Origin of the sequence: Flavobacterium alkalisoli (assembly GCF_008000935.1) — a bacterium.
Classification (GTDB): Bacteria; Bacteroidota; Bacteroidia; order Flavobacteriales; family Flavobacteriaceae; genus Flavobacterium; species Flavobacterium alkalisoli.
The window spans coordinates 173,015-230,685 of the sequence record NZ_CP042831.1 but is presented as its reverse complement, the minus strand read 5'-3'; the positions used below and the strand labels follow the sequence as shown (position 1 = coordinate 230,685).

31 protein-coding genes and 1 riboswitch (2 of these 32 running past the window's edge) are annotated in these 57,671 nt (G+C 39.2%); of the genes, 22 read left to right on the top strand and 9 right to left on the bottom strand.

Annotated features, from left to right (window positions below; all coding sequences use genetic code 11):
* The 4 genes from FUA48_RS00845 to FUA48_RS00830 form a co-directional block, all read left to right on the top strand.
* Positions 1–2,245, top strand: partial view of a T9SS type B sorting domain-containing protein gene (locus tag FUA48_RS00845; protein ID WP_205729426.1) — the 3' end only. It extends 3,746 nt beyond the left edge of the window; 2,245 of the gene's 5,991 nt are visible here — the last part of the coding sequence; its start codon lies beyond the left edge, outside the window; it ends in the stop codon at positions 2,243–2,245.
* A 3-nt stretch (positions 2,246–2,248) separates the two neighbouring features.
* Positions 2,249–4,591 (top strand): PorP/SprF family type IX secretion system membrane protein, encoded by a 2,343-nt coding sequence (locus tag FUA48_RS00840; RefSeq protein WP_147581676.1) that lies wholly within the window; start codon positions 2,249–2,251, stop codon positions 4,589–4,591.
* Between the two features lie 59 nt (positions 4,592–4,650).
* Positions 4,651–26,445 carry a T9SS type B sorting domain-containing protein gene (locus FUA48_RS00835; protein ID WP_147581675.1) on the top strand — a complete coding sequence of 7,265 codons (21,795 nt, stop codon included), beginning with the start codon at positions 4,651–4,653 and terminating at the stop codon, positions 26,443–26,445.
* Between the two features lie 72 nt (positions 26,446–26,517).
* Positions 26,518–27,453, top strand: a complete 936-nt coding sequence (locus FUA48_RS00830) for a PorP/SprF family type IX secretion system membrane protein (RefSeq protein WP_147581674.1) — start codon at positions 26,518–26,520, stop codon at positions 27,451–27,453.
* Positions 27,454–27,767: 314 nt separating this feature from the next.
* Here the strand turns inward: FUA48_RS00830 and FUA48_RS00825 are convergent, their stop codons facing one another.
* From FUA48_RS00825 to FUA48_RS00790, 8 genes are all read right to left on the bottom strand, one after another.
* Positions 27,768–28,232 carry a hypothetical protein gene (locus FUA48_RS00825; RefSeq protein ID WP_147581673.1) on the bottom strand — a complete coding sequence of 155 codons (465 nt, stop codon included), beginning with the start codon at positions 28,230–28,232 and terminating at the stop codon, positions 27,768–27,770.
* Between the two features lie 5 nt (positions 28,233–28,237).
* Positions 28,238–28,705 carry a hypothetical protein gene (locus FUA48_RS00820; protein WP_147581672.1) on the bottom strand — a complete coding sequence of 156 codons (468 nt, stop codon included), beginning with the start codon at positions 28,703–28,705 and terminating at the stop codon, positions 28,238–28,240.
* An 85-nt stretch (positions 28,706–28,790) separates the two neighbouring features.
* On the bottom strand, positions 28,791–29,747 hold the full coding sequence (locus FUA48_RS00815; protein ID WP_147581671.1) for a glycoside hydrolase family 5 protein: 957 nt from the start codon (positions 29,745–29,747) through the stop codon (positions 28,791–28,793).
* Positions 29,744–30,988, bottom strand: a complete 1,245-nt coding sequence (locus FUA48_RS00810; RefSeq protein WP_147581670.1) for a glycoside hydrolase family 27 protein — start codon at positions 30,986–30,988, stop codon at positions 29,744–29,746. The genes FUA48_RS00815 and FUA48_RS00810 overlap by 4 nt, the downstream gene beginning before the upstream one ends.
* Positions 30,989–31,107: 119 nt before the next feature.
* Positions 31,108–32,142, bottom strand: a complete 1,035-nt coding sequence (locus tag FUA48_RS00805; protein WP_147581669.1) for a hypothetical protein — start codon at positions 32,140–32,142, stop codon at positions 31,108–31,110.
* A 17-nt stretch (positions 32,143–32,159) separates the two neighbouring features.
* Positions 32,160–33,722 (bottom strand): RagB/SusD family nutrient uptake outer membrane protein, encoded by a 1,563-nt coding sequence (locus FUA48_RS00800; RefSeq protein WP_147581668.1) that lies wholly within the window; start codon positions 33,720–33,722, stop codon positions 32,160–32,162.
* Positions 33,723–33,732: 10 nt separating this feature from the next.
* Entirely contained in the window at positions 33,733–36,906 is a 3,174-nt protein-coding gene (locus FUA48_RS00795) for a SusC/RagA family TonB-linked outer membrane protein (RefSeq protein ID WP_147581667.1), read from the bottom strand.
* A gap of 275 nt (positions 36,907–37,181) precedes the next feature.
* Positions 37,182–38,057, bottom strand: a complete 876-nt coding sequence (locus tag FUA48_RS00790) for an AraC family transcriptional regulator (protein WP_147581666.1) — start codon at positions 38,055–38,057, stop codon at positions 37,182–37,184.
* Positions 38,058–38,247: 190 nt separating this feature from the next.
* Between FUA48_RS00790 and FUA48_RS00785 the strand changes: the two genes are divergently transcribed.
* From FUA48_RS00785 to FUA48_RS00700, 18 genes are all read left to right on the top strand, one after another.
* Positions 38,248–39,426, top strand: coding sequence for a glycoside hydrolase family 26 protein (locus FUA48_RS00785; protein WP_147581665.1), 1,179 nt, complete (start codon positions 38,248–38,250; stop codon positions 39,424–39,426).
* Between the two features lie 30 nt (positions 39,427–39,456).
* Entirely contained in the window at positions 39,457–41,382 is a 1,926-nt protein-coding gene (locus tag FUA48_RS00780; RefSeq protein ID WP_147581664.1) for a sodium:solute symporter family protein, read from the top strand.
* A 36-nt stretch (positions 41,383–41,418) separates the two neighbouring features.
* Positions 41,419–42,615 carry a glycoside hydrolase family 130 protein gene (locus FUA48_RS00775; protein WP_240732517.1) on the top strand — a complete coding sequence of 399 codons (1,197 nt, stop codon included), beginning with the start codon at positions 41,419–41,421 and terminating at the stop codon, positions 42,613–42,615.
* Positions 42,615–43,787 (top strand): AGE family epimerase/isomerase, encoded by a 1,173-nt coding sequence (locus tag FUA48_RS00770; RefSeq protein ID WP_147581663.1) that lies wholly within the window; start codon positions 42,615–42,617, stop codon positions 43,785–43,787. Before FUA48_RS00775 ends, FUA48_RS00770 begins: the two co-directional genes overlap by 1 nt.
* Before the next feature lie 140 nt (positions 43,788–43,927).
* On the top strand, positions 43,928–45,154 hold the full coding sequence (locus FUA48_RS00765; protein ID WP_147581662.1) for a glycoside hydrolase family 26 protein: 1,227 nt from the start codon (positions 43,928–43,930) through the stop codon (positions 45,152–45,154).
* Positions 45,155–45,160: 6 nt separating this feature from the next.
* Complete coding sequence (gene galK, locus FUA48_RS00760; RefSeq protein WP_147581661.1) at positions 45,161–46,330, top strand: galactokinase; 1,170 nt, start codon at positions 45,161–45,163, stop codon at positions 46,328–46,330.
* On the top strand, positions 46,323–47,354 hold the full coding sequence (locus FUA48_RS00755; RefSeq protein WP_147581660.1) for a UDP-glucose--hexose-1-phosphate uridylyltransferase: 1,032 nt from the start codon (positions 46,323–46,325) through the stop codon (positions 47,352–47,354). Before galK ends, FUA48_RS00755 begins: the two co-directional genes overlap by 8 nt.
* 3 nt (positions 47,355–47,357) lie before the next feature.
* On the top strand, positions 47,358–48,680 hold the full coding sequence (locus tag FUA48_RS00750) for a glycoside hydrolase 5 family protein (protein WP_147581659.1): 1,323 nt from the start codon (positions 47,358–47,360) through the stop codon (positions 48,678–48,680).
* A gap of 77 nt (positions 48,681–48,757) precedes the next feature.
* On the top strand, positions 48,758–49,561 hold the full coding sequence (locus FUA48_RS00745; protein ID WP_147581658.1) for a hypothetical protein: 804 nt from the start codon (positions 48,758–48,760) through the stop codon (positions 49,559–49,561).
* A 60-nt stretch (positions 49,562–49,621) separates the two neighbouring features.
* Positions 49,622–49,999, top strand: a complete 378-nt coding sequence (locus FUA48_RS00740) for a YchJ family protein (protein WP_147581657.1) — start codon at positions 49,622–49,624, stop codon at positions 49,997–49,999.
* Positions 50,000–50,090: 91 nt separating this feature from the next.
* Positions 50,091–50,606 carry a hypothetical protein gene (locus FUA48_RS00735; protein WP_147581656.1) on the top strand — a complete coding sequence of 172 codons (516 nt, stop codon included), beginning with the start codon at positions 50,091–50,093 and terminating at the stop codon, positions 50,604–50,606.
* 409 nt (positions 50,607–51,015) lie between these two features.
* Positions 51,016–52,008 carry a sodium:calcium antiporter gene (locus tag FUA48_RS00730; protein ID WP_147581655.1) on the top strand — a complete coding sequence of 331 codons (993 nt, stop codon included), beginning with the start codon at positions 51,016–51,018 and terminating at the stop codon, positions 52,006–52,008.
* Between the two features lie 63 nt (positions 52,009–52,071).
* Positions 52,072–52,872: a TIGR00266 family protein gene (locus tag FUA48_RS00725; RefSeq protein ID WP_147581654.1), complete on the top strand. Its 801-nt coding sequence runs from the start codon at positions 52,072–52,074 to the stop codon at positions 52,870–52,872.
* A 92-nt stretch (positions 52,873–52,964) separates the two neighbouring features.
* Positions 52,965–53,057: riboswitch (TPP riboswitch) on the top strand.
* 66 nt (positions 53,058–53,123) lie between these two features.
* The gene (thiM, locus tag FUA48_RS00720; RefSeq protein WP_147581653.1) at positions 53,124–53,942 is read left to right on the top strand and encodes a hydroxyethylthiazole kinase; all 819 of its coding nucleotides are present in this window, start codon (positions 53,124–53,126) and stop codon (positions 53,940–53,942) included.
* Positions 53,920–54,552 carry a thiamine phosphate synthase gene (gene thiE, locus FUA48_RS00715; RefSeq protein ID WP_147581652.1) on the top strand — a complete coding sequence of 211 codons (633 nt, stop codon included), beginning with the start codon at positions 53,920–53,922 and terminating at the stop codon, positions 54,550–54,552. Before thiM ends, thiE begins: the two co-directional genes overlap by 23 nt.
* Positions 54,549–55,385: a bifunctional hydroxymethylpyrimidine kinase/phosphomethylpyrimidine kinase gene (thiD, locus tag FUA48_RS00710; RefSeq protein WP_147581651.1), complete on the top strand. Its 837-nt coding sequence runs from the start codon at positions 54,549–54,551 to the stop codon at positions 55,383–55,385. The genes thiE and thiD overlap by 4 nt, the downstream gene beginning before the upstream one ends.
* Positions 55,372–56,025 carry a thiaminase II gene (gene tenA / locus FUA48_RS00705; protein ID WP_147581650.1) on the top strand — a complete coding sequence of 218 codons (654 nt, stop codon included), beginning with the start codon at positions 55,372–55,374 and terminating at the stop codon, positions 56,023–56,025. The genes thiD and tenA overlap by 14 nt, the downstream gene beginning before the upstream one ends.
* A gap of 48 nt (positions 56,026–56,073) precedes the next feature.
* Complete coding sequence (locus FUA48_RS00700) at positions 56,074–56,493, top strand: lysozyme inhibitor LprI family protein (protein ID WP_147581649.1); 420 nt, start codon at positions 56,074–56,076, stop codon at positions 56,491–56,493.
* Between the two features lie 47 nt (positions 56,494–56,540).
* Here FUA48_RS00700 and bglX read toward each other — a convergent pair whose 3' ends face one another.
* Positions 56,541–57,671: the 3' portion of a beta-glucosidase BglX gene (gene bglX / locus FUA48_RS00695; protein WP_147581648.1), read on the bottom strand. Its footprint extends 1,143 nt past the window's final position; only the last 1,131 of its 2,274 coding nucleotides appear in the window; its start codon lies off the right edge, out of view; the stop codon is at positions 56,541–56,543.

Below are 57,671 nucleotides of genomic sequence, written 5' to 3'. Positions count from 1 at the left end.
AACCATAAGCGGTACAGCTACAATTTGTCCGGGAAGTACAACTTTACTTTCATCAAGTTTAACAGCGCCATCTTATAGCTTCCAGTGGTACAAGGATGGAGTTGCAATACCGGGAGCCAACTCAGCGACATACTCTGCAAATGCAGTAGGCGATTACTACATAACGGTAGGTAATGGTACCTGTAACATGCAGTCTAATACCATTACTGTTACTTTAGAAACGATTTCGGTAAACAGTACTAACCCTGTGGTAGATATAATACTGCCGGGGCAAAATAAACTTATCACTGTTACTACAGATGCTATGGGACCTCAGTTTGCATGGACAAGAAACGGGGTTGCCTTACCTGAAACAACAGGTACTTTAACTGCAACTCAGGATGGACAGTATGTTGTGACCATAACCCAAACAATAGGTTGTACCACTACTACTCAAATGACATTTGTTTTGGGTTACCCTACAGGATTTACAATAGCTATAGCTCCGGATGCTTCTTATTCACCATGTGCGAGTACATCGGTAGATTTAGATATATCAAGTTTTATTGCTATAACTTCTGAGGGTAATATCCCAATGACTGATTTAGGATATGCTTATCAGTGGTTCCTTAACGGTGTTGCAATACCGGGAGCTACATCGCCATCTTATACTGTAAACGATGCCACCCAAAATGGTAATTACAGGCTACAGGTTATTATGCCGGGATTCTCTGCCTTACTGTCTAACACAGTATCAATAACATTGAGTATAGGTACTGTAGATATATCGCAAAGTGGCCTGCTTTGTCCTGATGATCCGCAGGTAGACCTTACCTCTAGTGTAACTATTCCTTCTTATGGATATGAGTGGTTTAAGGACGGTGTTTCTGTAGCAACAGGAAACAACCCGGTTTATACGGCTATAGCAGAAGGCGAGTATTATGTGGTAGTAACTACACCTAGCTGTTCATTTGTGTCTAATACTCTTGATTTAATATTAAGTGATTTCAGCTTAACTCCGGATACTCCGCTCGAAGATGTTATTATACCGGGAGAGAACAAAGTGCTGTCTGTAACTACAAATGCCTTGTCACCAATATTTACATGGTATAAAGATGGTGTTGTTTTACCGACTGAGACTACATCTTCAATGTATGTAAACACAGCAGGTGAATATAAGATAGAAGTTAAACAAACACAGGATTGTAGTATAGTAAAGGAACTTACCTTTATTATGACTTATCCTATAGGCTTTGATATACAGATTGCGCCAGATGGAGACTTTGTGGAATGTGCCGATACGGCTACATCACTAAATATAGTTGTATTTGATGCCTTAAGACCTATGGGTGGTACTATAGATATTCTTGACAACAACTATGGTTACGGATACCAGTGGTACAATAATGGAACTCCTATATCTGGAGCAACAGGAACAAGTATTACCGTAAATGAAAGTGGTGAATATCACCTTGAGGTTACAATACCTGACTTTGGACCTATTGCTTCAAATACAATAACTGTAAATCTTGGATTTATTGATAATGTTACCATAGCTACAAACGATGTATTTTGTGCAGAAGGTACCACGATAAATATAACTTCTAATGTTAATGATAGTGCTTATACTTACAAATGGTATAAGGTAGGAAGCAGCACAGTAATAGGTAACAGTAACTCTATAGCCGTTACCGAAGGCGGAAGCTATTTTATGGAGGTAAGCTATGAGAACTGTACTATTTCTTCTAATGTACTGGAAGTAATACCATATGATATGTCTCAGGTAGCTATAAGCACCGGACCTACATTTGATCTTCCGGAAGGGACAACATCAACAATTACTGCAAGTGGAGCCGAAAGCTACACATGGTATTTAAACGGGGTGGTTGTTTCAAACTCTCCAAGTGTTGAGGTTTCTCAGGGTGGTTTATATACCGTAGTGGCAACTGTAGGGGATTGTGAGGAAACAAGAGAAGTAATGGTAAGCGTAGTAGAAAACAATGTTATAGCCATACCTAATACAATTACACCAAACAACGACGGTAAAAACGATAAGTGGGCATTGCCTGCAAAATATGTAAACAAGGATAATGTAGAAATTGTGATATATGCCCCAAGTGGTACAATTGTATTCAGGGCTTCAAATTATATGAATAACTGGCCGGAGAGTGATTTTACATATTCCACAAAAAGCCTGGTGTATTATTACACCATTATGGAAGATAATGAGATTACTAAGAGAGGCTCTATAACTATTGTTGAATAACGGATGATAAAAAACTACCACTCCTTATTTTTCATATTAGTTTTTATAGCCGCTTTTACAAAGGTAAGCGCTCAGGATGCGCCTGTAGTTACCTTTAATATTCCGTACCAGAACAATTTAAAGTTTAATAGGTTCTTATACAATCCGGCTTTCTCTTTTGTCAGGGAAGATAATACATACGTTTCGCTATATCATCGTAACCAGTGGGTACAGTTTGACGATTCTCCAAAGGTATATATGCTTACTTATACCGGACGATTTTCAGATAAGTCAGGACTTGGTTTTGGTATTTATCAGCAAAACGTTGGGGTAATAACCAGTTTTGGGGGAGTAGCAAACTACTCTTACAACATAAGGCTTCAGGAAAGAATGAACCTTACTCTTGGCTTTAACATCGCTTATTACAATAGCGGAGTTAATAAAACAAGAACGGTAACAGGTGAGCCGGACCCGCTGATATTAGAGCTTAGAAACAATTCATTGGTTAGTATCAAGCCAGGGATAAACTTTAATTATAAAGATTTTGACCTTGGAGTGTATGCAGAGAATGTAGTGGATTACGATTTTAAATCGGATGAGATGTCAGAGAAGTATACTGACAAAACATATTCCATGCACCTAATGTATACACACAAAATGGTGGCCATGAAGGACCTTTTTAAGGATAGTGATTTTAACCTTGGCCTGAGAGGTAAGATGAGCGAGTTATACGGTTTTAGCCTTAATGGTTTTTTACTGGTAAACTTTCCAAGGTTAGGATGGCTGCAAACCTCGGTAGATAATTATTACGGGGTAGGAATTGGGGCAGGTTTCCATTTAACTAAAAGGCTTTCCTTAGGTTATACCTACGAAAGAACAGTAAAGGATGGATTAGTAAACCTGGGCCCCTCGCATGAAATTATCATGTCGTTTAAGCTAAAAGATAAGCTTAGCCTGAGGCAACAAAATAAAAAGGCTGGCGATACACTGGCACAATTGGAAGAAAAACTTAAGGAAGACAAAATAGCTGAAGAGGCGGAGGAAGAAGAAGAGGAATATTTAGAGAAAGGAGCCGACTTTGAAAAACTGAGAATGGAGCTTGATGAGGATAGTCAGTATTTACTTGATGCACTAATTAGAGAAGACTCCATAAATAAAATAAACAAGGCAGAGTTTGATAACAAGGTTAAAAACCTTAAAGACTATGCAAAAAGGGAGCAGGCAGTAAAACTGGAAAGAGCAAAAACTGAAATGCTCAACATGAAGAGGAAAGACCCGGGAGAAGAAGCAATTGAGCCTCAAACAGTGGAAGATCTTAAAAAAGCAAGAAGCGGATATTATGTGGTATCAACACCACCTAACGCTAAAAGCGAAGACGAAGTAATAATAGAACGCTATGATAATTTTACTGAGGCAGCATTGGCCTTAGAAAAGAAGAAGGAAGAGAAAATTGAAAAAAATCCTTATCTGATTCATGTGGAAGATAGCTCTGACGCAGAAGAGGAAAACATAAGGAGAAGGGAAAGAGAAAATGGCGTTTCGGGCAGAAGCTCTGGTAAAGGAGGTCAAAAAAGCTCAACCGGAAGCAAACCAAAACAGGGGAGTAGTAATCCAACAGCTTCAAGGTCTGGTAATTCAGGTAATAACTCAGAAGGGGGGAACATAGTAAACCCAGCTGCAGTAGTAACAGGAGGAGCGGTTGTTGCAGCAAAGATGGGTAATAACGGAAATACTACCGGGAACGGAAATAATGAAGAGGGTAGTGTTATGGAAAGCGAAATGGCAAATGAAGCTAAAAAGGCTAATAATGCAGAGGCATTGCCGCCACAAAGTAATAATGCAACAGCAGGCAGGCCTACAGAAGTAACAGCCGGAAACAATGCAAATAATAGTGGGGCAAATAAGAGTAATAATCAACCAACTAATAATACTAAAACAAAAGCAAATGAACTGGTACCAAACGATACGCGGGAAGCGAAAACGGGATCGAAACCTCCTTCCGCACAGTATATAAGGAAAGAAGAGGATCTTACTACAGAGCAGGAAATAAAAGATTATTATGCTGCAAAGACTGATTTAGTAAGACAGGCACCAAAAAGAGGCGATGTCCTCATGATTAAAGATGTTGAGCCGGGCTATTATGTAATAGCAAACGTGTTTAGTGAGCAGGAAAATACTGATAAGTTTATTAATAAATTAAAGGACAGGGGAATAAAAGCAGACTTTTTCCTAAATCCGCAAAACAATTTTAGATATGTATATCTTAAAAAACACACAAGCTGGAGAGATGCACTCATCTCATACTATTCAAATGTTAACAATACCTACTTTGATACAGTATGGCTGATGAGCATCAATGTAAACTAAACCGATAAACCAACTGACTAATTACAATAAAACCAACTAAAACACCAATACAAACACAAATGCATATACGAATACACAATTTAAGGATTAAGATCCTGTTAGGATTTTTACTGTCGTGTTTTGCCATGCAGGCACAAACTCCGGTAGCTGTAGATTTCTCTCCAAGACTTTCTGGAGGTAATATCAAGGTAAAAGGAGATATTGTTTTTGTAGGAAATAATATTCTTAACAGGGCTTCCGCAAGTAATCCGTCTGAGGCAAATACCCCTTATAACGGTAGCACGGATAATAACTCACACAATATGGAATATATTGATATTGATGGGGATCCTTCAACTTTCAGTTCCAGTAGTGCCTCTTTGAGTATTCCGGGGAGCTGTCATAGAGTTGTATATGCCGGTCTGTATTGGGCTTCAACTTATCCATATGAAAGGAGTAACAATTCCGGGCAGCAATGGTCGTATTCGCCCGGAAATCAAAGAATAGAAGACTGGAATCAGGTTAAGTTTAAATTGCCCGGAGGGGCTTATATAGATCTTGTAGCCGATAATAATGCAGATGCTGTAGGAGATGAAGATGATATTATATTTGATGGTTATAATCCTTTAGATATAACTCTGTCCTATAAAGATTCACCTATTATATGTTATAAAAATATTACCGGTTTAGTATCGGCTTTAGCTGACCCTAATGGTCAATACACATTGGCAAATTTAAGAGCAGCAAAAGGGAGAAGAGATGGGTCGAGTTCTGCAGGATGGGTAATGGTTATTATTTATGAGGATCCAACTTTACCTGGAAAATTTATCTCCACATTTGATGGTTATAAGGGTGTTAGTGGGTCGAGTAGTGCTGATATTAATATTAATGGTTTTGTTACCTTGCCTAACCCACAGCCTGTTAACGCAAGGTTGGGTGTTGCAGCTTTGGAAGGGGATAGAGGATTAACAGGTGATCAGTTAAGGTTTCAGGCTAATTCTGTAGGCGGATATACCAATATGGCTACAACACTTAATCCTAACAATAACTTTTTTAACTCTACTATTACTAATAATGGAGCTTATGTAACTACACGTACACCAAACAGCGAAAACACACAAGGTTTGGACTTAGACATGTTTGACATGAATAATCCGGGCAATAGTGTTATACCTAATAACGAAACGGGAGCAACATTAACGCTTACTACATCGGGAGATGGTTACGGTGCTTTTTTAGCAACATTTGCCGTTGAAATTATTGAGCCGGAAATCAAACTTATTAAACGTGTTCATGATCTTGCAGGTAATGATATAACTGGTGCAGATGTAACTTTAGGACAGGTACTGGATTATTATATAGAATTTGAGAATATAGGTAATGATGATGCTGTTAATACAACGATTAGGGATATATTACCTATAAACACGACTTTTGAATCTATTGATGTGAGTGGTGCACCTGGTGTAACATGGACCTATGATGCTACTACGGGGGAAATCTTATTTACTATTCCCGATAATTTAGTTGAGGAAGAAGATTTTGAATATGTTATAGGTATCAGGGTACAGGTAGTAAACTCCTGTAATGAATTACAGGATGCCTGCTCTAACATAATACAAAACCAGGCTTATGCAACATATCAGGGTGTATTAAACAGTGGAGTAATATCTGATGATCCTAGTTTTTACAGTTATGATGCTCTATGTGGTATTGGTGAATATGGGCCATCAAACTTTTTGGTAGACATTGATGATTGTATTTTTGAAAATACAGTGATTTTATGTGCCGATCCGGTTGTACTTACTGCTGCAAGCGGTTACGATACTTACGCATGGTTTAATGGCGATGGTACTCCACTTCTTGATGGTGGAGGAGTACAATATACATCTCAAACAGTGAGTGTTCTTGAAGGTGAGTATTACGTTGAAAATACTGCAATTGCTCCCTGTGTATCTATAGTAGAACATTTTATAGTTAACAACTCTGGTTCTCTTTATCCAAATCCGGTTATCCCTTATGCCGATGAGTTAGCTTCATGTGCTAATGAAGGCAGTAGCAGTGTTATACCTAATATATTTTTATGTGGTATAGATGATGAAAGATTTATTCAGACGGCAATAAGCGGTGCAACAAGTATAAGTTGGCAAAAACTTGATGAAAGTGCATGTTTAGCAACTCCAGCCGGAATATGTCCAACATGTCCAACATTAGAAACGCTTCCGGATGATTGTCCGTGGAGAGTTTGTCCAAACGGAACATGGGATGAAGTAGCTACAGGGCCAAACTATTTAGCTGATACAGCGGGACAGTACCGTTTAATAGTTATGTATGATGGTTGTCCGGCTACCTACTACTTCTTTGTGTATAAAAATAACCTTGACCCGCAGTTTACAAAAGAAAACATTATTTGTAATAGCGATGGTAATATTACAGTGACTAATGTTCCTGCAGGTTATGAATATCAGCTGGTAGACCAAACAACTAACACTGTTATTTATGACTATACTGATGGTATGGGACCATCATTTGATATTGCTACAGCTGGTACATATACAGTAAATTTCAGACAACAGGGGGTTGATGCTAATCCGGGTAATACGTATTGTGAATTTACTATAGATAATATAGGTATTCAAAACAGAAATCTTACTGTTAATGTAGTTGCTGAAAATATAACATGTAATGGTTTAGGAAGTATTCAGTTGGTAGCACAAAATGTGTTGCCTCAGTACTATTTTAATTTAACAGGACCTGGAGGATATAATGTTACTCACGGACCTTTAATGGATAATAACCATACATTTTCCGGACTTAATGCAGGTACTTATACATATACAGTAACTACCGATGATGGCTGTTCTGTAAGTAATACAGTTACGATATTAAATGAAAATAATCTTAATTTAACTGCAACTGTTTCACAGCATATATCTTGTGATGAAGGTAATATTCAAATGAGTTCTTCTGGAGGTCAAACGCCATATCTTTATGCTGTTTACAGTTATAATGGAGTATTAGCAAACCCTACTCCTGAAGATTACCAAACGAGTGTGATATTTAATATTCCTATAGGTCAACAGGGAGATTATGTTTTTATCATGGTAGATAAAAACAACTGTACTGTTCTTTCAAACGAAGTAACTATTGATCTTGTTCCTGATGTGGCATATACCACAGCCGTAAATATGGTTAGCTGTAATGGTGCCAATAACGGATCTATAGTGTATACTATAGGTAGTACTCAGGGATATAATGTTTCTTTCCAGCTACTGGATGATTTAGATAATGTAATAGCTTCAAACAATTCAGGGTCGTTTACAGGATTACCACCCGGAGATTATACTGTTATATTACATCAAACTAAAGGTAACAGATCGTGTGATTTCCCTTTTACATTTACTATTACTGAACCGGACCCTATAACAGGAGGTACTGCAAGTGTAACTCAGCCTTATGACTGTACAGTTGCAGGTTCATCGGGAGCGACTATTACTGTTGATACGGCAACCATAACAGGAGGTGCTGCTCCATATCAGTATAGTGTAGATGGGGTTAACTTTACTTCTTCCACTAGCTTTACAGGACTAACAGCAGGTACTTATAATGTTACAATTAAAGATGCTAACGGATGTACATATGTTATTAATTCAATTGTAATAGATCCGCTTACACCGCCTACAGATCTTACATTTAGTGCTACAACACAAACATGTCCTACACTAACTTCAGATGTTACTTTAACAGTAGTGTCGGGTACAGGTCCGTTTACTTACCAGATAACAGCTCCTGCTGCGGCAGTAGTTAATAACGGTACCAATAATGTATTTGCAGGCCTTAGTGCGGGGACATATACATTTATGGTGACAGACAGTAAAGGTTGTACTTATAGCGAGAACTATACAATAAACGCTTTAACACCTATTGCGGTTAATGGTCAGCCAGTAAGCAATGTTACATGTTTTGGTGCAGCAGACGGTTCGCTTAACTTTAATGTAAGCGGTTTCTCTACTAACTATACTTATACAATAGTTAATGGTGCTTCTGCAACAGTAGGTTCATCTGCTTCTGCAACAGCTACAGCAATACCTTTAACAGGACTTGCTGCCGAAACATATACTATTACGGTTACTGATAATGTTACCAACTGTACGGCTACGGCTACGGTTACAATAAGCCAACCTGCATCGGTATTAACAATAGCAACTACATCTAACCCAATAACCTGTGTGGCAAACGGAAGTGTTTCTGTTTCAGCATCAGGAGGGTGGGGTAGCTATCAATATATTTTAACCCAACCAGACCTTTCTACAGTAGGTCCGCAGTCGGGTTCTTCATTTACAGGTTTAACACAGGCAGGTACTTACACTGTTACTGTTAGAGATGCTAACAACTGTACAGTAACAGATACGTTTACATTAAGTACTCCACCGGCATTGACAGCCTCATTAACAGGTTCTGATATTTGTTATGATTCAAATGGCGCTTCACTTACAGTTACTGTAACAGGTGGTACTGCTCCGTTTACATATTCACTTAACGGAGCTCCGGACCAGTCATCAAATGTGTTTAGCAACCTTACTCCAAATACATACAATATTACAGTTACCGATGCTTACGGTTGTACAGATACAGTTTCACAAACCATTGCACCTACATTAACTGCAATGGCTGCCTTTACAAAAGGTTTAGACTGTACTGCATCACCTGATGCTCAAATAGATGTAACTATTAATGGAGGTACATCTCCTTATACTTATGAGGTTTCTGCTGACGGAGGTACTACTTATGGTGCTTCTGCTTCAGTAACAGGTTCTTCAATTTCATACCAGACGGCTGTAGACGGGTCATTTAGATTCCGTATAACAGATGCAAACGGATGTGTAACAGAAACTAACACTACTGTTATAGCTCCGCTTACTTTACCGTCTATAACTTCAGTAACACAAACTCAAAACATTTTATGTAATGGCGAGAGCACAGGTGCGCTATCAGTAGTTGTTGATACCACTACCGGTACAGGACCTTACACTATAAATGTTTATAATACTACGACAAGTACTGATTATTTTACTCAAACCACAGGTTTACCTGCGGGTAATTATACTGTTACGGTAACAGATGCAAATGCTTGTACTGATTCTCAAACGAATGTAATAATTACAGAACCTACAGCTGTTGCTTTTGATACAACTGAGGTTCCTATTACTTGTGATCCTCTTGGTACAGGTGTATCTGCAGGTGAAATTATAATAGAAAATGTAACGGGTGGTACAACTCCGTTTACATACTATCTTTCTAATAACTTTGGATATGCTGATAGCTTTACGGCCACGACAAACGAAGACCATTCATTTGCAATCTTAGATTACGGTATCTATCAGGTAACTGTAGTTGATGCTAACGGCTGTACATTAATAGAGCAGGATATCATTATGGCTTCACCGCCTGAGGACATGGATATTGATATATCTACATTGACTTCAGATTGTGCTACGGGTGGTACAGCAGTAGTAACTGTAAATCCGGATGTAAGTAGTAACGACTATAGTTTTGCTGTTTTAACAACAGAAAATGACCCTGCAAATATTCCGGCAGGTGACTGGCAGGCTGCAGATTTAGGTACACCTTTAACCTCTACATTTACAGGGCTTATACCGGGTGTAACCTATACTTTTGTAGTTCGTGATAACGTAACAGGATGTTATTATGTAAAAGCTGCAGATCAGCCTATAAATACTCCTTCGTCATTAACTTCAATAATAGATGTTATTAATAACGTAAGCTGTAAAGGTAACGCGGATGGTAATATAGATGTTACTATAGATAATTTTGATGCAGGTACTACTCAGGTTACTTATGAAGTATACTATGCACAATCTAACCAACCAACAGGAGTAACGGGTTCAACACCTGTTACTACAGGAACACCGGCAACAATAACGGGTATAGGACCATTAGCTCCGGGTACTTACTTTATTTTATTTACAGAAGTTGATGGTGCAAATGCAGGTTGTAGTGCTGCTTCAGGACAATTCTCAATAACTGAATCTCCGGAAGTGCTTACAGTTACAGCTTCTGTTGTATCAAATGCAAACTGTAATGCAAATTCAGGTGTTATAACTGCTGTTGCAGATGGCGGTACAGCATCTTATCAATATTTAATACTGGCTGCTCCTGTAGCTACACCTCCTACGGCTGCTACAGCAGGATGGACATCATCAAACACATTTAATGTTGACGGTGGTGATTATATGGTATATGTTATGGATGCTTACGGATGTATTCAGCCAATAGCAGCACCAATAACATTAGATACAGATCCTTCTCCGGTAATTGCACTTTCTGTAGTACAGCAATGTGATGTTGCCGAAGGTAGCTATTCAGTTCAGGTAGACCTTACAACAGCAGGGATGCCTCCTTATACTTACAGCTTTAACGGAGGTGCATTCCAGGCACAATCGGGTACTACATTTACTTATACTAACCTTGTTTCAGGAACTTATGATGTAACTGTTAGAGATGTAAATGGCTGTACCGATACACAAACAATTACTGTATACCCTCCGCTTAACTTTACTCCTGCGGTAACGGCTCAGCCAACCTGTGCAGGTAGTGACGGGGTAATTACAGTTACTGCTACCGGTGGTTCATCTAATTACGAATATGAACTTCAGGATACGGCAAATAACCCTATCGTGGCAGCAAATCCATCAAATGTATTTGCGGGTCAGGATCCGGGCGATTATATCGTAGAAATTACAGATACAACAACAGGTTGTAGCGTTACGGCACCTGTAACACTTGAAACGCCAACTCCGGTTACATTTACTTATGTTTCTCAAAACGTAAGCTGTAATGGGGCAGATGACGGCTCTATAGTTGTTACCCTTCCGGCTTCTAACAACAACCCTGTTTATACATATACACTAAACGACGGTACTAACCCTGCCGTAGTACAAAACTCAAACATATTTACAGGTCTTGCAGTAGGTACTTATACATTAACGGTAACTTCCGGTAAAGACTGTACGGCTCAGGAAATAATTAATATTACAGAGCCTAATGCATTAACACTTACGGCAACAGCTACAGATTTTGCGTGTGATGTTACTAACGCGGTAACTACATCAACAATAACAGCTATTGTAGGTGCAAGTACAGGTACGGCTCCATATACTTATAGTATAGATGGTACTAACTTCTTTACATCAAATACTTTTGAAGTAGTAGATAATGGTACTACACAAAATATAACAGTAACAGTAAAAGATGCTAATAACTGTACGGCTACATTCCCGTTAACAATAAATCCGTTACCGGAAATAATAAGTGTAGTACCTACATTACAAACAGCTATTACATGTACTAACGACGAAACAGTTACCATAACGGTAACAGGAGGTTCGGGAGATTTCACTTTTGATTTACTGCCACTTGGTACACAAGCGTCTGTTACTCCGGGTGCGGGAACATATACAGCTGATTTTGTTCTTTCTGCACCGGGTAGTTATGACTTCCAGGTTACAGATAATGTAACGGGATGTTATGAAATTACTACTGCTCCTTACACTATAGCTCCTTATGATACTATTGAGGTTGAAGCCACAGTATCTACTCAGGTAACATGTTTTGGAGATGCAAACGGTACTGTTACTATTGAAGTAACAGGATATACCGGTGCTTATGACTATGTGGTTACAGATGGATTAAGTAATACTGTAGCTACAGGTAGTGGTGCTACAACAACAAATCCGTTTACAATAACAGGATTAACGGCAGGTAACTTAAACGTAACAATTACCGCTACAGATTCTCCTTTCTGTTCTGCCGTGTCAAATAATATTACAGTTGCCTCTCCGGCAGATCCGCTTGTGCTTAACGCTGCTGAAATGGCTAACGTTACCTGTACAAACGATCAGGGAGAAATTTTAGCAACTGCAACAGGAGGTTGGGGTTCTTATGAGTTTGAGCTTATAAACAACACAGCTGCAACTACTGTTCAGCCATACGGAACAAACAATGCGTTTGCAGGTCTTGTTGCCGGAAACTATACTGTAAATGTTAGAGATGCTGGTGGTTGTATAGTTTCACAAACAATAGATCTAATACAACCGGACCCGATATCGGCAACGATCAATGCTTCTGCAACATTGTTACTATGTAATGGTGATAACACCGCTACAGTAGATGTAACAGGTGTAACAGGTGGTGAAGGTGTATACCAGTATATACTTAATATATATGATGATGCAGGTACTACAATAGTTATTAGTACAGATGCACAAACATCACCAACGTTTGATAACCTTGGTGCAGGTACCTACAGCATTACTGTAACTGATGGATGGAGTTGTGATTTAACAACACCTACGGTTACTATAAATGAGCCGGATCCGATTCAGGCATTCTTAAATCTTACAGATACTTTAACCTGTACAACTCAGGCAGAGATTACAGTTTCTGCAACTGGTGGTACACCTACTTATCAATATAGCTTGGATGGTGTAACTTATACTAACCAGACAGTTTATACTGTGGGTGCAGGTACTTACCAAATCTATGTACGTGACAGCAATAACTGTGCAGCAGTACTTTCTAACGAGGTTACTGTGCTTCCGGTACCGCCGTTAACCATAAACCTTGATCTTAGCAGTGCAGTTATTAACTGTTTTGGTGAATCTACAGCTTCAATTGTTGCAAATGTAACAGGAGGTTTAGGTAACTATAGTTATGAACTTCTGGATGGTACTAGCGCAGTAATAGCTGGACCACAGGCAGAAAATACTTTCTCAGGACTACCTGCAGGTGATTATTATGTTCGTGTAACAAGTGATGACTGTGAGGAAACTTCACCGGTTATTAATATTGCTTCACCTACATTGTTTACTGCTTCTGTAGCAAAGACTGATGTATTATGTTATAATGAGAATAATGGTAGCATAACTGTAACCGCTAATGGTGGTACAGGAACTGTACAATATGCCATTTCACCTTATCTTAACCAATTTGTGAGTACTAATGTGTTTACTGCTCTTCCTGCAGGTTGGTATGATGTAATTGCTCAGGATCAAAATGGATGTTTCCAAATGTTCCAGGTAGAAATTTTAAATCCTGCTCTTCTTGAAGCAGAGATTGATTTAGGAAGTTTACAGGATGAGACATGTTTAGGAGATTCTGATGCATCAATAACTGTAAATATTTGGGGAGGTACAGGGACTTATGAAGTTGCAATAGATGATTTAAGTATTTCGACTGATGATACACTTGTTTATATTCCTGTAACAGGAACTCAGTATACTTTCTCAGGCCTTGTAGGAGGTACAGCTTTTGATATTTATGTTAGAGATTCAAATGGCTGTAATGTAAATCCGCCGCTACAACAATATATAAATCCGGGTGTAGACATGACACCTGAGGCAACTGTGGCTTACAGTTGTACGAATAATGTTCCTGCTAATGAAGTGACAATATCTGTAACTTCATCTCAAACATTAAATGCTGCTGATCTTACCTACTCAGTAGATGGTACAAATTATCAGTCATCAAATGTATTTAATAATCTTGCAGCAGGTTCTTATACAGCATATGTACAGCATACTAACGGATGTATACAAACAGATGATTTTGTAATTGATCCAACGGCTCCTATTGTTATAGATTCTGCTGTAGTGACTTCACCTATAGAATGTTTTGGTGATGTAACGGGTGAAATAACTGTAACAGCTTCAGGAGGAACCGGTATACTTCAATATGGTATTTCTACAAGTGCTACAGGTCCGTTTACATATGGCACAGCTAATGTGTTTACAGATTTAGCAACAGGAACTTACTATGTAAGTGTAACGGATGAAATTACTTGTGAAATTACATCAGCAGGTATATTTATAGATGAGCCTACTCAGCTAACAGCTTCTGTTACCGGTGGTGTTACAGATGAAATATGTCTTGATGCAGAGGATGGTACAGTAACCATAACTGTAAGTGGTGGTACAACACCATACTTTACAAGTCTTGATTCAAATAACGATGCCGACTTTACACAAGACCAGTTAGTTTATACAGGTCTTGCAGCTGGAAATCACACGGTATACGTTAAAGATGCAAACGGATGTACAATAGTTGCTCCTCTTGACTTTACGGTTAACCCTGGTGTGGATATTCAGGCACTTGCAGAGGTTTTCGAAATATGTACTAATAATGTGCCTAGTAGTGTAGTTTTAGTGAGTGTTAATACTAATGTGTTAGCGGATGTAGAATACTCTCTTGACAATGTTACTTATCAGGCTTCTAACGAGTTTTATGGTTTAACCCCGGGTAACTATACAGTATATGTAAGACATACTAACGGATGTGTTGATACCGATGACTTTGTAATAAATACCCTTGTTCCTATAAGCATTGATGCAACTCCGGTAACTACGCCTATTGCTTGTTTTGGAGATGCTACCGGTGTTATAACGGTAACTGCTTCAGGTGGTACAGGTACACTTCAGTACGCTATTTCTACAAGTGCTACAGGTCCGTTTACTTACGGGGCTAGTAACGTGTTTAACGGATTAGCAACTGGAACTTACTATGTGAGTGTAACCGATACTATTGATTGTGAAATTACATCTGCAGGTATATTTGTAGACGAACCAACTGAGCTTACTGCTTCGATAACAGGAGGTATTACAAACGAGATATGTTTTAATGCTGCCGACGGTACAGTTACCGTAACTGTTTCGGGAGGTACAACACCATACTATACAAGTCTGGATTCTAATAACCCGGGTGATTTTACCCAGGATATGTTTACATATACAGGCCTTGCGGCTGGTACACATACATTATATGTTAAGGATGCCAATAACTGTATTATCGCATCGCCAATAACATTTGATATTGAGCCGGGTGTTGATATGGTTCCGGATGCTGTAGTAGTTGAAAACTGTACTAACAACGTACCGGGTAATGAAGTAACTATTAATGTTACATCATCACAAACTTTAGACCCTTCAGAACTTACATACTCTGTAGACGGTACGACATACCAGGCATCAAACGTGTTCAATAACTTAGCGCCGGGTAACTATACGGCTTATGTACAACATACAAATGGCTGTATTGAGACCGATACATTTACAATTAATGTACGTCAGCCTATCAGTATAGATGCTGCTACTGTAACAACGCCTATTGCTTGTTTTGGAGGTACTACAGGTGTAATAACTGTAACTGCTTCAGGTGGTACAGGTGCACTTCAGTATGGTATTTCTACAAGTGCAACAGGTCCGTTTACTTATGGCGGAGGTAATGTATTCAACAACTTAGCAACGGGAACTTACTATGTGAGTGTAACCGATACTATTGGTTGTGAAATTACATCGGCAGGTATATTTGTAGATGAACCAACTGAGCTTATAGCTTCTGTGACAGGAGGTATTACAAATGAGATCTGTTTCAATGACGCTGATGGTACAGTTACTGTAACTGTTTCAGGCGGAACCGCTCCATACTTTACAAGTCTTGATTCTAATAACCCTGCTGATTTTGCACAGGATGTGTTTACATACACAGGCCTTGCAGCAGGTACACATACATTATATGTTAAGGATTTCAATAACTGTACTATAGCATCGCCAATAACATTTGATATCCTTCCGGGTGTTGATATGACACCAACTGCTACGGTAGTAGAAAACTGTACTAACAACGTTCCGGGTAATGAGGTAACAATTGATGTGGCTTCGTCACAGACATTAGATCCTGCCGACCTAACGTACTCACTAGATGGTACTACTTACCAGGCATCAAATGTGTTCAACAACTTAGCACCGGGTAACTATACGGCTTATGTACAACATGCAAACGGCTGTATTAAAACCGATACGTTTACAATCAATACACTTCAGCCAATAACAATAGATTCGGCTGTAGTAACTACAGATGTACTATGTTTTGGTGATGCAACAGGGGTAATAACTGTAACTGCTTCAGGTGGTACAGGTACACTTCAGTATGCAATTTCACCGGCATTCGTGTATGGTTCAACTAACGTATTTACAGGTTTAACAGCAGGAACATATACTGTAAGGGTGACTGACGGAATAGGCTGTGAGGTTGAAACGTCTACATTAGAAATAATGGAGCCAACTGCACCTCTTTCAGCTTCGGTTGGTAGCTTAACCCACGAGATATGTTTTAATAATGCTGATGGTACAATTACTTTAACAATAGCAGGTGGTACAGCTCCATACTTTACAAGTCTGGACTCTAATAATGCTGCTGATTTTGCACAGGATGTGCTTACATATTCAGGTATTGCAGCGGGAGACCATACAGTTTATGTTAAGGATGCTAATGATTGTACTGTAACGCCAATAGACTTTACAATAAATGAAGGTGTTGATATGACACCAACAGCAGATATTGTAGCTACTTGTAGCAATAACGTGCCGGGTAATACGGTAACTATTAATGTTGCTTCGTCACAAACACTTAATGCTTCAGATATTCAGTATTCATTAGACGGTACCAACTATCAGGCATCAAATATATTTACAAACCTTGCTCCGGCTACATATACAGTATATGTAAGGCATACTAACGGATGTGTACAAACGGTGAACTTTACTATAGATCCGTTACAGCCTGTTAGTGCTTCAATTTCAAATATAGTTGATGTGCCATGTAAGGGAGATGCAACAGGATCGATAGAAGTAACAGCCACCGGTGGTACGGGAGCTCTTGAATATGCAATTTCACCGGCATTTGTTTATGGTTCTTCAAATGTGTTTACAGATCTTGCAACAGGTTCTTATACCATAAGGATAAGAGACAGTATAGGTTGTGAGGTTGAGATAAATTCTGTAACAGTAGATGAACCGCTAAATGCGCTAACATCTGCTATAGATGTTATTACAGATGAAATCTGTCTTAATGCTGCCGATGGTACGGTAACCATTACGGTAAGTGGTGGTACTGCTCCGTACTTTACAAGCCTTGATTCAAACAACGATGCTGATTTTGCACAGGATGTGTTTACATACTCAGGCTTAACGGCAGGTACACACACAGTGTTTGTAAAAGATGCAAATGACTGTACGATTGCTACACCACTTGTATTTGATATTGAGCAGGGTGTGGATATACAGGCAAGTGCAGAGGTACTTCCTTTATGTACTAATAATGTACCGGGTAATGTAGTAATTGTAAATGTTGCTACAAATGTATTGGCAGACGTGGTATACTCCCTTGACGGAATTAACTATCAAACGGATAACTTCTTTACAGATCTTACTCCGGGTAACTATACCGCTTATGTAAGACATGCTAACGGATGTGTAGATACAGATGATTTTGTAATAGACAATCTTCTTCCTATCAGTATAGATGCAACTCCAATAACATCAGCTATTGCTTGTTTTGGTGATGCCACAGGTGAAATAACTGTAACGGCTTCAGGAGGTACAGGTGCTCTTACATACGCTATTTCAACAGATCCAGGTAACTATACTGCAAATAATGTATTTACAGGTCTTCCTGCAGGTACTTATACTGTGAGTGTAATGGATGAGATAGGTTGTGAGGTTACTTCTTCAGCTATAGTGGTAGATGAGCCTGCTCAGCTTACCGCTTCGGTAACAGGAGGTATTACAAACGAAATCTGTTTCAATGCTGCCGACGGAACAGTTACGGTAACTGTTTCAGGAGGTACTGCTCCTTATTTTACAAGTTTAGACTCTGCTGCATTTGTTCAGGATATGTTTACATATACCGGTCTTGCAGCAGGTACACATACAATAGATGTTCATGATGTTAATAACTGCGTTATTACAGCTACATTAACATTTACTATTGAGCCGGGTGCAGATATGACACCAAGTGCTACGGTAGTAGACAACTGTACTAACAATGTACCGGGTAATGAGGTAACAATTGATGTGGCTTCGTCACAGATATTAGACCCTGCTGACCTTACGTACTCAGTTGAAGGTACTACCTACCAGGCATCAAACGTGTTCAACAACTTAGCACCGGGTAACTATACGGCTTATGTACAGCATGCAAACGGCTGTATTGAGACTACAACATTTACAATCAACACCCTTCAGCCAATTGCTGCTACAGCAGTTGCCACACTGGATGTTCTTTGTAAAGGAGAGTCTACAGGAGAGATAACTGTAACAGCTACAGGCGGTACAGGTACACTTCAGTACGCAATATCACCGGCTTATGTTTACGGTCCTTCAAATGTATTTACAGGCCTACCTGCGGGAACTTACACCGTAAGGGTAACAGACGGTATAGGCTGTGAATTTGAGGTGGCTTCAGTAACAGTAGACGAGCCTGTTGATACATTAACATCAACTATAGATGTTATTACGGATGAAATCTGTTTCAATGCTGCCGATGGTACGGTAACCATTACAGTGAATGGTGGTACAGCTCCGTACTTTACAAGCCTTGATTCAAACAATGATGCTGATTATGCTCAGGATGTGTTTACATACACAGGACTTACGGCAGGTACACACACAATATTTGTAAAAGATGCAAACGACTGTACGATTGCTACACCGCTTGTGTTTGATATCCTTCCGGGTGCAGATATGACACCAAGTGCTACGGTAGTAGACAACTGTACTAACAACGTACCTGGTAATGAGGTGACAATTGATGTGGCTTCGTCACAGACATTAGACCCTGCTGACCTTACGTACTCAGTTGACGGTACTACTTACCAGGTATCAAATGTGTTCAACAACTTAGCACCGGGTAACTATACGGCTTATGTACAGCATGCAAACGGCTGTATAGAGACCACAACATTTACAATCAACACCCTTCAGCCAATTGCTGCTACAGCAGTTGCCACACTGGATGTTCTTTGTAAAGGAGAGTCTACAGGAGAGATAACTGTAACAGCTACAGGCGGTACAGGTACACTTCAGTACGCAATATCACCGGCTTATGTTTACGGTCCTTCAAATGTATTTACAGACCTACCTGCGGGAACTTACACCGTAAGGGTAACAGACGGTATAGGCTGTGAATTTGAGGTGGCTTCAGTAACAGTAGACGAGCCTGTTGATACATTAATATCAACTATAGATGTTATTACGGATGAAATCTGTTTCAATGCTGCCGATGGTACGGTAACCATTACGGTAAGTGGTGGTACAGCTCCGTACTTCACAAGCCTTGATTCAAACAATGATGCTGATTATGCTCAGGATGTGTTTACATACACAGGACTTACGGCAGGTACACACACAATATTTGTAAAAGATGCAAACGACTGTACTATTGCTACACCGCTAGTGTTTGATATCCTTCCGGGTGCAGATATGACACCAAGTGCTACGGTAGTAGACAACTGTACTAACAACGTACCTGGTAATGAGGTGACAATTGATGTGGCTTCGTCACAGACATTAGACCCTGCTGACCTTACGTACTCAGTTGACGGTACTACTTACCAGGCATCAAATGTGTTCAACAACTTAGCACCGGGTAACTATACGGCTTATGTACAGCATGCAAACGGCTGTATAGAGACCACAACATTTACAATCAACACCCTTCAGCCAATTGCTGCTACAGCAGTTGCCACACTGGATGTTCTTTGTAAAGGAGAGTCTACAGGAGAGATAACTGTAACAGCTACAGGCGGTACAGGTACACTTCAGTACGCAATATCACCGGCTTATGTTTACGGTCCTTCAAATGTATTTACAGACCTACCTGCGGGAACTTACACTGTAAGGGTAACAGACGGTATAGGCTGTGAATTTGAGGTGGCTTCAGTAACAGTAGACGAGCCTGTTGATACATTAACATCAACTATAGATGTTATTACGGATGAAATCTGTTTCAATGCTGCCGATGGTACGGTAACCATTACAGTAAGTGGTGGTACAGCTCCGTACTTTACAAGCCTTGATTCAAACAATGATGCTGATTATGCTCAGGATGTGTTTACATACACAGGACTTACGGCAGGTACACACACAATATTTGTAAAAGATGCAAACGACTGTACTATTGCTACACCGCTAGTGTTTGATATCCTTCCGGGTGCAGATATGACACCAAGTGCTACGGTAGTAGACAACTGTACTAACAACGTACCTGGTAATGAGGTGACAATTGATGTGGCTTCGTCACAGACATTAGACCCTGCTGACCTTACGTACTCAGTTGACGGTACTACTTACCAGGCATCAAATGTGTTCAACAACTTAGCACCGGGTAACTATACGGCTTATGTACAGCATGCAAACGGCTGTATAGAGACCACAACATTTACAATCAACACCCTTCAGCCAATTGCTGCTACAGCAGTTGCCACACTGGATGTTCTTTGTAAAGGAGAGTCTACAGGAGAGATAACTGTAACAGCTACAGGCGGTACAGGTACACTTCAGTACGCAATATCACCGGCTTATGTTTACGGTCCTTCAAATGTATTTACAGACCTACCTGCGGGAACTTACACTGTAAGGGTAACAGACGGTATAGGCTGTGAATTTGAGGTGGCTTCAGTAACAGTAGACGAGCCTGTTGATACATTAACATCAACTATAGATGTTATTACGGATGAAATCTGTTTCAATGCTGCCGATGGTACGGTAACCATTACAGTAAGTGGTGGTACAGCTCCGTACTTTACAAGCCTTGATTCAAACAATGATGCTGATTATGCTCAGGATGTGTTTACATACACAGGACTTACGGCAGGTACACATACAGTATTTGTAAAAGATGCAAACGACTGTACTATAGCTACACCGCTTGTGTTTGATATTGAGCAGGGTGTAGACATTCAGCCATATGCTGAGGTTCTTCCTTTATGTACTAACAATGTACCGGGTAATGTGGTAATTGTGAATGTTAATCCAAACGTATTAGCAGACGTACAATACTCAATAGACGGAGTTAACTATCAAACGGATAACTTCTTTACAGATCTTACTCCGGGGAACTATACGGCTTATGTACAGCATACGAACGGATGTATACAAACAACACCGTTTACAATCAATGCACTACAACCAATTTCAATTGATAGTGCTGCGGTAACTGCTGATGTACTATGTTTTGGTGAAGCAACAGGTGAGATTACTGTTGTTGCTTCAGGAGGTACCGGAGCTCTTACATACGCTATTTCAACAGATCCTGCTAACTATACTGCAAACAATGTATTTACAGGTCTTCCTGCAGGTATTTATACAGTGAGTGTAATGGATGAGATAGGTTGTGAAATAACTACAGCTAACTTAACAGTGAATGAGCCTTCAGCTGCTCTTACTGCTGCTGAAGTTATAACTGATGAAATCTGTTTCAATGCAAATGATGGTACAATAACTTTAACAGTAAGTGGCGGTACAGCTCCATACTTTACAAGTCTGGACTCTAACAACCCTGCTGACTTTGTACAAGATCAGTTTGTGTATGCTAATATAGCTGTAGGTTCTCATACTATATATGTAACAGACAGCAACGGATGTACTATTACTCCGATAGACTTTACTATAAATCCGGGTGCAGACATGACACCAAGTGCTACGGTAGTAGACAACTGTACTAACAATGTACCGGGTAATGAGGTGACAATTGATGTGGCTTCGTCACAGACATTAGACCCTGCTGACCTTACGTACTCAGTTGACGGTACTACCTACCAGGCATCAAACGTGTTCAACAACTTAGCACCGGGTAACTATACGGCTTATGTACAGCATGCAAACGGCTGTATTGAGACTACAACATTTACAATCAACACCCTTCAGCCAATTGCTGCTACAGCAGTTGCTACACTAGATGTTCTTTGTAAAGGAGAGTCTACAGGAGAGATAACTGTAACAGCTACAGGCGGTACAGGTACACTTCAGTACGCAATATCACCGGCTTATGTTTACGGTCCTTCAAATGTATTTACAGACCTACCTGCGGGAACTTACACCGTAAGGGTAACAGACGGTATAGGCTGTGAATTTGAGGTAGCTTCAGTAACTGTAGATGAGCCAGTTGACGCACTGACATCAGCTATAGATGTGATTACGGATGAAATCTGTTTCAATGCTGCCGATGGTACGGTAACCATTACGGTAAGTGGTGGTACAGCTCCGTACTTTACAAGCCTTGATTCAAACAATGATGCTGATTATGCTCAGGATGTGTTTACATACACAGGACTTACGGCAGGTACACATACAGTATTTGTAAAAGATGCAAACGACTGTACTATTGCTACACCGCTAGTGTTTGATATCCTTCCGGGTGCAGATATGACACCAAGTGCTACGGTAGTAGACAACTGTACTAACAACGTACCTGGTAATGAGGTGACAATTGATGTGGCTTCGTCACAGACATTAGACCCTGCTGACCTTACGTACTCAGTTGACGGTACTACTTACCAGGCATCAAATGTGTTCAACAACTTAGCACCGGGTAACTATACGGCTTATGTACAGCATGCAAACGGCTGTATAGAGACCACAACATTTACAATCAACACCCTTCAGCCAATAACATTAGATGCGGCTGTAGTGACTGCTGATGTACTATGTTTTGGTGAGGCAACGGGTGAGATAACCGTAACGGCTTCAGGAGGTACAGGTACACTTCAGTATGCCATTTCACCAGACTTTATATATGGAACTAACAATGTATTTACAGGTTTAACAGCCGGTTCTTATACAGTGATGGTAACAGACGGTATAGGCTGTGAGGTACAAAGTGCTACACTTACTATTACTGAACCAACAACTGCCTTAACAATGAGTAATGTTGTTACAACAGATGAGATCTGTTTCAATGCTGCCGATGGTACAGTAACATTTACAGTAAGTGGTGGTACGGCTCCATATTTTACAAGTCTGGATTCTAATAACCCTGCTGACTTTGTTCAGGATGTGTTTACATACACAGGCTTAACGGCAGGTAACCATACAGTTTATGTAATGGATAGTAACGGTTGTACAGTAACGCCTGTTGACTTTACAATTGCTCCGGGTGCAGATATGACACCAAGTGCTACAGTAGTAGAGAACTGTACTAACAACGTACCGGGTAATGAGGTGACAATCGATGTGGTTTCGTCACAGACATTAGACCCTGCTGACCTTACGTACTCAGTTGACGGTACTACCTACCAGGCATCAAACGTGTTCAACAACTTAGCACCGGGTAACTATACGGCTTATGTACAGTATGCAAACGGCTGTATAGAGACCACAACATTTACAATCAACACCCTTCAGCCAATAACATTAAATGCGGCTGTAGTAACTGCTGATGTACTATGTTTTGGTGAGGCAACGGGTGAGATAACCGTAACGGCTTCAGGAGGTACAGGTACACTTCAGTATGCCATTTCACCAGACTTTATATATGGAACTAACAATGTATTTACAGGTTTAACAGCCGGTTCTTATACAGTGATGGTAACAGACGGTATAGGCTGTGAGGTACAAAGTGCTACACTTACTATTACTGAACCAACAACTGCTTTAGTGACAGGCAATGTTGTTACAACAGATGAAATCTGTTTTAATGATGCCGATGGTACAGTAACATTTACAGTAAGTGGTGGTACGGCTCCATACTTTACAAGTCTGGATTCTAATAACCCTGCTGACTTTGTTCAGGATGTGTTTAACTACACAGGCTTAACAGCAGGTAACCATACAGTTTATGTAATGGATAGTAACGGTTGTACAGTAACGCCAATAACATTTACTGTAGCTCCGGGTGTAAATACCCAGCCAAGTGTTAACGTACAGGATATCTGTAATAACAATACACCGGGCAACATAGTGACTATTTCAATTGCTTCTCAGTATGTAGGTCAGGTTCAGTACTCTGTAGATGGTGTAACATATCAGGCTTCTAATATCTATAATAACCTTACAGCAGGTACATATACAGCTTATGTACAGCATCTAAACGGATGTATACAAACAGTTGACTTTGATGTGGAAGATCATCAGCCGGTTAATGCTACGGCAACGGTTACTCAAAACGTAATCTGTTTTGGGGATGATACAGGAGAAATCCTGGTTACCGCTACAGGAGGTACAGGTCAGTTAGAGTATGCCATTTCACCGGTATTTACTTATACAACTAACAATACGTTTACTTCACTGGTAGCAGGAACATATACAATCAAGGTAAGAGATGAGCTAGGATGTGTACAAACCATAAACAATGTGGTAATAACTCAGGCTCAGTCACAAATTGTAGCTTCTGTAAACTGGACTAACGAAACCTGTTTAAATGCTAACGATGGTACAGTTACCATAAGCGTATCAGGTGGTACAGCGCCATATTCAACAAGTATGGACGGAGTTACTTTTGTTCAGGATCAGTTTACTTACGGTAACCTTGGCGGTGGCCAGCATATAGTATTCGTTCAGGATGCGGTAGGATGTTCTATTATACCAATCGTATTCAATATTGAAGATGGTGTAACATTTAACCCTGTTCTTACATCAGAGCAGATATGTAACAATAACACACCGCTTCACATGATTACGGTAGAGAACATCAATGCTAATATAGCTGGAGATATCATGTACTCTATTGATGGAGTGAACTACCAGTCATCAAACATATTTACTAATTTACCTGCCGGGACTTACACGGTGTATATCCGACACACAAACGGATGTATTAAGACAAGAGAAATTACGCTTCGAAACAGTAAGCCAATCCTTGGCCTGCTAACAGTAAGGGATGCTCTATGTAATGGTGAGGCAAATGGTGTTATTATGGTTGATGGTTCAGGAGGTGTAGGACAGCTTACTTATGGTATTTCGCCTGACTTTGTTATGACTGCCGAAAGTACATTTAATGTACCGGCTGGAACTTATACAGTAAGAGTTCAGGATGAAACAGGCTGTTATATGGAATACACAGCTACTATAGGTGAACCAACTGCACTTATACTTACTGAAGTTGAGGTATACCCTGAAGTATGTGAAAATGACGATAATGGTGCAATATTAATTGATATTACAGGAGGTACAGCGCCATACTCTACAAGTATGGATATGAACCAGCCGTTTGAAGTTGATAAAAACCTTTATACTAATCTTGACGGAGGTGTTACTTATACCATCTATGTTAAAGATGCTAACGGATGTGTCGCTTCTATAGATGTATGGATGGATGCACCACTAACAATTAATGCAACACCGGAACTGGTTTACAACTGTGATGAGAATATCCTGACAGTTAATGTAGAGTCAGGTGTTCAGGGTCAGGTAACTTACTCGCTAAACGGTGGTACACCGCAAACAAGTAACGTGTTTACTAACCTTGCAGACGGTACTTATGTTGTAGACGTACTTCATGAATCAGGATGTATAGACAGTACAGATCCGGTAACTGTAGAAAATACTACACCGCTTGTGCTGATCCTGGCAGAAACTGATCTTAATGAAATTACTGCAACTACAACAGGAGGTTCAGGAGGTTATACATATACGTTTAACAACGACTATATGGGTAGTACAAACGTATTTGAGATTTATGCTACCGGAACTTATGTGGTAACAGTGACTGATAGCAGAGGCTGTGTGGCTCAAAAAACTATTTCAGCGGAATTTGTTGATATCATCCTTCCGGATGTAATGTCTCCAAATGATGACGGAATAAACGACACATGGGCGCCGGGCAATGCTCAAAATTATCCAAACCTTGAGTTCTATGTATTTGACAGGTACGGCAGGAAACTGGCAACCCTGAGACAAGGACAGGAGTGGGACGGTAAGTATAACGGAAAAGAACTGCCAACCGGAGATTACTGGTATATAGTAAAACTTAACAATCCGGAAGATGACAGGGAATTTGTAGGACACTTTACCATATTCAGATAATAAATTAATAAAAGCCACGGCCGCTTAGCCGGCTGTGGTTTTAATTATCATAACAGGCCAAAAACTCAAAAAATGAAAAAAACATTTCTCCTATTATTATTGCTAACGGCATCTTTTTTACGTGCTCAGGAGTTAACCATACCAACATTTACACAATATCTGGCAGATAACCCTTTTATAATTTCTCCTGCTTATGCGGGTATAGGGGATTATGTTAAGATAAGGGCAAACGGTCTTACCCAATGGGTAGGTATTAAGGATGCGCCCGACATGCAGTCGTTAGCTGCAGACATGAGGATAGCCGATGATACTGGTATAGGATTGTTTTTATATAACGACAAGAATGGTAATACCCGCCAGTATGGTGGTAAGGTATCTTTTGCCCACCACATTATTCTGGATAAGTATAATAACCAGTTCCTGTCGTTTGGTATCTCTTACAACCTTAACCAGTTTAAGGTAGATATAGAGAATATCCAAACTCCCGACCCCTCTATAAGCAATAACAGGTATGTGGTTAACCACAACTTTGATGTTGCTGTTTTATACAGGATAGGTCAGTTTTATTTTAATGCTACAGGTAGTAACTTACTTAATAAAAGCCTTGATGTTTTTGCTATAAACGAGCCAAACAAACTAAGGAATTACCAGTTTTATACCGGATATACCTTTAAGGGTAGTGGTAATCTGGAAGTTGAACCTTCAAGCTTTATCCAGTATTTTGAAAGTGACGGAAGGTCTACAACAGATATCAACCTTAAGTTTCGCTATATGGATGGCGAAAATTATTACTGGATAGGGGGTAACTATCGTTTTCTTAACGACCAGATGGGTAACCCTATTAATATAGGCCCTATGGTAGGTCTAAAAGTTTCGAATTTTTATTTTGCGTACTCTTATCAGTTAACAACAAACGAGTTGTTGGCTTATAACAGTGGTACACACATGATAACTATTGGTCTGGATATCTTCCAGGGTGTTAGTAACTGTCCTTGTACATGGCATTAATCCTGCATCTGTTTAATGTTAGTTTGAGGAAAACTAAAAAAGCTAAAAAGAAAAAGAAAAGAGGAGTCTTAATGTTTCACTAAAAAACTACGATTATGTACCAGGTTTTATGTTATTCGTTTGGAGCTTTCTTTCTAATGGCGTCAGGAAAACTAATTCTGGCGGGAATCGACAGAGACAGTGTAAGGTTCAGGAGCATGGGTGTTTGTAACTTATGCATTTCCATAATCCTGCTTTTTGTAGGGGCCTGCTTCCTTCGCTAAAAAATTACTAAACAAAAAAAGCTCACCAAGTGGTGAGCTTTTTTTGTTTTATTACTTTGTAAAGATAAAGTCGGCTTCATTATCAACAATTATGTGTAATCTTTTGTCTTTAATGAAAAACTCTAAGCTGTCTTTAATATTATTATTGTAATTAATGTTTAGAAACGATTTGTCATTATTATTTTTAATAATAAATGTGCCTTTATTTTCGTCTCCGGCTATAACTCTTTGGATATTATTTTGTTCGAATAAGACAAAGTTATCCTTAAATCTTTCGGTGAATTGAATTATTGTGGCCTTAATATTACTTTCATTTTCAGGAGTTATAATTTTTTTATACTCATCAGAAATTTCATAGGAATTATTGGCGAGATCAAGATAAAACCCCTCACTTTGCATAGCGTCTAAAGCTATTAATGTCCATTTTCCCTGAAGACTTTGCTGAGTTGATTCCTGTGCATTTGATAATTTGAAACACAATAGAACGAATAGGATTAAGAACTTTGTTGTTCTCATCCTAATTATCCTTTTTTATAAATAAAAAGACCATCCTGTTCAAGGTCAATATAAAGCTTGTCTTCTTTCATGTAAACTTCAACAAAATCCTCTGTGTCGTCAGAATATGTAATCTTAAGCATTTGCTTATTATTTTCGTTAACCAGAGTATAAACACCGTTTACTTCTTCTCCCGGTATAAATTGCTGTACATTATTTCCGGTTATTATCATTTTCATTTCTTTAAGCATGGTTATGGTTGGGGCCATACTTGCTTTGGCCTGCTCTAATGTTTCTGCAGGAGCTTGGCTTTTCACTTCTTCAGAGAAAACAACATCTTCTTTTATAAGGTCAAGATATATACCTTCTGTTTCAAGAAGATCTACTGCAACAACGTTCCAGGTTCCCTGTAAGTTTTTGTCGGTCAGTTTTTGTGCGAAACTAATCGCTGTAGTCATGCATAAGGCAAGACATAAATAAATTAATTTTTTCATCAGTTATTGGTTTTGTGCGAAGATAAAATAAAAAACCCTGCTTTTTACAGGGTTTTTAAAATTACAAAACTAACTCAAACTAAATCTATGATTTATTCAATGATTTTAAATAGTCTCTTGTTTTTACACCACTCTCCTTAAGGTCATCTTTCTTCCAGTTTCCTGTAGAAGAGGCAGTCTTTTTTAGTACACTACAGGTTTCATCTTTATCAGATAGCGACCATGTAATCCAGCTAAGTCCGCGGCTTTCCATCCAGTCAATCCATCGTTGCCATTCTTCATAATCAATAGGGCCGTCTCCGGTTGCTTCCATGCCTGCACATTCTGAAACAAATACAGGTAATCCGGCTTCAATTGCCTTGTCGGTACGGTCACGCAGCTCCTGTTTATGGGTAGCGGCATAAAAATGTACCGTATACATAATGTTTTTAAATCCCGTAATAGGATCCTGAGCGGGTAAGTGAATATCCTGATCCCAATGCGGACAGCCTACCAGTATGATATTATCAGGGTCATTTTTTCGTATAACCTTAATTATTTCTTCGCTGTATGCTTTTACTTCCGGCCATGTTTCTTCATCAGGTTCATTAAATACCTCATAAATAACATTGGGGCTGTCTCCATATTTTTTAGACATCTTGTCAAAAAACAGCTTCGCTTCTTTAAGGTTTATATTGTGACTGTGCCAGTCTATAATAACATAAATATCAGAAGCTATGGCTCCATCTACAACAGCCATTATTTTTTGTTCAGAATCCTGAGGATTTTGCAGGTAAGTGTTGTTGCCAACCTCTATACCCATTGCAGCTCTAACAATGTTTACATTCCAGTCGTCTTTAAGCCATTGTACCGCTTCCTTATTATAGAAGCGGGGCCAAAAGCTATGCCACCCAAAGCTCATGCCTCTAAGCATAATATGTTCGCTGTTGTGGTCAACCAGTTTTGTTCCTTCAACACTTAGCTGCCCGTGTTTGCTTACCTGTGCAAAACAGGCAGAGCAGAGCAGGAGTGTAGCTATAATATGTTTTAAGCGTTGTGTCATTTCAATTTTTTAGTAAGTCTTAGTACAACAATATCATGCGGAGCTATTTTGCTTTTGTAAGCCTTTTTAGTATTTCCTGCTTTTTTGTTATTCCATACATCCTGAATGTCATAAGTAGAGGTGTTGAATGAAGTCTGCTTGTTGAATTCTTCATCTTTTATGCTATGATCTTTCCAGTTAAAGTCAATTGTTTTTTCTTCTTCACTTCTGTTAAGAAAAGCTACAGCCCAATCGCCATTTTCAAGCGGCTTTACCCATGTTTCAAGACCGTTATTGTCATTATATCTAAACCCCTGTATTCCCAGTTTGTCCTGATTGATGGCAATCATACCTTTGTTGGTAAGAATGTTAAGCGTTTCTTTACTCATTTTTCTAAAGTCGTTGCCTGCAATAAGCGGAGAAGCCACCATACACCACATGCTGAAATGAGATTTATCTTCAGTATCATTCATTTCATTGCCTACTTCCATCATGTCAAAATCATTCCAGTGGTCAGGTCCCGAATATTTTCTGATACCTTTTCTCATGTCAATAATTTTCATGAATCCCCATGACGACCAGTTTTCAGGGTGCTTAAACTCACAGTCAAAACAAGGGTATATATCTCCTGATATTCTCCACATATTTCCTAATGGTTCTGCCCATTCCCAAGGTTGGTTGTCTCCCCATTCACAAAGGCTGAAAAGGATTGGCCTGCCTGCAGTTTTAAGGGCATTGCTCATTGTTGTATAAGCTTCTTTAGCGGTAATGCCTTCTGTATTACACCAGTCGTATTTTAAGAAATCGATACCCAGCGCAGCATAAAAGCGGGCATCCTGATATTCATATCCTCTTGTTCCCGGATAACCGGCACAGGTTTTAGTGCCTGCACAATTGTATAATCCAAATTTCAAGCCTTTAGAGTGTACATAATCTATTAAGGTTTTCATTCCGCCAGGGAATTTTTTAGGATCGGGAACTAAGTTGCCGTTTTCATCTCTTTCACGCGTCATCCAGCCATCATCCAGTACTATGTAAGTATATCCGGCATCTTTCATGCCCGATGCTACTATAATATCGGCAGTTTGTTTTACCAGGTCTTCATTTATATCGGTTGCAAAAGTGTTCCATGAATTCCATCCCATAGGAGGGGTCATGGCCAGTCCTTCAAATTTTGAAGGTTCCAGTTTATGGTTATTTCCCTGTGAAAATGCCGATAGGGATAATATTAAGCTTAAAAGGCTATAAAAGATTTTTTTCATTATGTTTTTTTATTGTGCAGGTATTATGGAGGAAACTTAAAAATAATTAAAACATTCCCCGATTCTGAATCAGGGAATGTTTCACAAAAAACAAAATCACAATGTATAAGTGTAGGGGATTAATCTACGGTGAATCCTATATTGTCAAAGTAATAGTTATGGGTTGCTCCAGTAAATTCCTGGAACGAAATATTCTGTAAGGCTTCAGGCATTCCGCCCAGTTCTTCCCATGTATAGCGGTATTCTTTCCAGTCAGAAGTGGTAGTGAATGCAAAGTTTGCATCACCCCAGTTTGCACCGTTAAAAATAAGCACCAGTTTTCCCGGATCGTCAGAACGAACTGAAAATCGTATTCCTGTGTATTGAGATATCTGATCATCCCATGCCCAATTACCCTGAATATTATCCCATCCTGAAATTTCTTTTTTGATGAAAGTCACACCCTGATATGCTTTTGCAGGATCAGTTATATATTCGTGGTTGTTCCATTCTTCTATAGTCCACGGGTCATAAAATGCATCGTCGTAAATAGCAGTGCCTACAGCTGTTCCCCATGCATCTGAACCCGATATGGTTTCTACCTCAATATATTTGTGTTGAGAACCGGCAGGCAGTTTAATAGCTACTTCCGTTAAAGATGTAGAAACTATTTCTGCTTCTACACCGCCTACAGTTACTACAGGGTCAAGGAAATAGTTTCCTAAAAGGGTTACCACTTCGCCATCTGCTGCATTAACAGGCTGGAAACTTCTCAGTTCCGGTGCCGGTGGTGCCACAATAAACGGGTATACTGCTGTGCCATATTTTGTAACGATTTTTAACTCATTTGATGCATCTGCATAAGGAGTGTCTTTGTCTATCGTAACAAAAATGGTGTTTTCAGTAACTAAGGTTGGGTTAAAATAAGTATCAGTGTCATTAAAATATACTTTTTGTAATGTACTGAATCCTACACCCTGTATTGCATACATGTTGTTAGCATAACCTACTTCAAGTGGCTCCAGATTTTCGTCGGCAGCAAGGGCTATACTGTTAATTTCAGGGGCAGATGTACTTGCAGACGAATCATCATCACTACAGGATACAATCCCCAGGAATACTACCGTAAAAACGGTAAGTAAACCCATTAGTTTTTTTAATTTAAAAGTTTTCATATACTGAATTTTTAAAATTAGTCAAAGTTATAAGGTACCGGAGGCTCACCTAATTTAGGATTCTTGTCTAAATCGATAGTTGGGTAAGGCAGTATAAAAAAGTCTCCCGATGGGATTGGCACGAAGTTAGGATTGTCTACAAACCCTCTGTCCTGATTGCTTATTATATCTGCAGCTTTAGATAATGGTAATCTTCCCAGATCATACCAGTAATCGCCCTCAAAAGCCAATTCGATTCTTCTCTCATGGAAAAGCTCATCAAAAGTGAATGAAGTTACAGATGGTAAACCGGCCCTGTTTCTTACTTTGTTATAAGAAGCAAGAGCAGCAGCATCTGAAGTACTTTCAGCACCTCCTAAAATTGCCTCAGCATGTATAAGTAATACTTCAGCATAACGCATAATGTAAGTGTTGTTTTCCATCATACCCCAGTTGTCAAACGGCCCTGCAGCACCGCCGCCTTTACCTACAACGTATTTTTTGATACCCGAACCGGTTCCCTGTGCATCAATATCATCAGGAACAGTTAATCCGGGACCATCGGCAGTCGTAATGTTAGGGTAGAAGTCCCCAGGTAACATAACTGTTTCCTTACGTCTTAAATCCCCATCTTCAAACGAAGCTAACAGGTCCATAGAAGGGGCAAATACACCTCCGTAAGTAGCCTGATTTATATAAGGGGAATAACCAAACTGGGTGTTGCAGTTACTGGCAGTACCATAGTTTCCGGTAACTTTCCACTGTAGTGCAAAAATAGATTCTTCATTATTATTGTTAGCTGTAAGGAACAGGTCTCCAAAAGAGTAGGAAGGAAGTTCCTCACCTCCATAAAGTTTAAACTCACCGCTGTTTATTACTTCTTCAGCAAGTTGTTTTGCCTCGCTATATTCTCCCTGATATAAATGCGCCTTAGCAAGCATTGCTTTAGCAGAACCTTTAGATACCCTTCCGTTATCGGCATAATTAGAGCTTCTTATTTTTTCAGGAAGCATATTTATTGCAGCATTGTATTCTAATTCAATAAACTGATAAATATCTTCTACAGGGTTTGTAGGTATTTGAGGGTTTTCAACGTTATCCAGGTTGTTTTCTACAATTGGCACCGGTCCCCATAGCCTAACAAGGTAAAAGTAAGCCGTAGCTCTCATAAAGTGCGCTTCGCCAATTGCAACATCCACTACTTCCGGATCTACTTCCGGACCTACTCTTTCCGGCAGAAGGCTAATAAGCATATTGGCCTGTGCTATAGTAGCCCATAGACCTTTCCACGCATTAACCATCTCTACGTCGGTACCGGAAATTGTAAGTGTTCTTAAACTGTTAACGTCGCTTGATCCTGTGTAGCTGTTACCCGATCCAACTTCACCAATTGCAAAGAAAGCCTTGTTGTGAAAGTTAAACCATGTTTTGCTGTACATTGCATTAGTACTGTTTCTTACCTGGTCATTAGAACTAAAGTAATTTTCGAGTGTAATGCTGTCCTGCGGTTCGCGTATAAGGAAGTCATCACTGCATGAGTTAAGCGACATCACTCCTAAAGCGAAAACTGCGACTGCTATTGATTTTATATTTTTTTTCATGAGCTAATTTTTAGAATTCAACATTTAATCCCATAGTGAATGAACGTGGCGAAGGGTAGCGTCCGTTATCTACTCCTGTTAAAAGCGCATTCTGGTTAAAAGAACCTACTTCAGGATCATATCCCTTATACTTTGTAAAGGTGTGCAGGTTTTGAACACCTCCATAAATTCTCAGCTTTGTAATACTTACTTTTGATGTAATATCAGATGGTAAAGTATAACCTAACGTAATGTTTTGGATTCTTAAGTAAGAACCATCTTCAACATACCTGTCAGAAATTAAAAGGTTACTGTGACCAAGGTTACTTACCGGCCTGGGCAGGCTTGCATTAGGATTGTCTACCGTCCAGTAATCAGCAGCTTCAGCTAGCTGGTTTTGATACAGGTTGGTGTTTAGGGTGCCGGTTCTTCCTGTAAGATTAAGAATGTCGTTGCCCTGAGAACCCTGTAGGAAAATTGAAAAGTCTATACCTTTATACCTGAAGTTGTTTGTAAAACCATAAGTAAAATCAGGGTAAGGATTACCTATAAAAGTTCTGTCATCATCGTTTATTACTCCGTCATCATTTAAGTCGGCATATAATACATCTCCTAATTGAGATTGTACCGGGTCTCCGTTGTAAATGCCAATTAACGGCGCATTGTCAAGTTGATCCTGGTCTCTGATGATTCCCAATGTCTGATATCCGTAAAACTGTCCCATTGGCTGTCCTACAACAGTATTTGTAGCGGTAACAGTAGTATAATCATTAGTGTTTACTTCCTGCATTAGTACCAGTCCGTCGTTTAGGGATACTACCTTATTTCTGTTTCTTGAGAAGATAAGGGTAGAGTTCCATGAAAAATCTTTTGAAGGATCTGTTTTGTATGAAAGGGTAAGGTCTATACCTTTATTTTGTATCTCACCAAGATTTACATAAGGAGGGTCTATACCACCTTCCCAGTTAGGGCCGCCTGTAAGGTAATAAGGTAGAGGGAGCGTAGTAAGGAAGTCTTCCGATCTTTTGTTGTAGAATTCTACTGTAGCACTAAGTCTGTTGCTAAATAGCGTAAAATCTACACCTAAGTTGGTTTGTTTAGAAGTTTCCCATGTTACATTAGGGTTGGCCATGTTAGTAAACAGGGTACCTGTTCCTAATCCTGTACCAATAAAGCTAAGGTTAGCACCATACCTGTTATTACCTATCTGTTGGTTACCCACTTCACCATAACCGGCTCTAAATCTAATATTGTCTATATATTTTTTAGTTCCTTCCATGAAGCTTTCGTTTGAAAGTGTCCATGAACCTGAAACTGCAGGGAAGTATCCCCATTGTTTTTTAGTTACAGGATCAAATTTAGAAGAACCATCAGCCCTTATTGAACCCTGAATGCTATAACGATCGTCAAAAGTATAAATAGCCCTACCAAAATATGAATTAAGAGCCTGGCTGCCTTTATAGTCGTTTACAGTGCTTTGAGAAGCATCGGCAACACTTATAGTGTGTACATCATTACTCAGGAAACCTGTAGCATAAGCATACATACCATCCCAAGTAGACTCATTAGCCTCCTGTCCGGCAAGCACTGTTACATCATGTTTGCCTGCAAATGTGTTTCTGTAAGTAAGAAGGTTTTTTACGTTCCATGAGTACCAGTTTTGACGTCTTTTATTTAAGTCTGCAAACTCATTACCAAAAGAACCCCACTGATATGTTGGAAGAAACTCGTCGTTTTCGCTAAACTCTGTATTGGCACCAAGTTCAAACCTGTAACTAAGGCCTTTAAATAAAGATATTTCAGCATAAACATTTCCTAAGAAATTTTTACGAACCAGTTCGTTAGATTTTGTTAGAGCAAGGGCCACAGGGTTTATGTAAGCAACACCCTGGTTGTTTGCCGGAGCACCTGCATAAGAACCATCAAGATTTCTTACTGCTAAATCAGGAGCCTGAAGTAGTGAAGTACTTACAATACCGTTTTGCTGACCATTTAAGGTAATGTCTTCGTTGGTAATTGAACCTGTTACATAAGCACCTACCTTTAACCATTTTTTTACTTTAGTGTCAACATTAGATTTAAATGTATAACGCTTAAACTGAGATCCGATTACTGTACCAAGTTGGTCTGTATAACCTCCTGATATATAGTAATTGGTGTCATCTTTACCACCTGAAAAAGCTAACTGATGGTTTTTAAGTATACCTGTCTGGTAAATTTCTTCCTGCCAGTTAGTACCAGATCCTAATAACTCAGGATGTGCAAATTCAGGTCTTAATTCCTGTCCGTACAAAGCGGCAAGTTCATTTTGCTGGCGTGCATATTGCTGAAGATCCATTACATCAAGTAATTTAGCCTGTTCCTGGAACGAAACATAACTGTCGTATGTTAGTTTTCCTGTACCTTTTTTACCTGATTTAGTAGTGATTATTACAACACCATTGGCACCTCTTGCGCCATAAATGGCTGTTGCAGATGCATCTTTAAGGATGTCCATCGACTCGATGTCATTAGGGTTTAGCATAGCAAGCGGACTCACTGTGTTATTACCCTGTGATGTAAAATCGCCTCCTGCTATAGGTCTTCCGCTCATAGCGTTTCCTGTAGCATCTCCCGAAACTGGTACACCGTCTATAATATATAAAGGTTCGTTTGTTCCTGAAAGTGATGTATTACCCCTAATGCGTATGGAGGTTGAACTACCCGGCTGTCCTGAGTTGTTTGTAACAACAACCCCCGAAGCCTTACCCTGCATCATTTGGTCTATACTTACCTGTGTTAAGTCGGCAACATCAGTAGCCTTTATTTTTGAAACAGAACCGTTAACTTCCTGTCTTTTTTGACTTCCATAACCAATTAATACTATTTCGTCAAGAGTTTGTGCATTTTCTTCAAGGGTAACATTTACTACCTCTCTTCCATTTACTTCAATTTCCTGATTTCCATACCCGATAAAACTGAAAACCAGCACAGCATCACTTGGAGCATTAATGCTGTATTGTCCGTCTTCATTTGTAGATACACCGGTTCCTGTACTTTTTATAGTAACGTTAGCACCAGGTATACCCATGCCTGTGTTGTCTATTACCGTACCGGTAACAGTTGTTTGCGCCTGTAAGGCACTAAAAGAGCACAACAAAAGCAAATACAGTAATGCATTGCCTCGCTGGAGCCATTTAGTAAAATAGAGTAATTTAATCCCCATAATTGATTTGTGTTAGGTTAGTTACTAATTTCTAAATAAATAAACACTTTATTTTTACTTTCGGTAATTTTAGAGTTTATTTATTGATAAAAACAAATTTATGGGAGATGTTAAGTGTTTGTTAATATTATTTTATCATTTAATGATAATATTTTCTCTAACGTTTGCGTAAATAGTATACCGTAAAAATAGAAAGTAGTTTTTAAGAATAATTAAATGGTTTTAAATCAATTATTTATTCTCTTCTTGAGTGTTTGTTTTATATAGGCTTTGTTTTATAAAAATCGTTTCATTCCGTAAAATTCATCTCTGTACTGGCTTGGTGTTGTGTTTTTTACGCTTTTGAAAATGCGATTAAAGTTGGCAATATTATTAAAGCCTGATTTAAATGCAATTTCAGATACACTGAGGTCTTTTTCTACCAGCCATCTTGCGGCATAACCTACACGAATATCATTTAAGTAGTTAACAAAGGTTTTTCCCGTTCTTTTCTTGATAAAACGGTTAAATGATACAGGACTCATGCTTGCAATATCCGACACATCATCAAGAGTTATCTTACCCGAAAAGTTCTTCTGTATATAGTCATATACCAGTTTCATTTTGTCGTCATCTTCAAAGGTGTCGTAGTTAACGGTATAGGTAGAAAGCAGTTTCTGGTTTCTGGAATTGGCCATGTCGTGCAGTACGGAAATTATCTCCAGAAAGTAATCCATTCCGTCAAGCTTAGATATGTGTACCAGCCTGTTAGCTAGTTCTTCTCCCGTTTTTTTTGAGAAGAGTATACCGTGATTAGCCCTGTTAAACATATCTTTTATAGGCATCATTATTCTCTTAGAAAGTAGCGATTCACTAAAAAGGTCATTGTGAAACTGTATGGTTATTTCGTGTATGTTTTTGCTTTTACAGTTATGCATCTCCCAACCATGATAAAGGTTAGGCCCCACCAATACCAACTCTACATCATCTATCTCCTCAATATGGTCACCTACAATTCTTTTTACACCTTTCGCATTTAGAATAAAGTTAATCTCGAACTCAGGGTGGTAGTGAATGGGGAAGTCAAAATTGTCTTTTATCCTGTCAAAAACCAGGAAACTGTCCCCTTTAGAAAGCGGTGTTATTTCTCTGTGAAATTTTTGATTGTTCATATCTGTAATTTTATTTGCAATTATATGATATAATATTGATAAAATAATATTAACTTAAATTTAAGACTAAAATTATCTTTGGCATTATCAAAAAAGTGTATTTAAAATTGCACTTTGTGAAATAATAAGGTGAAGAATTTAAGAATTTATCAAGCTTAACAGGTTCTTCGCAAACCAACTACAAAATTAAATGAAAAACAAATTACCAATACTGCTCTTAGCTTTTGCTGTGGTTTCCTGTGGGAAATCGGATAAAAAGCAGGAGGCGGAAAATAGTGATGCAAATCTAAAAGATACACATCTTTTAGCAGACAAACAGGCTACAAAAGAAACCGCTGCACTATATAACAATCTTTTTAATCTAAGGGAAAACGGTTATATGTTCGGTCATCAGGATGACCTTGCATATGGGGTGGAATGGAAGTATGAAGAAGGACGCAGTGATGTTAAAGATGTTACCGGAGATTATCCTGCTGTATATGGTTGGGATATAGGCCGACTGGAGAATAATGAAGAAAAAAACCTTGACGGTGTGCCTTTTGAAAAAATGAGGCAGTTTATTAAACAGGTTTATGACAGAGGTGGTGTTAATACCATAAGCTGGCATATGAATAACCCGCTTAGCGGTGGCGATGCTTGGGATAACCCACAGGGAACGGTTGCTTCTATACTTCCGGGAGGTGATAAGCATGAGGTTTTTAAAGGATGGCTTGATAACGCGGCTTCATTTTTCCTTTCCTTGAAAGGAAGTGATGGTAAGCTGATACCTATACTATACAGACCTTATCATGAATTTACAGGTAACTGGTTTTGGTGGTGTAAAAATACTACCACACCACAGCAATTTAAGGAACTATGGAAGTTTACGGTAAACTATTTTGAAGAGAAAGGGGTACACAACCTTATATATGTATATAATACTTCAGACTCAAATGTAAATACTCAGGAGGATTTTATGGAATACTATCCCGGCGATGAGTATGTGGATATGATGAGTTTTGATGCTTATCAAATGGGCGAAGGTACTAAGCTTGAGGAATACAGTAAAAACGTAAACCATCTTTTAACTGTTATTCAAAAAGCAGCCGATGAACACGGGAAGCTTACCGCACTGGCCGAGACCGGTTATGAGGCTATCCCGTATGAAAAATGGTGGACAGAAACCCTTACAAATGCAATAGGTAAAAATAAGATATCCTATGTCCTGGTGTGGAGAAACCATGGCTGGAATGAGCATATGAATCCGCCAAGAATGCATTATTATGCGCCCTACAGCGGGCATTCTTATAAAGAGGATTTTATTCAATACTATAAGGATAGGAATACGCTTTTTCAAAGCGACGTAACAAAAGAAAAATTATACCAATAAGACATATACTGCTTTTGCAGCTGCTATAATATGAGATTAACAGCCATAGATTTAACGATAATTGCACTTTATTTTATAATGATGATCGTAATAGGGATTGTCATGAAAAACCGCGCCAAGAAAAGCAAGGACAGCTACCTTATGGGTGGTAAAAAACTTCCGTGGTACATGTTAGGGCTAAGTGATGCCAGCGATATGTTTGATATAAGCGGAACCATGCTATTGGTAAGTATGGCATTTCTTTACGGTTTTAAAAGTGTTTGGATACCGTGGATGTGGCCTGTGTTCAATCAGGTTTTTCTAATGGTATTTTTAAGTAAGTGGCTTAGAAGAAGTAACGCTACAACCGGAGCAGAATGGTTGGGCACCCGTTTTGGGCTGTCTGATAAAGGAGTTAAGCAAAGCCATGCAGTAGTAGTGGTTTTTGCACTTATGCTTTGTGTGGGCTATATGGCCTATGCTTTTGTAGGAGTAGGGGAGTTTCTTGAAATATTTATCCCTTATGAAAGTGTAAAGGAAGTTTTTCCGTTTCTTGATCAGCATATAGATGCTTTTCAGGTAGGAACACCGGCTTATGAAACAGCCTTATATGAAGCTAAAGATCTTACGGCTAAGTTTTACGGAGTTAGTATATGCCTTGTTGCTACATTCTACAGTATTGTAGGGGGTATGCACGGTATAGTGCTGGCTGATTTTATAAAGTATATGATCATGATAGTTTGTTCCCTATTTGTGGGTACCATAGCTATGATTCATTTGGCAGATTCGGGTATAGTAATAGCCGATAAAATGCCTGTAGGATGGGACAGTCCTATGTTTGGGTGGGAACTTGGACTTGACTGGCAAAACATATTGACCGATGCACAGGTAAAACTTGAAAAGGATGGTTATAAGCTATTCTCGGCAGTAGTGGGTATGATGTTCTTTTCGGGTGTGCTTAAAAGCCTTGCCGGTCCCGCACCTAATTATGACTGCCAAAAGATATTAAGTACAAAGTCACCGGAAGAAGCCAGTAAAATGAGTGGTTTTATCTCCATAATACTACTTCCTATACGCTACTTTATGACAATGGGACTGTGTATACTTGGTGTGCTGTACTTTAAGGATTTGGCGTTAAGCCACAGTGCAGACGGAGTAAACTTTGAAAGCATTATGCCTGCGGTTATTAATAAATACCTGCCTGTAGGTCTTGTAGGTCTTGTACTGGCAGGATTCCTTGGGGCATTTATGAGTAACTTCTCGGGGACATTAAATGCGGGTCAGGCCTATCTTGTAAATGATATCTACCTTAAGTTCCTAAAGCCGGATGCCGATAGAAAGCAGATAATCAGTATGAGTTATGTTTCAGGTACTGTAATGGTAATCCTAGGCGTTGGTTTAGGGCTTCTTATTAAAGATGTGAACATGATCTTTAATATAATAACAGCGGGTCTTTATGGTGGGTTTGTATGTGCTAACGTGCTTAAGTGGTATTGGTGGCGCTTTAATGCAAACGGATTCTTTTGGGGAATGCTGGCGGGTATTATTGCCAGTGCCATACCTCCGGCTTTATCAGTAAGCGGTATTACCGATTATTTTGACGGTACACGAATGCTGTATTATTTCCCTGTGTTTATTGTAATACAATTTGTGGCTTGTGTACTGGGTTCATACTCGGCACCGCCTACCAATCAGGAGACACTTATAAACTTCTACAAAACGGTAAGGCCATGGGGTTTTTGGAAACCGGTTAGGGAAGCAGCACAGGCGCAGGATCCTTCTATAACAGAAAACAAAAACTTTGGTATTAACATGGTTAATGTGGCTATGGGCATTACCGGCCAAATACTATTAACATTACTTCCTATGTACTTTATACTTAGCAAATGGACAGGTTTTGCCATTGTACTTGCACTGATGCTAATTATAGTACTGATTATGAAAAAGACCTGGTGGAGCAGGCTTACAGATTACTAATAAGAACTAAAACCTGAATTTAATATAAATTAATATATGGCTAGCGAGATGATTACAAACAACCAGGTTAGAATACCTAACTATGAAACCCTGGTTAAAAAGCATCAGGAACTGATTGAAAGAAAGAATACTCCGGTTGAAGAGACCAATGGTATTTATTCAAGATATAAAAACCCGGTGGTTACTGCAGCACATACTCCTATAGAGTGGAGGTATGACCTTAATGCGGCGACCAATCCTTACGGTATGGAGCGTATTGGCATGAATGCTGCCTTTAATGCCGGAGCTATGAAATGGAAAGGTAAGTATGTGCTTGCTGTTCGTACTGAAGGTGTAGACAGAAAGTCGTTTTTTGCTATAGCAGAGAGCCCTAACGGGGTGGACAACTTTAAGTTTTGGGAAAAACCATGCGTTATTCCTCAGTTAGAAAATCATGATACAAATGTGTATGATATGAGGCTTGTGGAGCACGAAGACGGATGGGTATATGGTATTTTTTGTACCGAAAGAAAAGACCCTAATGCTCCAAAAGGAGATACCAGTGCTGCAGTTGCCAATGCAGGTATTGTAAGGACTAAAGACCTTATAAACTGGGAAAGATTACCAGACCTTGTTTCAAATACGGGACAGCAACGTAATGTTGTACTTCACCCTGAGTTTGTAAACGGAAAGTATGCCTTATATACACGTCCGCAGGATGGTTTTATTGACGTGGGAAGCGGAGGCGGAATAGGTCTTGGTTTTGTGGATGATATGACGAATCCTGTTGTTCAGGATGAAAGGATTATTTGCGGTAAGGTATATCATACAATTTATGAGCTTAAAAACGGTCTTGGTCCTGCACCGATAAAAACGAGTAAAGGATGGCTGCATATGGCTCATGGTGTTCGTAATACGGCAGCCGGACTTCGCTATACATTATATCTATTCATGACCGATCTTAATGATATTTCTAAGGTAACCCATCAGCCGGCAGGTCATTTTATGGGGCCAGAGGGAGAGGAAAGAGTTGGCGATGTATCTAATGTACTGTTTTCTAACGGATGGATTGCAGAAGAGGACGGTACTGTTTATATTTACTATGCTTCTTCTGATACGCGTATGCATGTTGCCGTATCTACTGTAGATAAACTGGTAGATTATGTAATGAATACACCGGAAGATACTTTTACATCTGCAGGATCGGTAAATACAATAATCAGACAGGTAGAGAATAATAAAAAGTTTCTGTAATGGATTTAAAATCGCAAATGCGTGATGAGCTGCTTTCAATTCTTGACTATTGGACTAAAAATACAATAGACAATAAGAATGGCGGTTTCATCGGGACGATTGACCATAACGAGATAAAACACTATAACGACCCAAAAGGATCAGTACTAAATGCCCGTATTTTATGGGCATTTTCTGCATCCTATCCAATTACCAAAAATGAGCAGCATCTAAAAATTGCTGAACGGGCTTTTGATTATATAGCCCAATACTTTTATGACAGGGAGCATGGTGGTATTTTTTGGAGCCTTAACAGCGATGGTACTCCAAACGATACCAAAAACCAGATTTATGCCTTAGCATTTACTATATATGGGCTGTCTGAATTTTATGCTGCATCTGGAAATACTCAGGCTCTGGAAATGGCTGTAGCTCTTTATAAAAAAATAGAAGAGTATAGTTTTGACCCTGTGCATAAAGGTTATTTTGAAGCCTTTACAAGAGACTGGCAGCCTATTGATGATCTTCGCCTAAGTGATAAGGATGCTAACGAGAAGAAGACCATGAATACGCATCTTCATATAGTAGAGGCTTATGCTAACCTTTACAGAGTTTGGAAAGATGAAGATCTTAAAAGTACAACCAGGGAATTACTTATAACTATTGATAAGTATTTTATTGATACAGATAGTAAACATCTTAGGTTGTTCTTTAATGAAGAATGGGTAGAAAAAGAAGATGTTGTTTCTTATGGTCATGATATTGAAGCTGCCTGGCTATTGCAATGGTGTGCCGAGGCAATTGATGATGAAAACCTTACTGCTGTTTATAAAAAGCACGCTATAATATTAACCGAAGGTACGCTGGAAGGATTAGATAATGATGGTGGATTGTGGTATGAGTTTGATGCACACAAAAACCAAATGATTAAGGAAAAGCACTGGTGGCCACAATCGGAATTATGGATTGGCTTTGTAAATGCATGGCAGCTTACCGGAGATAAAAAATATATTGACTTAACCCAAAAGAACTGGAAATTTGTTCAGCAGCATATATTGGATAAAGAAAATGGTGAGTGGGTATGGGGTGTAAATAAAGATTACTCGCTTATAGAAAAAGACAAGGCAGGTTTTTGGAAATGTCCTTACCACAACTCAAGAGCATGTATTGAGCTTATAAAAAGGTTACCCTGATTGAAGGAATAGTATACCTTTTTGACAAAAAACAAGTAGTTCGAAAACGTTTGAAAGCTTAATTTTCAAAAATATAACACACTACAAAAACAGTTGCTTTTTAACTGCAAAAAAGCAACTGTTTTCTAAACGAAACTACTATGAAACTTACTTATAGATTAATACCGGTAACGGTATTTTTTACATGCCTTATATTTATTGCCTGTTCTGATGATGATAAGCAAAATGTTACAGAAGAGCCAATTGTTCAGCCCCAAGAAGAACTTACTGTAGAGAATGTCCGTAGCTTTATGACAGATCCCAATGCAACTGATGAAACGGTAGCATTGTTTTATAATCTTTATAATTTATCTAAAACCAAATTTCTTGTTGGTCAGCAGGATGCCTATACCGGTTTTTATAATGACGATATGGGCGATTCTGATATGAAGAAAGCCACTGGAAGTGATCCGGCATTGCTTGGCTCAGACTTTATGTTTATTACAGATGACCAGAATAACGAACAGCCCGAAAACTGGTTTTATCAGCAGGAAATATTAATAACAGATAATGTTAAGCAGGCATATAGCAAAGGAATGGTCAATATTTTTTGCTGGCACTTTAGGGAACCCTTTGAAGGGGAGAGCTTCTATACCAGCGATCTGACCGATTTTCAAAAATATAATGCACTACCGAGTATACTTCCGGGAGGTAGCAATCATGATTATTATAAACAAAAGCTGGATAAGGTTGCCGATGTTCTTGCGAACCTTAAAGATAACAACAATAAACTTATACCTGTTATTTTCAGGCCGTTTCATGAGTTTGATGGTAACTGGTTCTGGTGGGGGAGTGCTTATTGTACACCTGCTCAATATCAGGAAATTTGGAGGTTTACCGTTGAGTATTTAAGGGATGTAAAGCAGGTACATAATGTTCTTTATGCCTTTTCGCCTGATAACTCTTACACAACCAGCACACAATACTTAAGCCGTTACCCCGGAGATAACTATATTGATGTATTAGGGATGGATAATTATGGCGATTTTAATAATCAGGGAGCATCGGGTGTTGCGACAGCTAATAACAAACTCAAAATGGTTTCTGATTTGGCAATTTCCAAACATAAAATTGCAGCTCTTACAGAAACCGGATATCAAATAAATTCACTAAGTAGTCCTGTTGACCATTTCTTTTCTGATTATATTTACAGCGCATTGACTTATAGCGATGTCGAAGTTGCTTTTGTAATGTTTTGGGCAAATTCGCAAAATGGGTATTATGTTCCGCCTTCAGGGCAGCAGGATACTCAGGATTTTGTAACTTTTGCCAATAAAACGGAAAGTGTATTACAAAACAATATTCCGGATATGTATAATCTACCATAACAATAAATGGATATAAAAGTTAAACAAGAGGTTCCGGCATCACTGGAACCGTACATTCAACAGGGCAGTATAGTATCTTTTGCTCCGGGAAGGATTAATTTATTGGGCGAACATACCGATTATAATAACGGTTTTGTTATGCCGGCATCTATTGATAAAAGGATGTATTTTGTTTTAAATCCCAGAACAGATAATACAATACATCTTCATAGCCTTGATATGAATCAGGAATTTTCCGTTGAAGTGGAAAACCTGGCTAAAACGAACGAGAAAACCTGGGTTAACTATATACTGGGAGTAGTGGATGGCTTTATTAATAAAGGATATAGTGTAAACGGATTTGATGCCGTATTTACCGGAAATATACCTATAGGTGCCGGAGTATCATCTTCAGCTGCTTTAGAGTGTGCTGTGGCTGTAGCCGTAAATAAATATACCAAAGCAGGACTGGATAATAGCGAACTTGCTTTGGTTGCTCAAAAGGCAGAGCATAAATATGCAGGGGTAAAGTGTGGTATAATGGATCAGTTTGCCAGCATTTTTGGCAAGGGAGATACCCTTATAAAATTGGATTGCCGCACACTGCAATATGAGTATAAACCATTAAAACTGGAAGGAGCCAGCCTTTTACTTTTTGATAGTGATGTAAAACATTCCCTTGCTTCATCAGAATATAATGTGAGAAGGCAGCAGTGTGAGGAGGGTGTTGCAATGGTAAAAAAATATGTGCCATTGGTAGACAGTCTTCGTGACATTTCGCTGGAAATGCTGGACAACTATGTTTACCCTAATGATAAGACAGTATACAACCGCTGCCGTTATGTGGTGGAAGAAAATCAGCGTGTGCAGCAGGTTGCGGCATTCTTAGAAGCCGGTAACCTTAAGGCAGTAGGGCAAAAAATGTTTGAAACACACGAGGGGTTAAGGTCATTGTATGAAGTGAGTTGTGAAGAGCTTGACTTTTTGGTTACTGCCGTAAGGGATAACGAAGATGTTTTAGGGGCAAGGCTTATGGGCGGTGGCTTTGGCGGCTGTACCATTAACCTTGTAAAAAATGAGGCTGTTAACGATGTTATCAGTAAAGTAAGTGAAAGCTATTACAAACAATATAAAAAAGAGCTTAAAGTATACCCTGTAAGCATAGGGGATGGCGCTACTGTAATAAAAAATGGATAAGAATTTAAACGAATATCCGCACAGGAGGTATAACCCGTTAACTGGAGAGTGGGTTTTGGTATCCCCTCACAGGAGTAAGCGTCCGTGGCAGGGGCAGGTAGAAAAGCATTCTGTAGATACAAGGCCTCAGTATGATCCGGGGTGTTATTTATGTCCGGGTAATTCACGCTCAGGTGGAGAGCAGAATCCGCAGTATAAAGATGTCTATGTCTTTACGAACGACTTTTCGGCTCTTTTAAAAGATTCTCCTGATTTTGATATTGAAGAGGGTGATATTTTCAGGGCAGAATCAGAAAAAGGTATTTGCAGGGTAATATGTTTTTCACCCGACCATAGCCTTACCGTTCCGCAAATGGAGGTGGCAGATATAAGAAAAGTGGTAGACCTGTGGATAGAAGAATATCAGACACTGGGTAGTGATCCTGAAATTAACTACGTACAGATATTTGAGAATAAAGGAGAGATAATGGGATGCAGTAACCCGCACCCGCACGGCCAGATATGGGCTTCTCAAAAACTTCCTGTGGAACCGTTTAAAAAACAACGTTCACAAAAGGAATATTTTGAAAAGCATAATAATTCACTCCTTTCAGACTATCTGCAAAAGGAAATAAATAAGAATGAGCGTTTAATTTTTGAAAACGATCATTTTGCGGCAGTTGTTCCGTTTTGGGCAACATGGCCTTATGAAGCAATGATAATCCCTAAACGTGCTATGGCAAGAATAACCGATATGAGCGATGAAGAAAAAACAGGTCTTGCCGATGCTTATAAAAGGTTAACCATGATTTATGATAGGGTGTTTGATGTATCCTTCCCATATTCGGCGGGTATTCATCAGGCGCCAACCGATGATGAGCAACATAATGAATGGCACTGGCACATGGTGTTTTATCCGCCATTACTGCGTTCGGCAACCGTTAAAAAATTCATGGTAGGATATGAAATGCTCGCTACCCCTCAAAGGGATATAACACCTGAGTCGGCAGCACAATTGCTTAAAGACATTAACCAAACCATATAAATTATGAACAGAATTTTGGCAGGCCTACTTGCCCTACCTTTATTTTTCTCCTGCGGGGGTAAAAAAGAAAAAACGGATGAGGTTGCTTCAGTGAATGAAACTACAACACCCGAAAGAATAACTGTTAAAGGCAACGAACTCTATAAAGGAGATAAACCGTATCATTATGTAGGTACGAACTATTGGTATGGAGTGCTTTTGGCAGCTAAAGAGGGAGGTAACAGGGATCGCCTGGCAAAGGAACTGGACATAATGAAAGAGCATGGTATTGATAACCTGCGTATTTTGGTTGGGGCCGAAGCCGGTACTCAGGATTTTACCGTAAATCCTGCATTACAGCCTGAACAGGGTAAATATGATAATAATCTGCTTGACGGTCTGGATTATTTACTGGACGAGATGGCCAAGCGCGATATGCATGCCGTATTGTATCTTACCAATAACTGGGAATGGAGCGGAGGTATGGCACAATACCTTGAGTGGAATGGTAAGGGAGATTTTCCTAACCCTAATTTACCACCACATACATGGCCGGAGTTTATGGAGTACACTAAACAGTTTCATAGCTGTGAGCCCTGTATGGAGGCCTTTAAAAACCATATAAAGTTCATATTGGGAAGAATCAATGCTTACAATAATAAAAAGTATACAGAAGATAATACCATTATGGCATGGCAGGTAGCTAATGAACCAAGGGTGTTTACGGCTGATAATGAAGAGAAGTTTACTAAATGGCTTAATGATGTGGTTGATCTTATTGATGAGCTGGATCCTTACCATTTAATATGTACGGGATCTGAAGGCAAAGCAGGCTCGGCAGATGATATAGCCATCTATGAGCGTACCCATAATAATCCTAAGATTGATTATTTAACTATGCATATATGGCCTAAAAACTGGGGATGGTTTAAGCATGAAAATGCAAAAGAAACCCTTCCGGTTAGTATTGCCAGTGCACAACAATATATTAACGACCATATTGCTGTGGCACAAAAACTAAACAAACCTATCGTGCTAGAGGAGTTTGGTTTACCACGTGAAGGAGAGAGCCTGGATAAAAAATCGTCTGTAGCAAACAGGGATGCATTTTACAAATCCATTTTTGAGAGACTGGAGCAAAGTAAACAGCATAACGAAGCTTTTGCAGGTCTTAACTTTTGGGGCTTTGGGGGAATAGCAAATAATAACCCTGAAAATGGTAAATGGAATAAAGGAGACGATTTTACAACCGATCCGCCACAGGAGCCACAGGGGCTTAATTCGGTTTTTGCCACCGATACAACAACACTTAATATGATTAAGCAATACAATAAGTTATTAAAATAAGGAAAAGGGCTTTTGGCCCTTTTTTTCTTGTATTGGTTTTAGATAAAGCTATATTTGCGCCAAATTAAAAACACACCATGAAAAAAGTAACATTATTTTTAGCAGCTTTTCTTATAGCAGGAGCTGTAAAGGCACAGGATTCGGTAACACTTGATATGCAATTATTACCAAATAAAAAATATGATCAGGTGTCTGCTCAAAATATGCAAATAGAAATGGCATATGGAGGAGAATCTAAAAAGATGGATATGTCAATATCTATGAAAGGGAGTATTCAAACTGATAAAGCTGACAAGGGCATGATACCTGTAACTATGAATATGCTGATGTCTATGGGTATGAAAATGGAAGGTATGCCGGATAATGTCACTAACAATAAGATGGATATATATGGCAGGGTAAAACAAGGAGAATTTGTTCCTGTTTTTGATTCCATTATAGCAGAGGATATGCCATCTACAGCTAAACAGGCTGCTATGGATATGGTAAAAGAAATGCTTACAAAGGTTTCTTATCCTAAGAAAACACTTAAAATAGGAGAAACTTTTGTTCAGGACGTTCCTGTGAATATGCCTTTAGGGGGAGGAGCCATGAAAATGAATAATGTGGTTACCTATAAGCTTACAAGAATTGAAGGCAAAAAAGCTTATTTTGATGTGATACATGATATTTCTATGGATGGAGATCTTGAAGAAGGTATGAATATGAAAGGTTCAGGAAAAGGAAAAGGTGAAATGGTTTATGATATCGATACTAAATATCCTGTTGTATACAATGCTGATATGGATATGGTAATGGATATGGAGCAGGCAGGGATGGCTATAAGTATGAAAATGAATACTAAAATAACTCAGGCTACAACAGTAAGTAAAGGCAAATAATAAAGAATATAGAAAAGGGCTTTGGCCCTTTTTTTATTTTTGCAGAATAATATAAAAAAGATGTCTTCATTAAATTGTTATTGTGGTTCGGGGAAACCGTTTTCAAACTGCTGCGAACCTTATATTACAGGAAAAGAAAAAGCTCCTACAGCCGAAGCACTTATGCGTTCGCGTTACTCTGCTTATGCCGTTTGTAATGCCGATTATTTATGGCTAACCACAGCTCCTAAAGAAAGAAGGCATCATAGTAAAACCGCTATACTGGAGTGGGCAAAAAGCAATCAGTGGATAAAACTGGAAGTACTTAAGGCAACAGAGACAACAGTTGAATTTAAGGCATATTATATAGATTATAATCTGGAAGCACAAATTCATCATGAAAACTCACGTTTTATAAATCAGGGAGGTAACTGGTATTATTTGGACGGAGAGTATTAATCCCATTTGTCGGTTTTTTTAAACTGTTTATCAGATATTTGAGGAATTTTATATCTAAAGTTTTAACTTTAAGATATAAAGCACTCAGGTTATGGACCCCACACCTCAAATAATCAGAATTGCGCAACGTTACCTCACCTTAAAAAAGCTTAATCCGGGAGCTATAGACGGTATTGCAGGTAAGAAAACCTATGCCGCGCTCGATAAGCTTAACGAACTGCCTAAAAGCTGGAAAGCTGAAAGGAAACTGGTAGGGGCAATACAGTTGTATGAACAGGAGCAGGGATTTGATCCCGGGCCTGTAGACGGTTTATGGGGGCAGCGTACACAAGCTGCTTTTGATCAGTTAACATACATGCTTTTATACGGGCAACAGCCCGAACCATGGCGTCCCGAAGACAGAGAACCGGTTAACCCAAATAACTGGCCAATACAAACCCAGGCAGCTTTAGAGGCTTTTTACGGAATAGCAAAACCTATAGGGAATAAAAACCTTGTAACCTTCAATATACCTTATCCTATGTTATTAGCATGGGATACTTCTAAGGAAATCACCAAAATAACGGCGCACATTAAGGTAAAGGATAGTGCTGCGTGTTTTAAATAAAGTTCACGATTATTACGGGTTTACCGAAATAAAAAGACTTAGGCTTAATTATTTTGGAGGATGTTTTAACTACCGTGCCATTAGAGGGGGTAGTTCGCTAAGTACCCATTCATTGGGGTATTGCCCTTGATTTTGATCCTATAAATAACCAACTGCAATGGGGTAGGGATAAGGCAACTTTTGCCCGTCCTGAGTACAATAAATGGTGGGAGTTTTGGGAAGAGGAAGGCTGGGTTAGCCTGGGACGTGAACGAAACTACGACTGGATGCATGTTCAGGCAGCAAAATTGTTTTCATAAATTGTGTTTAAGTGTATAGTTACTAGTTAGTAAGGGGCGAAAGCCCCTTTTCTTTTACTTCTTAAGGATGTTTTACTAAATTTACCAAAACCAATTAAACTTCCCTTTTAATGTATATAGCTGGATTTCTTGTTTGTGCGATAATTATATTTTTTGCAGGTAAAAAACTTTCTTTCTACGGCGACTTGCTTGCCGATATGACAGGGATGGGTAAAGCCTTTATAGGCCTCATACTCATGTCTACCGTAACGTCGTTGCCGGAACTGATGGTAGGGATTAGTTCGGTTTCTATTGTACAGTCGGCCGACCTGGCAATGGGCGATATTTTAGGTAGCTGTGCGCTTAACCTTAGCATATTGTCTCTAATGGATGTTTTTACTAAAAAGGATAAGCCCCTGTTTTCGCAGGTATCGAAAAGCCATATACTGGCTGCGGCTTTTGGTATAATATTATTGGCACTCACTGGCCTAGGGTTGTTTTTTGACAGGGATATAGTACTTAGCCATACACTGGGTATAACAAGTATAGGCTTTGGTATAATATACTTTATGTCGGTACGTACAATCTTTAAATACCAGAAATCAATTCCTGTAGATGCCACAGTAACAGAGGAAAATCATACAGAAGGATACACTTTAAGAGGGGTTATACTGAGATACTCGGCTTTTGCCTTGGTTATTATTGTTGTGGCATTGGCACTGCCCTTTTTTGCAGAACACATTGCTGAGCAAACTGGATTAGGCAAATCATTTGTAGGCACATTGTTTTTAGCAGTTTCTACCTCGTTGCCAGAGATTGCCGTTTCATTGGCTGCAGTACGCATGGGCTCGCCCGATATGGCTGTAGGTAACCTGTTGGGTAGTAATATATTTAATATCTTTATTCTGTTCATAGATGATATTCTTTATACAAAAGGATTATTACTAAAAGATGCCAGCGACATTAATGTAATGACTGTTTTTATGGTAGTTGTAATGACAGCCGTTGCTGTAATCGGTTTTATTTTTCCTTATCAAAGGAAGAGAATATTCCTTGCTTGGGACACCCTGGTCATCTTCCTTTTATATGTTGTGAATCTCGTCTTCTTGTATAATATGGGATAAAAGCGTAACATTTTTCAGGATTTTACAACTAATAGACAATCAAATCAAAAAACAATAAAGAAAATGACAGCACACGAAATTGATTACCATATTTATGGTGAGGAAATGCAATATGTAGAAATAGAGCTTGATCCGCAGGAAGCCGTAGTGGCAGAGGCAGGAAGCTTTATGATGATGGATACTGGTATACACATGGATACCATTTTTGGAGACGGTTCTAACCAAACGCAGGGCGTTATGGGTAAACTGTTTTCGGCCGGTAAAAGGTTACTTACCGGGGAAAGCCTGTTTATGACAGTATTCCTTAACCAGTATCACGGAAAGCGTAAAGTAAGTTTTGCTTCGCCTTACCCGGGTAAAATAGTACCAATAGACCTTACTAAATACGGCGGACGCTTTATCTGTCAAAGGGATGCTTTCCTTTGTGCGGCAAAAGGGGTGTCGGTAGGTATTGAGTTTTCAAGAAAATTAGGCAGGGGCCTTTTTGGTGGCGAGGGCTTTATTATGCAAAAGCTGGAAGGTGATGGTATGGCGTTTGTTCATGCCGGAGGTACTTTGGCACGTAAAGAACTACAGGCAGGCGAAGTACTTAAAGTAGATACAGGTTGTATTGTAGGCTTTACTAAAGATGTAAATTATGATATTGAGTTTGTAGGAGGTATAAAAAATACCATTTTTGGAGGTGAAGGGTTGTTTTATGCAACACTTCGTGGTCCCGGAGTAGTTTATATACAGTCATTACCATTTAGCAGGCTTGCCGGAAGGATTTATGCAGCAGCACCTCAGGGAGGCGGGCAGCAAAGAGGAGAAGGCAGTATTCTTGGCGGACTGGGTAACCTGCTTGACGGAGATAACAGATTTTAATATTTATAAATACACTAAAAAGGGAGCTGTAAGCTCTCTTTTTTATTTTAACATGTTTCTTTTTACCTGATAAATAACATTACTTATATTTGAGCTGGCTTTAGGGGTATTCTGAAAAGAATTGAGAGAGTCCCTTTGAACCTGATACGGTTTATACCGACGTAGGGAAAAGCATTGCTTATTCATTTATCTTCCATTTTTTTACGGGAGACTCTATAGCCATATTTATTTCATCATTAAAAAACTTAAATATGAGAGAGTCCCTTTGGAAGTCTGTCCTGTCTGTAAGACAAAATTCCCCTTTAGTACATAATATTACGAACTATGTGGTAATGAACAACACGGCAAATGCGCTTTTGGCTGTAGGAGCATCACCTATTATGGCACATGCTCATCCTGAAATCGAGGAGATGGTAAGTATTTGTGGCGTTACGGTTATCAACATCGGTACGCTTGACGAATACTGGATAGAAAGCATGTATAAGGCAGCGGCAAAAGCACAGGAGTTGGGTAAACCCTGGATACTCGATCCGGTTGGAGCTGGGGCAAGTAACCTTCGCAATACTACAGTTGCACAACTTTTAAAATATAAGCCTACAGTAATCAGAGGCAATGCATCAGAGATTATGGCATTAGCCAATGCCGGAGGGAAAACCAAAGGAGTAGATAGCCTTCATCAAAGTACAGAAGCCATAGATGCTGCCAAATGGTTAAATGAAAATACCGGGACAGTAGTTTGTATATCTGGAGCTACGGATGTGGTTATCTTCGGAAATCAAAAAATACTTATTGATAACGGTCACGTAATGATGACAAAAGTAACAGGACTTGGCTGTACCGCTACATCTTTAATAGGTGCTTTTGTTGCCGGTCAGCCTGAAAATGCTTTTGAAGCGACTGCTGCTGCAATGGCACTATTGGGTGTTGCAGGTGAAATAGCCACAGCACAGTCCAACGGACCGGGAAGCCTCCAAATGAACCTTCTGGACAAACTGTACAATATAACCGAAGAGGAATTTAATAAACACATAAAAGTCAGTCAGGAAAATGGAAAGACAGTTTCCATATAAGCTTTATCTGGTTATAAGTGAAGAGGCTTGTTGTGGCAGGGATATGCTTTGGGTGGCAGAGCAGGCTGTTAAAGGCGGGGTCGATTTGGTACAGATACGGGAAAAGAATAAAAACTATTCAGATTTTCTGGAAAGTAGCTTAATGATGAAAGAAATGCTGGACAGCTATTCCGTACCACTTATCGTAAATGATAATCCTGTAGTGGCGGTTAATTGTAATGCTTATGGTATTCATGTAGGGAATTCGGACATACCGCCTTCCGAGATTAAAAAGAAGTGGCCCGGCTGTAACATGATAGGCTATTCGGTAGAATATATGGAACAACTTTCAGGAACTGAAATTGAATTTTCAAATTACTTAGGTGTAAGCCCTGTATTCAGTACGCCAACCAAAACTGATACCGTAACCGAATGGGGGCTTAAAGGTGTTGAGCAGATAAGGACTCTTACTGATAAGCCACTTGTGGCAATAGGCGGCATAAATCAATTTAATGCAAAACAGGTGATTCATGCCGGAGCCGATTGCCTTGCCGTGGTGTCTGCCATATGTGCAGCAGAAAATCCTGTAAAAGCAGCCGAAACACTTAGAAATTTAATAGAAACAGCATGAAAAAGAAATATACATACCCAACTGTATTAACCATTGCAGGTACCGATCCAAGTGGTGGTGCCGGTATTCAGGCTGACCTGAAAACATTTTCTGCGCTTGGTTGCTACGGTATGTCGGTTATTACTGCATTAGTAGCTCAAAACACAACTGGAGTAAGAGCCATACATAATGTCCCGGCAGAATTTGTACAGCAACAATTAGACGCTGTTATGGAGGATATTCGTCCGGATGCTATTAAGATAGGGATGGTACATACACCACAGCTCGTTGAGGTTATTGTAAATACTCTTAAACGATATCCTGATATCCCGGTAGTGTTTGATCCTGTTATGGTGGCTACAAGTGGTGATAAACTTATTGAAGATGCCACTATTGAGGTTATAGTGTCAAAGCTTTTTCCACTTGTTACACTGATTACCCCAAATATGGATGAGGCTTCGTTACTGGCCAATATGACTATTAAAACTGTTGTCCAAATGCAACATGCAGGAGAAGTAATTGCCCAAACTGGTTGTAAGACTTTGCTAATGAAAGGAGGACACCTGAAAACGGAACAGCTTACTTCAATTCTTATGAATAAAAACGGGGTAATGAATACCTATGTTTCCGATAAGGTTGAGACCAACAATGTTCACGGTTCTGGATGTACATTATCATCGGCTATTGCTTCCTATCTGGCAAGGGGAGAAGAATTGCGGGATGCGGTTGCTTTGGCTCAGCAATATATTAACGGGGCTATTTATTACGGTAGTGATGTACTTATAGGTAAAGGTAATGGACCTTTAAATCATTTTTATAACCCTCAAACCATGATAAAAAATGAAATGGAGTGAAAAAACATGGCAGGAAATACTGCCTGTATATAACGATATTACACAGATGCCTTTTATTACCGAACTGGCAAACGGGACACTGGATATAGAGAAGTTTAAATACTATATGCAGCAGGATGCACATTACCTGGAATACTTTGCACGAACGCTTGCCGTTATTAGTGCTAAAGCCCAAAGTGTGGACACTATGTTAGATTTTATCCGTTTTTCGGAAGGTGCAATAGTGGTAGAAAGGGCATTGCACGATTCTTACTTCAAGCAGTTCAATGTAGGGGAAAGGGTGCCTATGTCGCCTACATGCCATCACTATGTGCATTATATGCAAAGCACGGTATACATGCAGCAGGTTGAGGTAGGTATGGCAGCAGTATTACCTTGTTTTTGGATTTATAAAAAGGTAGGAGATTATATACTGCAAATACAAACAAAGGAAAACAATCCGTATGCCGACTGGATAAATACTTACGGAGGAGAGGAGTTCGGTCAGTTGGTTGAAAAAGCTATTACACTTTGTGATGAAGCAGCCGATAGTTGTACTGAAGCACAGAGAAAACAAATGACTGCTGCATTTGTTGATGCCAGCCGTTTGGAATACCTGTTTTGGGATAGTGCCTATGAATTGGAAAAGTGGAAGCGATAGGGGCTTGTTTTTTAGGATTGAGTATATTTGACTGAAATAAATACAATCATGAAATACATTTTACTCTTAGCTTTTAGCCTGTTTTCTTTTATTAGTTATTCTCAGGATAATACTACCTCAAATTATTCTATTGATGTTGAGTTGAAAGAATGTATTAAACTGAGTGAAGGCATAGATGCAGAAATAGTAAAGTGTGAGCTTAATGCTGCCGAAGCATGGGACGGTGAGCTCAATAAATATTACAAGCAGTTAATGGGTGTACTTAATCCTGAACAGCAAAAAGCGCTTAAAGAATCGCAAAGGCAGTGGATTATTTATAAAGATATGGAAGGCTCTTTTTTGTCTCAGTTTTATGGAAAACAAAAAGGAAGCATGTGGCGTGTTGTTAGTGCAAATAGGGTGAAGGAAATAATAAAGACAAGAGCACTGGAGTTAAAAGAGTATTACGAAATACAACAATCATTTTAATAAAAAAGCGCGGTAATTACCGCGCTTTTTTATTTTATGGGAAATAGTTATTTCAACTCAAATTCGGTTTCCTGAACATTATCAGAACTTGTACCGACAAAAACCTTAAATGTTCCGGGTTCTACCAGATATTCACCTTCATTATTAAAGAAGCCAAGCTCCTTATCAGTAAGGGTAAAAGTAACGGTTTTGGTTTCTCCTTTTTTAAGCGGAACCAGTTCAAATCCTTTAAGCTCCTTAACCGGTCGTGAAAGGCTTGCAGCTATATCTCTTATATATAACTGAACTACTTCCTTACCATCGTAATCTCCTGTATTGGTAACTTCAACAGAAACCTTTACAGCTTCTCCCTTAGCATAGGTTTTCTTGTCAAGTTTAACGCTGCCGTATTTAAAAGTAGTATAGCTTAACCCATGGCCAAACGCAAATAACGGAGTTTTTTCAACATCGCTGTAGTGTGACCAGAAAACATTGTTGTCACTATTGGTTGGCCTTCCTGTACTGTGTTGGTTGTAGTAAATAGGTACCTGTCCTACATTGCGGGGGAAACTCATAGGTAATTTACCACTTGGGTTATAATCACCATATAGTACCTGCGCTACCGCATTACCGGTTTCGGTACCTAATTGCCATGCTTCAACTATGGTTGGTATATGTTCGGCTGCCCAAGGTAAAGCCAATGGGCGCCCATTATTAAGTACCAGTACTATGTTAGGGTTTACTTTATAGATTTCCTCCAGCAACTCCTGCTGTAATCCCGGCAGGTCAAGATTAGTACGGCTACGGCCCTCACCACTCTGGAAACCATGCTCACCAAGAACCATTACCACAACATCAGCATCTTTGGCTGCTTTTTTAGCAGCTTCAAATCCGCTTCTGTCAGTAGTATTGAAAACCAGTTCGTCAAGGAAAGTAGTCTTACCAATAGTCAGGTCGGCGCCTTTTTCGTATACCAAAGTATTACCTTTATATTGCTGCATGCCTTCCAGTACCGATACCGCCGTATTATCGTCTGAAGCTATTCTCCAGCTTCCAAGCGGACTCGTTTTATCATTGGCAAGCGAACCTATAAGTGCAATTTTCTGTCCTTTCTTTTTAAGCGGAAGCAGGTTGCCTTCGTTCTTTAAAAGAACGATTGATTTTTTAGCCATATCCAGTACGGCTTCATGGTTCGCTTT

Coding starts and splice junctions, on each gene's coding strand:
- FUA48_RS00840 (WP_147581676.1), top strand. CDS start 2,249: ATGATAAAAAACTACCACTCCTTATTTTTCATATTAGTTTTTATAGCC.
- FUA48_RS00835 (WP_147581675.1), top strand. CDS start 4,651: ATGCATATACGAATACACAATTTAAGGATTAAGATCCTGTTAGGATTT.
- FUA48_RS00830 (WP_147581674.1), top strand. CDS start 26,518: ATGAAAAAAACATTTCTCCTATTATTATTGCTAACGGCATCTTTTTTA.
- FUA48_RS00825 (WP_147581673.1), bottom strand. CDS start 28,232: ATGAGAACAACAAAGTTCTTAATCCTATTCGTTCTATTGTGTTTCAAA.
- FUA48_RS00820 (WP_147581672.1), bottom strand. CDS start 28,705: ATGAAAAAATTAATTTATTTATGTCTTGCCTTATGCATGACTACAGCG.
- FUA48_RS00815 (WP_147581671.1), bottom strand. CDS start 29,747: ATGACACAACGCTTAAAACATATTATAGCTACACTCCTGCTCTGCTCT.
- FUA48_RS00810 (WP_147581670.1), bottom strand. CDS start 30,988: ATGAAAAAAATCTTTTATAGCCTTTTAAGCTTAATATTATCCCTATCG.
- FUA48_RS00805 (WP_147581669.1), bottom strand. CDS start 32,142: ATGAAAACTTTTAAATTAAAAAAACTAATGGGTTTACTTACCGTTTTT.
- FUA48_RS00800 (WP_147581668.1), bottom strand. CDS start 33,722: ATGAAAAAAAATATAAAATCAATAGCAGTCGCAGTTTTCGCTTTAGGA.
- FUA48_RS00795 (WP_147581667.1), bottom strand. CDS start 36,906: ATGGGGATTAAATTACTCTATTTTACTAAATGGCTCCAGCGAGGCAAT.
- FUA48_RS00790 (WP_147581666.1), bottom strand. CDS start 38,057: ATGAACAATCAAAAATTTCACAGAGAAATAACACCGCTTTCTAAAGGG.
- FUA48_RS00785 (WP_147581665.1), top strand. CDS start 38,248: ATGAAAAACAAATTACCAATACTGCTCTTAGCTTTTGCTGTGGTTTCC.
- FUA48_RS00780 (WP_147581664.1), top strand. CDS start 39,457: ATGAGATTAACAGCCATAGATTTAACGATAATTGCACTTTATTTTATA.
- FUA48_RS00775 (WP_240732517.1), top strand. CDS start 41,419: ATGGCTAGCGAGATGATTACAAACAACCAGGTTAGAATACCTAACTAT.
- FUA48_RS00770 (WP_147581663.1), top strand. CDS start 42,615: ATGGATTTAAAATCGCAAATGCGTGATGAGCTGCTTTCAATTCTTGAC.
- FUA48_RS00765 (WP_147581662.1), top strand. CDS start 43,928: ATGAAACTTACTTATAGATTAATACCGGTAACGGTATTTTTTACATGC.
- galK (WP_147581661.1), top strand. CDS start 45,161: ATGGATATAAAAGTTAAACAAGAGGTTCCGGCATCACTGGAACCGTAC.
- FUA48_RS00755 (WP_147581660.1), top strand. CDS start 46,323: ATGGATAAGAATTTAAACGAATATCCGCACAGGAGGTATAACCCGTTA.
- FUA48_RS00750 (WP_147581659.1), top strand. CDS start 47,358: ATGAACAGAATTTTGGCAGGCCTACTTGCCCTACCTTTATTTTTCTCC.
- FUA48_RS00745 (WP_147581658.1), top strand. CDS start 48,758: ATGAAAAAAGTAACATTATTTTTAGCAGCTTTTCTTATAGCAGGAGCT.
- FUA48_RS00740 (WP_147581657.1), top strand. CDS start 49,622: ATGTCTTCATTAAATTGTTATTGTGGTTCGGGGAAACCGTTTTCAAAC.
- FUA48_RS00735 (WP_147581656.1), top strand. CDS start 50,091: ATGGACCCCACACCTCAAATAATCAGAATTGCGCAACGTTACCTCACC.
- FUA48_RS00730 (WP_147581655.1), top strand. CDS start 51,016: ATGTATATAGCTGGATTTCTTGTTTGTGCGATAATTATATTTTTTGCA.
- FUA48_RS00725 (WP_147581654.1), top strand. CDS start 52,072: ATGACAGCACACGAAATTGATTACCATATTTATGGTGAGGAAATGCAA.
- thiM (WP_147581653.1), top strand. CDS start 53,124: ATGAGAGAGTCCCTTTGGAAGTCTGTCCTGTCTGTAAGACAAAATTCC.
- thiE (WP_147581652.1), top strand. CDS start 53,920: ATGGAAAGACAGTTTCCATATAAGCTTTATCTGGTTATAAGTGAAGAG.
- thiD (WP_147581651.1), top strand. CDS start 54,549: ATGAAAAAGAAATATACATACCCAACTGTATTAACCATTGCAGGTACC.
- tenA (WP_147581650.1), top strand. CDS start 55,372: ATGAAATGGAGTGAAAAAACATGGCAGGAAATACTGCCTGTATATAAC.
- FUA48_RS00700 (WP_147581649.1), top strand. CDS start 56,074: ATGAAATACATTTTACTCTTAGCTTTTAGCCTGTTTTCTTTTATTAGT.